Origin of the sequence: Streptomyces rubiginosohelvolus (assembly GCF_014649875.1) — a bacterium.
GTDB classification, from domain to species: domain Bacteria; phylum Actinomycetota; class Actinomycetes; order Streptomycetales; family Streptomycetaceae; genus Streptomyces; species Streptomyces rubiginosohelvolus.
In genome coordinates this window covers 55822-113492 of record NZ_BMTW01000001.1, presented here as the reverse complement: position 1 = coordinate 113492, position 57671 = coordinate 55822, and the positions used below count along the sequence as shown (strand labels likewise).

Annotated in this window: 45 protein-coding genes (2 of these 45 only partly in view); 21 read left to right on the top strand and 24 right to left on the bottom strand. The window is 72.4% G+C overall.

The window, feature by feature from the left end:
* Together fomD and IE134_RS00490 are read right to left on the bottom strand one after the other, a co-directional pair.
* Positions 1 to 130, bottom strand: the beginning of a protein-coding gene (gene fomD, locus IE134_RS00495) for a cytidylyl-2-hydroxypropylphosphonate hydrolase (protein ID WP_030711198.1). 557 nt of this gene lie to the left of the window's left edge; only the first 130 of its 687 coding nucleotides appear in the window; the start codon lies at positions 128 to 130; its stop codon lies beyond the left edge, outside the window.
* Between the two features lie 56 nt (positions 131 to 186).
* Positions 187 to 1602, bottom strand: a complete 1416-nt coding sequence (locus IE134_RS00490) for a class II fumarate hydratase (protein ID WP_030711200.1) — start codon at positions 1600 to 1602, stop codon at positions 187 to 189.
* Positions 1603 to 1707: 105 nt separating this feature from the next.
* On the opposite strand from IE134_RS00490, the gene IE134_RS00485 reads away from it, so the two are divergent.
* Positions 1708 to 3261 carry a ricin-type beta-trefoil lectin domain protein gene (locus IE134_RS00485; RefSeq protein WP_126930844.1) on the top strand — a complete coding sequence of 518 codons (1554 nt, stop codon included), beginning with the start codon at positions 1708 to 1710 and terminating at the stop codon, positions 3259 to 3261.
* A 71-nt stretch (positions 3262 to 3332) separates the two neighbouring features.
* Here IE134_RS00485 and IE134_RS00480 read toward each other — a convergent pair whose 3' ends face one another.
* From IE134_RS00480 to IE134_RS00450, 7 genes are all read right to left on the bottom strand, one after another.
* A complete protein-coding gene (locus tag IE134_RS00480) occupies positions 3333 to 5930 on the bottom strand; it encodes an amino acid adenylation domain-containing protein (RefSeq protein ID WP_098895891.1) in 2598 nt (865 codons plus the stop codon).
* 36 nt (positions 5931 to 5966) lie between these two features.
* Entirely contained in the window at positions 5967 to 6809 is an 843-nt protein-coding gene (locus IE134_RS00475; protein ID WP_373296734.1) for an SDR family oxidoreductase, read from the bottom strand.
* Between the two features lie 83 nt (positions 6810 to 6892).
* Positions 6893 to 7633, bottom strand: a complete 741-nt coding sequence (locus IE134_RS00470) for a thioesterase II family protein (RefSeq protein ID WP_189429346.1) — start codon at positions 7631 to 7633, stop codon at positions 6893 to 6895.
* Between the two features lie 48 nt (positions 7634 to 7681).
* Positions 7682 to 8983 carry a M18 family aminopeptidase gene (locus IE134_RS00465; RefSeq protein WP_189429344.1) on the bottom strand — a complete coding sequence of 434 codons (1302 nt, stop codon included), beginning with the start codon at positions 8981 to 8983 and terminating at the stop codon, positions 7682 to 7684.
* The gene (locus IE134_RS00460) at positions 8980 to 14814 is read right to left on the bottom strand and encodes a MupA/Atu3671 family FMN-dependent luciferase-like monooxygenase (protein ID WP_189429342.1); all 5835 of its coding nucleotides are present in this window, start codon (positions 14812 to 14814) and stop codon (positions 8980 to 8982) included. The genes IE134_RS00465 and IE134_RS00460 overlap by 4 nt, the downstream gene beginning before the upstream one ends.
* The gene (locus IE134_RS00455) at positions 14811 to 18008 is read right to left on the bottom strand and encodes a type I polyketide synthase (protein ID WP_189429339.1); all 3198 of its coding nucleotides are present in this window, start codon (positions 18006 to 18008) and stop codon (positions 14811 to 14813) included. The genes IE134_RS00460 and IE134_RS00455 overlap by 4 nt, the downstream gene beginning before the upstream one ends.
* Positions 17953 to 19371: an MFS transporter gene (locus IE134_RS00450; protein ID WP_126930885.1), complete on the bottom strand. Its 1419-nt coding sequence runs from the start codon at positions 19369 to 19371 to the stop codon at positions 17953 to 17955. The genes IE134_RS00455 and IE134_RS00450 overlap by 56 nt, the downstream gene beginning before the upstream one ends.
* An 82-nt stretch (positions 19372 to 19453) precedes the next feature.
* On the opposite strand from IE134_RS00450, the gene IE134_RS00445 reads away from it, so the two are divergent.
* A complete protein-coding gene (locus IE134_RS00445; protein WP_126930838.1) occupies positions 19454 to 20455 on the top strand; it encodes a LuxR C-terminal-related transcriptional regulator in 1002 nt (333 codons plus the stop codon).
* Between the two features lie 55 nt (positions 20456 to 20510).
* Here the strand turns inward: IE134_RS00445 and IE134_RS00440 are convergent, their stop codons facing one another.
* Positions 20511 to 22181, bottom strand: a complete 1671-nt coding sequence (locus IE134_RS00440) for a fumarate hydratase (RefSeq protein ID WP_097982708.1) — start codon at positions 22179 to 22181, stop codon at positions 20511 to 20513.
* Between the two features lie 201 nt (positions 22182 to 22382).
* Between IE134_RS00440 and IE134_RS00435 the strand changes: the two genes are divergently transcribed.
* Together IE134_RS00435 and IE134_RS00430 are read left to right on the top strand one after the other, a co-directional pair.
* Positions 22383 to 23078, top strand: coding sequence for a DUF1707 SHOCT-like domain-containing protein (locus IE134_RS00435; protein ID WP_030711222.1), 696 nt, complete (start codon positions 22383 to 22385; stop codon positions 23076 to 23078).
* A gap of 165 nt (positions 23079 to 23243) precedes the next feature.
* Positions 23244 to 23615 (top strand): WhiB family transcriptional regulator, encoded by a 372-nt coding sequence (locus IE134_RS00430; protein WP_010063348.1) that lies wholly within the window; start codon positions 23244 to 23246, stop codon positions 23613 to 23615.
* Positions 23616 to 23695: 80 nt separating this feature from the next.
* Here IE134_RS00430 and glpX read toward each other — a convergent pair whose 3' ends face one another.
* Positions 23696 to 24727: a class II fructose-bisphosphatase gene (glpX, locus tag IE134_RS00425; RefSeq protein ID WP_030115326.1), complete on the bottom strand. Its 1032-nt coding sequence runs from the start codon at positions 24725 to 24727 to the stop codon at positions 23696 to 23698.
* 202 nt (positions 24728 to 24929) lie between these two features.
* Here glpX and IE134_RS00420 point away from each other — a divergent pair, with 202 nt between their 5' ends.
* Positions 24930 to 25433 carry a DUF4245 domain-containing protein gene (locus IE134_RS00420; protein WP_030711224.1) on the top strand — a complete coding sequence of 168 codons (504 nt, stop codon included), beginning with the start codon at positions 24930 to 24932 and terminating at the stop codon, positions 25431 to 25433.
* Between the two features lie 100 nt (positions 25434 to 25533).
* Here IE134_RS00420 and IE134_RS00415 read toward each other — a convergent pair whose 3' ends face one another.
* The 4 genes from IE134_RS00415 to IE134_RS00400 all read right to left on the bottom strand — a co-directional run bounded on the left by IE134_RS00415 (position 25534) and on the right by IE134_RS00400 (position 29436).
* Positions 25534 to 26124 carry a malonic semialdehyde reductase gene (locus IE134_RS00415; RefSeq protein ID WP_030711226.1) on the bottom strand — a complete coding sequence of 197 codons (591 nt, stop codon included), beginning with the start codon at positions 26122 to 26124 and terminating at the stop codon, positions 25534 to 25536.
* 161 nt (positions 26125 to 26285) lie between these two features.
* Positions 26286 to 26531 (bottom strand): exodeoxyribonuclease VII small subunit, encoded by a 246-nt coding sequence (locus tag IE134_RS00410; protein ID WP_030711228.1) that lies wholly within the window; start codon positions 26529 to 26531, stop codon positions 26286 to 26288.
* Between the two features lie 72 nt (positions 26532 to 26603).
* Complete coding sequence (gene xseA, locus IE134_RS00405; RefSeq protein WP_030711230.1) at positions 26604 to 27827, bottom strand: exodeoxyribonuclease VII large subunit; 1224 nt, start codon at positions 27825 to 27827, stop codon at positions 26604 to 26606.
* A 109-nt stretch (positions 27828 to 27936) separates the two neighbouring features.
* On the bottom strand, positions 27937 to 29436 hold the full coding sequence (locus IE134_RS00400) for an APC family permease (protein ID WP_126930884.1): 1500 nt from the start codon (positions 29434 to 29436) through the stop codon (positions 27937 to 27939).
* Positions 29437 to 29518: 82 nt separating this feature from the next.
* Here IE134_RS00400 and IE134_RS00395 point away from each other — a divergent pair, with 82 nt between their 5' ends.
* The gene (locus IE134_RS00395) at positions 29519 to 30508 is read left to right on the top strand and encodes a 4-hydroxy-3-methylbut-2-enyl diphosphate reductase (RefSeq protein WP_179888324.1); all 990 of its coding nucleotides are present in this window, start codon (positions 29519 to 29521) and stop codon (positions 30506 to 30508) included.
* Between the two features lie 38 nt (positions 30509 to 30546).
* Complete coding sequence (gene ppgK / locus IE134_RS00390) at positions 30547 to 31299, top strand: polyphosphate--glucose phosphotransferase (protein ID WP_030711236.1); 753 nt, start codon at positions 30547 to 30549, stop codon at positions 31297 to 31299.
* Between the two features lie 194 nt (positions 31300 to 31493).
* Here ppgK and IE134_RS00385 read toward each other — a convergent pair whose 3' ends face one another.
* Complete coding sequence (locus IE134_RS00385; RefSeq protein WP_189429901.1) at positions 31494 to 32069, bottom strand: DUF6542 domain-containing protein; 576 nt, start codon at positions 32067 to 32069, stop codon at positions 31494 to 31496.
* A 325-nt stretch (positions 32070 to 32394) separates the two neighbouring features.
* Between IE134_RS00385 and ychF the strand changes: the two genes are divergently transcribed.
* The 3 genes from ychF to IE134_RS00370 all read left to right on the top strand — a co-directional run bounded on the left by ychF (position 32395) and on the right by IE134_RS00370 (position 34339).
* Positions 32395 to 33483 carry a redox-regulated ATPase YchF gene (gene ychF, locus IE134_RS00380; RefSeq protein ID WP_126930836.1) on the top strand — a complete coding sequence of 363 codons (1089 nt, stop codon included), beginning with the start codon at positions 32395 to 32397 and terminating at the stop codon, positions 33481 to 33483.
* 176 nt (positions 33484 to 33659) lie between these two features.
* A complete protein-coding gene (locus IE134_RS00375) occupies positions 33660 to 33944 on the top strand; it encodes a hypothetical protein (protein WP_030711242.1) in 285 nt (94 codons plus the stop codon).
* Complete coding sequence (locus IE134_RS00370; RefSeq protein WP_098896021.1) at positions 33926 to 34339, top strand: DNA-binding protein; 414 nt, start codon at positions 33926 to 33928, stop codon at positions 34337 to 34339. Before IE134_RS00375 ends, IE134_RS00370 begins: the two co-directional genes overlap by 19 nt.
* A 168-nt stretch (positions 34340 to 34507) precedes the next feature.
* Here IE134_RS00370 and IE134_RS33975 read toward each other — a convergent pair whose 3' ends face one another.
* A complete protein-coding gene (locus IE134_RS33975; protein ID WP_229823265.1) occupies positions 34508 to 34741 on the bottom strand; it encodes a hypothetical protein in 234 nt (77 codons plus the stop codon).
* A gap of 344 nt (positions 34742 to 35085) precedes the next feature.
* On the opposite strand from IE134_RS33975, the gene IE134_RS00360 reads away from it, so the two are divergent.
* Together IE134_RS00360 and IE134_RS00355 are read left to right on the top strand one after the other, a co-directional pair.
* Positions 35086 to 35523 (top strand): NfeD family protein, encoded by a 438-nt coding sequence (locus IE134_RS00360; RefSeq protein WP_030711246.1) that lies wholly within the window; start codon positions 35086 to 35088, stop codon positions 35521 to 35523.
* A gap of 67 nt (positions 35524 to 35590) precedes the next feature.
* Positions 35591 to 36688, top strand: a complete 1098-nt coding sequence (locus IE134_RS00355) for an SPFH domain-containing protein (protein ID WP_189429334.1) — start codon at positions 35591 to 35593, stop codon at positions 36686 to 36688.
* Between the two features lie 153 nt (positions 36689 to 36841).
* Here the strand turns inward: IE134_RS00355 and IE134_RS00350 are convergent, their stop codons facing one another.
* The 3 genes from IE134_RS00350 to IE134_RS00340 all read right to left on the bottom strand — a co-directional run bounded on the left by IE134_RS00350 (position 36842) and on the right by IE134_RS00340 (position 41360).
* Positions 36842 to 37090 (bottom strand): SCO4226 family nickel-binding protein, encoded by a 249-nt coding sequence (locus tag IE134_RS00350; RefSeq protein ID WP_006127293.1) that lies wholly within the window; start codon positions 37088 to 37090, stop codon positions 36842 to 36844.
* Between the two features lie 73 nt (positions 37091 to 37163).
* On the bottom strand, positions 37164 to 39848 hold the full coding sequence (locus IE134_RS00345; RefSeq protein ID WP_189429332.1) for a glycosyl hydrolase family 65 domain-containing protein: 2685 nt from the start codon (positions 39846 to 39848) through the stop codon (positions 37164 to 37166).
* A 399-nt stretch (positions 39849 to 40247) separates the two neighbouring features.
* Positions 40248 to 41360 carry a threonine synthase gene (locus IE134_RS00340; RefSeq protein ID WP_126930882.1) on the bottom strand — a complete coding sequence of 371 codons (1113 nt, stop codon included), beginning with the start codon at positions 41358 to 41360 and terminating at the stop codon, positions 40248 to 40250.
* 229 nt (positions 41361 to 41589) lie between these two features.
* On the opposite strand from IE134_RS00340, the gene IE134_RS00335 reads away from it, so the two are divergent.
* Positions 41590 to 43176: a S8 family peptidase gene (locus tag IE134_RS00335; RefSeq protein ID WP_030711258.1), complete on the top strand. Its 1587-nt coding sequence runs from the start codon at positions 41590 to 41592 to the stop codon at positions 43174 to 43176.
* Positions 43177 to 43291: 115 nt separating this feature from the next.
* Here the strand turns inward: IE134_RS00335 and IE134_RS00330 are convergent, their stop codons facing one another.
* Positions 43292 to 44719: a glycoside hydrolase family 18 protein gene (locus IE134_RS00330; RefSeq protein ID WP_030711259.1), complete on the bottom strand. Its 1428-nt coding sequence runs from the start codon at positions 44717 to 44719 to the stop codon at positions 43292 to 43294.
* Between the two features lie 266 nt (positions 44720 to 44985).
* Here IE134_RS00330 and IE134_RS00325 point away from each other — a divergent pair, with 266 nt between their 5' ends.
* The 5 genes from IE134_RS00325 to IE134_RS00305 all read left to right on the top strand — a co-directional run bounded on the left by IE134_RS00325 (position 44986) and on the right by IE134_RS00305 (position 50145).
* The gene (locus IE134_RS00325; protein ID WP_030711260.1) at positions 44986 to 45738 is read left to right on the top strand and encodes a GntR family transcriptional regulator; all 753 of its coding nucleotides are present in this window, start codon (positions 44986 to 44988) and stop codon (positions 45736 to 45738) included.
* A 197-nt stretch (positions 45739 to 45935) separates the two neighbouring features.
* Positions 45936 to 46136: a hypothetical protein gene (locus IE134_RS00320; RefSeq protein WP_010063321.1), complete on the top strand. Its 201-nt coding sequence runs from the start codon at positions 45936 to 45938 to the stop codon at positions 46134 to 46136.
* A gap of 224 nt (positions 46137 to 46360) precedes the next feature.
* Entirely contained in the window at positions 46361 to 46765 is a 405-nt protein-coding gene (locus tag IE134_RS00315) for an NUDIX hydrolase (RefSeq protein WP_030711262.1), read from the top strand.
* A gap of 139 nt (positions 46766 to 46904) precedes the next feature.
* Positions 46905 to 47363: an ATP-binding protein gene (locus tag IE134_RS00310; protein WP_030711264.1), complete on the top strand. Its 459-nt coding sequence runs from the start codon at positions 46905 to 46907 to the stop codon at positions 47361 to 47363.
* 214 nt (positions 47364 to 47577) lie between these two features.
* Positions 47578 to 50145 carry a SpoIIE family protein phosphatase gene (locus IE134_RS00305; RefSeq protein ID WP_030711266.1) on the top strand — a complete coding sequence of 856 codons (2568 nt, stop codon included), beginning with the start codon at positions 47578 to 47580 and terminating at the stop codon, positions 50143 to 50145.
* Between the two features lie 16 nt (positions 50146 to 50161).
* Here the strand turns inward: IE134_RS00305 and IE134_RS00300 are convergent, their stop codons facing one another.
* Both IE134_RS00300 and IE134_RS00295 read right to left on the bottom strand, forming a co-directional pair.
* Positions 50162 to 50875, bottom strand: coding sequence for a PspA/IM30 family protein (locus IE134_RS00300; protein WP_030711268.1), 714 nt, complete (start codon positions 50873 to 50875; stop codon positions 50162 to 50164).
* Positions 50876 to 50933: 58 nt separating this feature from the next.
* Positions 50934 to 53021, bottom strand: coding sequence for a TPM domain-containing protein (locus IE134_RS00295; RefSeq protein ID WP_189429900.1), 2088 nt, complete (start codon positions 53019 to 53021; stop codon positions 50934 to 50936).
* 348 nt (positions 53022 to 53369) lie between these two features.
* Between IE134_RS00295 and IE134_RS00290 the strand changes: the two genes are divergently transcribed.
* Together IE134_RS00290 and IE134_RS00285 are read left to right on the top strand one after the other, a co-directional pair.
* Positions 53370 to 55028, top strand: coding sequence for a glycosyltransferase (locus IE134_RS00290; protein WP_030711273.1), 1659 nt, complete (start codon positions 53370 to 53372; stop codon positions 55026 to 55028).
* An 8-nt stretch (positions 55029 to 55036) separates the two neighbouring features.
* A complete protein-coding gene (locus IE134_RS00285) occupies positions 55037 to 56590 on the top strand; it encodes a DUF6056 family protein (RefSeq protein ID WP_189429330.1) in 1554 nt (517 codons plus the stop codon).
* Positions 56591 to 56596: 6 nt separating this feature from the next.
* Here the strand turns inward: IE134_RS00285 and IE134_RS00280 are convergent, their stop codons facing one another.
* The gene (locus IE134_RS00280; protein ID WP_098894810.1) at positions 56597 to 57109 is read right to left on the bottom strand and encodes a MarR family winged helix-turn-helix transcriptional regulator; all 513 of its coding nucleotides are present in this window, start codon (positions 57107 to 57109) and stop codon (positions 56597 to 56599) included.
* A gap of 149 nt (positions 57110 to 57258) precedes the next feature.
* Between IE134_RS00280 and IE134_RS00275 the strand changes: the two genes are divergently transcribed.
* Positions 57259 to 57671, top strand: the 5' portion of a protein-coding gene (locus IE134_RS00275; protein ID WP_030711279.1) for a Rid family hydrolase. Its footprint extends 13 nt past the window's final position; only the first 413 of its 426 coding nucleotides appear in the window; its start codon is at positions 57259 to 57261; its stop codon lies off the right edge, out of view.

Sequence of the window (57671 nt, the reverse complement as noted above, 5' to 3'; positions counted from 1 at the left end):
CGACGGTCACCGGACGGCAGATGTGCACGGGCGGGGCACCGGCCGTCCGGTGGGCCCGGCCGTTGTCGCGGTAGCGCCAGAGGATCTGGTCCCCCGGCGCCCAGCGTGCGCACTCTCCCGTACCTGTCATGGAGAGATCTTACGGAGCGCTCCCACCGGCCCGCTGCGACTCAGGTCACCCGGGGATCACGGACGGGTCATCCGCAGCACGTCCAGCGCCTCGTCGAGCTGTTCCAGCGTCAGGTCACCGCGGTCCACATAACCCGAGGCCAGGACCGTCTCGCGGATCGTCGTCCCGTCCTTCAGGGACTTCTTGGCGACCTTCGCCGCCTCCTCGTAGCCGATGTACTTGTTGAGCGGGGTCACCACCGACGGGGACGACTCGGCGTAGGCGCGGGCCCGCTCGACGTCGGCGGTGATCCCGTCGACCGTACGGTCCGCGAGCAGCCGGGAGGCGTTGGCCAGCAGCCGCACGGACTCCAGGAGGTTCTTCGCGATGACGGGGAGCATCACGTTCAGCTCGAAGTTGCCCGCCGCCCCGGCCGTGGCGACCGTCGCGTCGTTGCCGGTGACCTGGGCGGCGACCATCAGGACCGCCTCGGGGATCACCGGGTTGACCTTGCCCGGCATGATCGAGGAGCCCGGCTGGAGGTCGGGCAGCGCGATCTCCGCGAGACCCGTGCGCGGACCCGACGCCATCCAGCGCAGATCGTTGGAGATCTTCGTCAGCGACACCGCGATGGTCCGCAGCTGGCCCGAGGTCTCCACCAGCCCGTCCCGCGCGCCCTGCGCCTCGAAGTGATCGCGGGCCTCGGTCAGCGGCAGCCCCGTGGCCTCGGCGACCTCCGCGATCACGGCGGCGGAGAAGCCGGGCGGGGTGTTGATGCCGGTGCCCACCGCCGTACCGCCCAGGGGCAGTTCGGCGAGCCGGGGCAGGGAGGCGCGCAGCCGCTCCACGCCGTAGCGGATCTGCGCCGCATAGCCGCCGAACTCCTGGCCGAGGGTGACCGGGGTGGCGTCCATCAGATGCGTACGGCCGGACTTCACGACGTCCGCGAATTCGGCTGATTTCCGCCCCAGGGAATCGGCCAGGTGGTCGAGCGCGGGGATCAGATCGCCCGTCACGGCGGCGGTGGCCGCGATGTGGATGGAGGACGGGAAGACGTCGTTGGACGACTGCGAGGCGTTCACATGGTCGTTGGGGTGGACCTCGCGGCCGAGGCGCTCGGTGGCCAGGGTGGCGATCACCTCGTTGGTGTTCATGTTCGACGAGGTGCCCGAACCCGTCTGGAACACGTCGACCGGGAAGTGCTCGTCCCAGCGGCCCGACGCGACCTCGGCCGCGGCCTCCTGGATCGCGGCGGCGATGTCCGGATCCACCACCTTCAGCTCGGCGTTGACCTTGGCGGCCGCCCCCTTGATCCGGGCCAGCGCCTCGATGTGGGCCCGCTCCAGGCGCTGCCCGGAGACGGGGAAGTTCTCCACCGCCCGCTGGGTCTGCGCCCGCCACTTGGCGTGCGCGGGAACCCGCACCTCGCCCATCGAGTCGTGCTCGGTCCGGTACTCGGCGCCGCCCGGTGTGTCGCCTGCTGCGTCAGTCATGTGTTTAAACCTCCTGCAAAAGATGAGCACTTGTCTTGTTCTCTGTATTCCCAAGCGGCCTACCAGCCAGTAAATACCGGGGGTAACCACTTACCGGGAGGCGCAATGAGGCGCACCAGCACCAGACTTCGAGGGCTCCGAAGCCTTCGCCGGCTCCGCTGTACCGTCGCCGCCACCGTCGCTCTCGCGGCTGCCGTCGGCGGTATGGCCGCCGCCGGACCCGCGGGCGCGACGGAGTCGGCTACCAGCTCTATCGCATCCACCCCTCTTCCGCCCGCGCTGGAAGCCGTCCGGGCCGCCGAAGCCACCCAGCTGTACGGCAGCCCCGCCGAGCGGCCGCTCGCCGAACGCAAGACCGGGCTGATCTCGCTCGGCGACAGCGAGATCTCCGGTGAGGGCGTCGGCACCTACGACCCCGGAACGAACGGGCCGGACAACTGGTGCCACCGCTCCCCGGAGGCCGCCATCCACCGCACGGGCATCGCGGCGGACGTCACGTACAACGTCTCCTGCTCCGGCGCCTATACCGGGAACATCAAAATCGGCGGAAACAAGCAGTACGCCGACGAGCTCGTGCAGAGCGACAGCCTCGCGGTCAAGGCCCGCAACACCCGGATCAAGATGATCGTCCTGGTCGCCGGAGCCAACGACGACCTCCAGTTCGGCCCGGTCATGACCGACTGCGTGGTCCGCTACATCAGCCTCCAGGGCCCCTGCGAGCCGAAGTACGCGGGCGGCTGGCAGGCCCGCGTCGACGCGCTGGTCCCCAAGGTCGAGGCGACGGTCCGCGATCTGCGGACGGTGATGACCGGAGCCGGATACGCGAACAACGACTACAAGCTCGTCCTGATGGGCTACCCGAGCCCGATCGGCCCGGACTTCCGCGACAACCCGAACTTCCCCGGCAAGCTCATCTGCGGCGGCCTCGGCTACGACTCCGACACCGTCTGGGGCCGCAACACCGCCGTGCCCGCCTTCCAGGCCGGCATGCGCAAGGCCGCCGCGAGCACCGGGGCCTCCTACCTCGACAACTCCCGGCTCTTCCACGGCCACGAGGTGTGCAGCGAGGCCCCCTGGGCGCGCGGCCTCTACATCGACCTGAGCAAGCCCGGCCTGCCCGACGAGAACTCCGTCCGGCAGTCCTTCCACCCCAACGCGGCCGGCCACCGGGCCTTCGCCTCCTGCCTGACCCAGCTGTACGACTCCGGGCTGCGCGAGGCGAGCTGCGCCGACCCGGCGAGCACGGGAAACCCGGTCCTGACCGGTAAGGCCTGGGACGACCTGTTCACCCCGCTGGAGAACGAGGCCACCGGCACCTGTGTCGACGTGCCGGGCTCGGTCACCCGTAACGGCACGGCCATCGGCGGCTGGGACTGCCACGGCGGACGCAACCAGAACTGGTGGTACGACACCGGTACGCAGACCCTGCGCACCGCGCTCAGCCACGACCGGTGCCTGGACGTGTCCGGCGCCAAGTACAACCCGGGCGCCACGCTCATCGTGTGGAACTGCGCGGGCGCGGCCAACCAGAAGTTCGTCCAGCAGTCGGGCACGATCCGCCCGGCCGCCGCGACGGGCCTGTGTCTGACGCTGGCGGGAGCAAAGGACCCGCTCAGGCTCCAGACGTGCGACGGCAGCGCGAAGCAGCGCTTCGTGTAGCCGCGGCCGGTGAGCGAGGGGGCGACCGTGTGGGGCGGTCGCCCCCTCTTCTCATGTCTTCAGAGCCCTCGTCATGTCTTCTTCCTGGCCAGGGCCTCGGACAGTGCCCCCAGCGTCGGCGTCAGATAGAGCTGGCGCAGCGGTACACCGGGCAGCCCGCGCTCCCGGGCGAGCGTGCCGATCCGGATCGCGTACAGCGAATTGCCGCCCAGATCCCAGAAGTCGTCATCCGGGCCGATCGCCTCGACGCCGAGCACGTCACACCAGATGGCGGCGAGGGCGGCGGCCGGACCGGCCTCGTGGGAGGCTTCGTGAGGCGCTGCGGCCGGGGCGGCAGTCGTCACCGGATCGCGCCGCGTCCCGGGTGCGGGCAGCCGGGCCGGGTCCAGCTTGCCGTTCGCGGTGAGGGGGAGGGCCGGCAGCACGGTCACCGTCGCGGGAACCATGTGCGGCGGCAGCAGCCGGGCCGCCCGCTCCCGTACGGGGCCGGGGCCCTCGCCCGCCCCCGGGGCCGGAACCACGTACGCGTCGATCCGCACGGCCGCAGCGTCACCGGCGTCGCCGCCGGTCACGGTGACCGCCGCCGACGACACCGCCGGGTCCTCCAGCAGCACGTGCCGGATCTCGCCCGGCTCGATCCGGAAGCCCCGCACCTGCACCTGGTCGTCGATCCGGCCCAGGTGTTCCAGCGTTCCGTCGGGCAGCAGCCGCCCCAGGTCCCCGCTGCGGTAGAGCCGCCGCCCCGCCGGGTCCAGGGGGTCCGGCACGAAACGTTCGGCGGTCAGGGCGGGCCGGTTCAGATAGCCGAGCGCCACGCCCGCCCCGCCCACCACGATCTCCCCGGGCGCACCCGGCGGCACCGGCCGCCCGTGCGCGTCCAGGACCCGGACCGACCAGCCGGGCAGCGGCCGCCCCACGGACCGGGAACCGGCGAGCGCCTCCCGCCGGGTCACCGTGGCCGCCGTGACATGGACGGTGGTCTCGGTGATCCCGTACATGTTGACCAGCCGGCAACGATCCTCCGGGTGCCGGTCGAACCAGTCCAGCAGCGGCCGGGCGTCCAGCGGTTCGCCGCCGAGCACCACCAGCCGTGCGTCCACGGTTTCCTTTGCGGCCCGGTCGGCCGCCGCGAGCTGGGTGAACGCGGAGGGGGTCTGGCTCAGCACGCTCACCCCCTCCCGGACCAGCAGCGCGTGGAAGTCCTCCGGGGAGCGGGTCGTCCAGTGGTCCACGACCACCAGCCGCCCGCCCGTCAGCAGCGCGCCCCAGATCTCCCACACCGAGAAGTCGAACGCCGCCGAGTGGAAGCACGTCCAGGTGTCGTCGGGGGAGAGGCCGAAGTCCTCGCGGACGGCGCCGACCAGGGCCGTGACGTTACCGTGCGGGACGACGACCCCCTTGGGGCGGCCGGTCGATCCCGAGGTGTGGATGACGTACGCGGGTGAGCCCGGCTCTCCGCCGGGTGCGGCGGGGCGGGGCGGGTGGCCGATGAGGGGCGCCGGGTCCTCGACGATCAGCCGGACCCCGGCGTCCCGCGCGGTGCGCTCCCGCCGGTCCGCCGGATGCTCCGGATCCAGCGGCACGTGGACCGCGTCCGCCTTCAGCACGGCGAGCATCGCCGCCACGAGGTCCGTCGAGCGGGGCAGGCAGAGCCCGACGAGATCACCGGGGCGGACCCCGTGGGCGTACAGCCCGTCGGCCAACGCCTCCGCGCGGGCGTCGAGTTCGGCGTACGAGAGCGTGGTGGACCCGGCGGTGAGCGCGGGGGCCTCGGGGCGGGCGGCGACCTGCGCGGCGAAGGCCTCGTCGATGCGGAGGGCTTCCGGGGCCTTGGGGCTGGATCCGAGGGTCAGTTGTTCCGTCGACTCCGCCTCGCTCAGCGGATTCAGCAGGGCGAGAGGGGCGTTGGGTGTGGTGGTCAGCAACTGCTCCCGTATGCCCTCCACTTGGTGCGCCGGTACGGGAAGGGAGCCCGGCCCGGTCGGCAGGACGGCGGGCCAGTCACCCGCCACCAGCTCCAGCGGGGGCAGCTCCTCCCCGTCGGCCGGCGCGACCGGCTCGGTTGCCAGTAGCTCCGCGACCGTACGGCCGGGCGACAGGTCCGCCGCGAACACCGCGTACCCGTCGAGCGCCCCCAGTGCGTACGGCGGCCGGCCCCGGGCCGGTACGGGGACGGCGACGCGCACCGCTGACGCCCCCTCGTACCGCCCGACGGTGAGTGCGAGCGCCGAGGCGAGGCGGCGGGTCTCCTCGTCGAGGCGCAGGTCGAGCGGGAGCGGACCGGCGAGCGGCGTCACCGCCTCCGGGGCGAGATCGCCCCGCAGGACCCGGGCGACGACCCGCAACGAACGCGCGTCCAGGGCGGATCCGTCGGCCGTCAGGACGAGGTCGGGACCCGCAGTCGCTCCCTCCCGCCGCTCGTCCGCGTACCGCAGCAGCACCGCGCGCAGCCGGTGGCCGGATGCGACGGGGCGGCTCGCCTCGGCCGCGCGGCGCCGGGCCGCCGTGTCGGAAGCGGCCGGGGCGGGCACGGACTCCGTCCACAACCGGGGGTGGCGGCGATCCCCGGGCCACCACAGCTCGGCCGTCGCCGTGAGGGCGGCGGCGAGCGCGGTGTCGGTGGTGGCCGGTGACAGGCGGACCGTCAGGCTGTGCTGGGCAGGCGGCACGTACGCAACTCCTCGGATGTGAAAGGGAGATCGGGGTCAGCGGGCCGTGAAGCCGCCGTCCACGGTGACCACGCTGCCGGTCACCTGCCGGGACGCGTCCGTGGCCAGCCAGAGCACCGCCTCCGCCACATCACCCGGCTCCACCAGCGCGTTCATCGGCTGGTCCCGGACGAAGGTCTCCTCGTGCTCCGCCACCGGCACCTCCAGCGAGCGGGCGATCTCCGCCAGCATCCGGCCCTCCATCGCCTCGTCGTCCCGCACCGAGCCCGGACAGACCGCGTTCACCCGGACCTTGCGAGGCGCGTAGTCCAGGGCCACCGCCTTCGTCAGGCCCACCAGACCGTGCTTCGCCGCGACGTACCCCGCGAAGTGCCGGTAGCCCACGAGCCCCGCCGTCGAGGCGACGTTGACGATCGAACCGGACCCCTGGGCGACCATCCGGGCCCCCACCGCACGGATCGCCCGCCACGCGCCGCCCAGATCCACATCGATCATCAACTGCCATTCGGCCTCGGTGATCTCGTGCGCCGGACGGCCCGAAGGGGCGGCGATACCCGCGTTGTTGACCAGTACGTCGATCCGCCCGAACCGCTCCTCGGCCGCATCCGCCGCCGCCTCCAGCGCCGCCAGGTCCCGCACGTCCGCCTGCCGGGTGAGCACGGTGGACCCCGCCTCGCGGCAGAGGTCCGCGGTGTGGGCGAGCTGCGAGGCCGAGCCGAGCGGATACGGCACCCCGGGCAGCTCGCCCGCCACGTCCAGCAGCATCAGGTCGGCCCCCTCACGGGCGAACGCCAGGGCGCAGGCCCGGCCGAGACCGCGCGCCGCCCCCGTGATCACCGCCGCCCGCCCCGCCAGCCGCCCCGCACCACCGCCGGGCACCGGACCGGTACCGGCGCCGCCGGTCACCGCACCCGTGCTCGTACCGGCGCCGGTCACCGCACCCGTGCCCGTCCCGTCGCCGGTCACCGGCCCCTCGCCGCGCGTACCTCGGCGGCCACCAGCTCCAGCAGCTCGCCCGGCCGCTCGGCCAGATACATGTGCCCGCCGGCCGGCTCGGCCACCGTGAGCTTCCCGGTCGTCGCCCGGCCCCACTCGGCCGCCTCCACCGCCCCCACGAGGGTGTCCTCCCGCCCCCGGACGGAGATGACGGGGACGCTCAACGGGCTGTCCGTGGACGGCACATACGTCTCGTGGAGCCGGACGTCCGCCCGCAGCGCCGGCAGCAGCAGCTCCCGCATCTCCGGGTCCGCCAGCGCCGGGTGGTCGTACCCGGCGAACGCCCGGACCCGGGCGGCGAACTCCTCGTCCGGCAGCCCGTCCGCCCGGTCCGTGCGCGGCGTCCAGGGGCCGGGCGCACCGCTGACGACGAGCGCGGCCAGGCGGACCGGCCCGCCCGCCCGCTCGATCCGGTGCGCCAGCTCGTACGCGAGCACCGCGCCCATGCTGTGCCCGAACAGCACGACCGGGTTGCCGCCCCCGTCCCCGTCCGCTCCACCGAGCGCCGCCGTCACCTGCGCGTACGCGTCGTCGACGGCCGGGGCCGCCGCATCGTACGCGGGCTCCGGGAAGCGCTTCTCGCGGCCCGGCAGGGAGACCGGGAGGATCCGCAGCCCCTCCGGCGCGAGCTTCTGCCAGGGCGTGAAGAAGGAGGGGCCCGCCCCGGCGAAGGGCAGGCAGATGAGGACGGTGTCTACGTCAGCCACGATCGTTCCTGTTCTTTCTCTTCCAGCGGCTCTTCTACCGGAGTCCGGTCAGTCCCCGACCATGATCGTCGTGAGGATCGCGGCGAGGTAGCCCGGGTCGCGCACCCCGCACAGCTCCCGCGCCGAGTGCATCGACAGGCCCGGCACCCCGACGTCCACCGTGGTGACGCCGAGACGGGCCGCCGTGAGCGGGCCGATCGATGTACCGCAGGGCATCGCGTTGTTGGAGACGAACGGCTGCCAGGGGGCCCCGGCCCGCTCGGCCGCCGCCGTGAACATCGCGATGCCGGTGGAGTCGGTGGCGTACCGCTGGTTGACGTTCACCTTGACGGTGGGGCCGCTGTTGGGCAGCGGGCGGTGGTCGGGGTCGTGCCGCTCGGAGTAGTTCGGGTGCACCGCGTGCGCCATGTCGGCGGAGACGCAGAACGCGCCCGCCAGCGCCCGCGACCAGTCCTCGTCGCTGCCGCCGCGCGCGGACACGGAACGCGACAGGATCCGCTCCAGCAGCGGGCTCTGCGCGCCCGTCTCGGAACCGCTGCCGACCTCCTCGTGGTCGAAGGCGGCCAGCACCGGGATGAACCCGGGCTGCGTCGCCCCCGTCGCGGCGTCCACGAGTGCGGTCACCCCGGCGTGCACCGAGACCTGGTTGTCGAGGCGCGACGCCACCACGAACTCCCGGTCCACGCCCAGGTATCCGGGCGGCTGGATGTCGTGCAGCATCAGGTCCCAGCCCAGGACGTCAGCCGGGTCCTCACCGGCCGCCGCCGCGACCCGGCGCAGCAGCTCGCCCTCCCGCGGGTCGCCCAGCGCCCAGATCGGCGCGATGTGCCGCTGCCGGTCCAGCGCCACGCCCTCGTTCACCGAACGGTCCAGGTGGATCGCCAACTGCGGCACCCGCAGCAGGGGTTCGTCGATCTGGACGAGCCGGCTGCGCGGCACGCCGTCGGGGCCGCGCAGCGCGAGCCGGCCGGAGATGCCGAGGTCCCGGTCGAGCCAGGTGTTCAGCGGCACCCCGCCGTAGATCTCCACGCCGATCTGCCGCCACCCCGAAGTCCCGGTGTCCGGTGCGGGTTTGATCCGCAGGTTCGGGGAGTCGGTGTGGGTGCCGACGATCCGGAACGGGGTGTGGGCGGGCGCGTCCTCGGGGACGTACCAGGCGATCAGCGCACCGGCGCGGCTGACGAACAGACCGCCGGTCGCCCCGGTCCAGTCGTCGGTGCCGCGCAGTTCACGGAACCCGGCCTTCTCCAGACGCTGGGCCGCACTGGCAACCACGTGGTACGGGGACGGGCTGGCGGCGATGAAGGAGAGCAGGTCGTCGGTGTGGCTGCGGTGGGGGGCCGGAGTCATACGGCGTCCGCCTTTCCGGTGTTCGGCAATGACAGGGAGGGTGACGGTCCGCCGGGCTGGTCGGGCCCGGCGCTGGCGCCCCCGGCGGAGCCCCCGGAGCCTTGGCCCGAGGACCCCTGCGAGGGGCGCTCCCCGAGGAGTTCCCGCACCGGCCGGTCGGGCCGGGCGCAGAACTCCGCGAGCAGGTCGGTGTACGACCCGAGAAGGTCGTGGGCGGTCGTGTGGTCCCACAGGTCGGTGGAGAATTCCAGGAACGTTCGATAACCCTTCGCGGCGTCCCGGCGCGGCGCAAGCCCGAAGCACAGCTCGCTGCGGGAAAGCGGCGGTGCCAGATCGGCCACCTCGACCCGCAGCCCGGGGATCTCGATGTCCGTGTCGACGGAGTTCTGGAAGGCCAGGACGTGCGGGACCCGGTCGGGGACGCTGACAGCGCCCGCGTCCCGCATCGCCTGCATGATGCGGGCCGTGGGCAGCACATGCGCCATGGCGCCGAGCGCACCCGCCCCCGTACGCACCGCGAGCTCCGCGCACGTCTCCCCAAGATTGGCTGAATCCAGTCGTACGCGAACCATCACCGCTGTGGACGTCATCGCCACGAGCGACTCCGAAGCGGTGCCCTCGCGGTTGGCGTACGGCACGCTCAGCAAGGTGTCCTCCTCGCCCGACAGCCGGGTCAGGAACACCCCGAGCGCGGCGGCGGCGACGGCGAACGGAGTGGTGTGCCGGTCGGCCGCGAGCTTCTCCACCGCCGCCCGCACGTCGCCCGACGCGGCCCCGCGCACCGTGTCCCCGTGCCCGCTCAGCTTCTGCGCCCGCGGCCGGTCCGTCGGTACGGGGACGGCGGACGGCACCCCGTCCAGATAGGCGGCGCAGAACGCGGCCCGCTCCTCCTCGGCCCCGGGATCGTGGTGCTCCCGCTGCCACCGGGCGTACCCGGGCGCCTGCATCGCCGGGTCCGGCAGTCCGTGCGGGACACCCGCGGCCGCCGCCGTGTACAGCGCGGCGATCTCCGCGAGCAGCAGGGACAGCGACCAGCCGTCGGCGCACACGTGGTGCAGGACGAACATCAGCTCCCAGCGGTCCTCCTCGACCCGCAGCAGCCGCAGCCGGGGCAGCAGGGCCTGCCCCAGCTCGAAGGGGGCCGCCGCGTCCGCCCGGCACAGAGCGTCCGCCCGGGGCCGCCGCTCACCGGCGGGCAGCGCCGTCAGATCTTCCACCGGCAACGCCACCGGCCCCGCCGCCACCACCTCCTGCCACCACGGCCCGTCCGGCGCGTCCTCCTGGACGAACCGGGTGCGCAGCGCGTCGTGCCGGGCGATCACCTCGGACACGGCGGACCGCAGGGCCGCCGGATCCAGCGCCCCGGTGAACGTGATCCGCGTGGGGACGTTCCACACGGCGGGGTCGGGCATGGCGTGGTGCCCGGCGATCATGCGGGCCTGCTGGTCGCTGACGGGGGCGCGGTCGACGACGGCGGTGTCCTCGGCGGGGCTGTCCTCGCCCGCCGGGGTGGGCCCGTCGCCGGTCACCAGCTGCGCGGTCATGGCCCGCAGGGTGGCCTCGGCGAAGAAGTCCACCAGCGGGTAGTCGACGCCGAGGGTGTCCCGGACCCGGTTCACGAGGCGGATCGCGGCGATCGAATTGCCGCCCAGGTCGAAGAAGTTGCTGTCGGCGGGGAAGCCGCGCACATCGAGGACGGACTCCCAGATCTCACGGAGGAGGGTGGCGGTGTCCGGGGCGGGAGCCTCGCGTGGCACGTCCTCCTCGCGCGACGATTGCTCCTCGCGCGGGATGGCCCCATCGCTCGGTGCGTGCTCCTCGCGTCGTGCCGGCTCCTCACACGACTCAGCTGTCACCGCGTCCAACTGCTCGTCCAGCTCGGCGAGATACCTCTCCGCCGTCGCCGCGTCGAACAGGTCGGTGTCGTAGCGCAACCGCAGACGGAGACTCCCGTCCAGGGCATGGGTCGCCATCAGCGCCAGCTCCAGCGGCGCCGACTCCGTCCCGGCCGCCACCCCCTCCGCACGCAGTCCGGGCAGGTCGATTCCGGCCAGCGCCGAGCGGTCCAGATCGACCGAAACCGTCACCAGCGGCCGCGGGTTCCCCGGGTCGGGGTGGACGGCGGCGACCAGCGCGTCCAGGTCCACCCCGCTGTGATCCTCCGCCGCGAACAGCGCCCGGCCGGTGGCCCGTACGGCCTCCGGCAGCGGGGTTGCGTCCGTCGCGGACAGCGACAGCGGCAGCAGGGCCACGTGGAAGCCCACCGTGTCCGCCGTCTCCGGCCGCCGCCGCCCGAAGGTCGTACCCAGCAGGAACGCGTCCTGCCCGGACCGCCGCCGCAGCACCAGCTGCCAGGCCGTGCACAGCGTGGCGAACAGGGTCACGCCCTGCTGCCCGCTCCACTCCCGCAGCCGGTCCGCCCGCTCCCGGACCACGCTCCGGGCCACCGCCCCGCCGTGCCCCGCCACCCGCCGCCCGCGCGGCCGGTCCGTCGGCAGGGCCAGCACCGGGGGCTTCTCGCCCAGCAGCTCACGCCACCAGGCCAGGCCGGCCGGGTCGTGCGGCGGCTCGGGTGCCCCGACGGTCGTCCCGGCGGGCCGGGCGAAGAACGGCGGGCGCCCGGCGAGGGCCGCCGTGTACAGCTCCCGGAGATCCCCGGCGATCAGCGCGGCCGAGTGCGCGTCCGTGACGATGTGGTGCATCCCGAGAACCAGGACGTGGTCGTCGTCGGCCAGCCGGAGCAGCCGGGGTGTGAACAGCGGCCCCTCGGCCAGGTCGTAGGCGCGGTGGCTCTCCTCGGAGAGCAGCGCCGCGATCGCCTCGTCCGGGTCCCGCCCCTCGGCGTCGGTCACCGTCAACGGGATGCGGAGCCCGGCGCGGACGGCCTGGACGACGCCCGCCTCGTCCTCGCCCCGGAACACCGTCCGCAGCCCCGGGTGCCGCTCGACGAGACCGTCCACCGCCGCCCGCAGCGCCGGCACGTCCAGCGGGCCGCGCAGCCGTACGGCCTGGGTCTCGTTGTACGCCGCCGGGTTCTCCAGCAACTGCGCGGCCAGCCACAGCCGCCGCTGGGCGGAGGTGGCGGGCGCGACGGTCTCCCGTACGGCCTGGCTCCCGGCCTCCGCCGCTGCCTCGGCCGCCCGCTCCCGCGTCCGGCGGCGCAGGACGTCCAGCCGCTCAAGCCCCGACCGCAGCCGCTCCCGGTCCATCCCGAAGTCGACCAGCGCGGCGATCTCGTCCACCCCGGCCCCGTGCAGCGCGGCCACGAACGGGGCGACGCTCTCCGGCGTACCGATCAGGGCCCGCTGGTCGCAGTAGCGGTCGTAGGCCCGGCGGAACAGATAGTCCAGGTCCTCCTCGCTCGCCGCCGCCACGTCCTCGCGGCGCTGCCCGGCCGCCGTCGCCGCCGAGCGCATCAGCAGCGAGGACCGCAGGTAGCGCACCATCGGCTCCAGCGCGTCCGCCCGGGCGGTGGCGTGGTCGTCGCCGAGATACGTGTGCACCAGCACCGTCACTCGCCCGGCGTCCGGGTCGAGCCCGCACGCCGCCCGCGTACGCCGGTAGAGCGCGATGTTCGCCGCCAGCTCGTCCACGGTCTGGCTCATCAGGTTGGTGACGACCCCGAGGCCGCGCCGGGCCGCCTCCTCGTACGAGGCCGGCTGCCCGGAGGTCGCCAGGAAGAACGGCGGCTCCTCCTGCACCGGACGCGGCCGGATCCGGATCTCCGCCTCCGCACCCTCGCCCGTGCGCCGCCGCACCGCCTCCCCGCGCCACAGCCGCCGCACCTCGTCCAGGTGGTCGAAGGCGATCCGCCGCCGGTCCGCGAACCGGTCCGGGTGCAGGGCGAAGTCCCGGGCGTGCCAGCCGGTGGCGCAGCCGATGCCGACCCGGCCGCCCGAGAGGTTGTCGACCACCGACCACTCCTCGGCGACCCGCACCGGATCGTGCAGCGGCAGGACCACCGAGCCCGCGTTGATCCGGACGCGGCCGGTCTCCCGGGCCACGGCGGAGGCGAGCACGGCGGGGTTCGGGAAGAGCCCGCCGAAGGAGTCGAAGTGCCGCTCGGGCAGCCAGACGGAGGAGAAGCCGTGCTCGTCGGCGAAGCGCACGGTCTCGAAGAGCGCGTCGTACGCCTCCGGGGTGCCGCTCCCGCCGCTCCCGTCGGCCTCGGCGGCTTCTTCCGTCTGCGGGTAGTCGCCGAAGAAGTAGACGCCGAAGTCGGGGGTCGGGCGCTGGGTTTCAGTCGGCTTCGCGACCGCCGGGCGCGGAGTGGTCCGGGGAAAGAACCCGCCGTCACGCAGCTCGCGCAGCGACCCCTCCACGGCTTCCGCGACCCGGTTCACGTCCTCCTCCGTGTGGGCGGTGGAGAGGTAGAAGCTGCGCCACTCCCAGACGTACACCCCGCGTAGTTGGAGGTGGTGGTAGAGCAACTCCAGGTCCGCGCGGTGCCGGAACCGGAACATCGACCCGAAGTGGGCCAGCTCCAGCGGGAATTCCTCGTCGCGGAAGAAGTCGTTCAGCCGGTCCGCGAGCGCCTGCGTGCGGTCGTTGAGTCCGCTCTGCAGCCCGGGGCCCTGCTCGGTGAGGTGGGTGAGCACCGCACGGGCCGCCGCCATCGACAGCGGGTGCTGCATGTACGTACCGCCGATGAACGTGGTCTCGCGCGCGGGCCCGCCGGGCTCCCCGTACCGCCAGAACCCGCCGTCCACCCCGTCGAGCAGATCCGCCCGCCCGGCCACCGCACCGATCGGGAAACCGCCGCCGAGCGCCTTGCCGTACGTGGCGAGGTCCGGCACCACCCCGAAGTGCGCCTGGGCACCGCGCTGGTGGGGCCGCAGTCCGGTCAGCATCTCGTCGAAGAGCAGCACGATGCCCCGGCGCGCGGTGAGTTCACGCAGCGACCGCACGAACTCCACCGGCCGCAGACCCGGGTTGCGGCACTGCACGGGCTCGACGAGCACGGCCGCGATCGAGTCCCCGAGGGCGTCGATCGTCTCCAGGGACTCCTGCTCCCCGTACTCCAGCACGATCAGCTCCGCCACCGCACTGTCCGGGATGCCCCGGGAGACGGGCACCGCGCGCTGCCCCGGGCCGCCGGGGCGGCCGAGGACGGAGTCGATGTGCCCGTGGTACGAGCCCCGGAACATGACGACCTTGTCGCGCCCGGTCGCGGCCCGGGCCAGCCGGATCGCCGCCGAGTTCGCCTCCGTACCGGACGAGGCGAAGGCGACCCGCTCCATGCCGGTCAGCGAGGCGAGCAGGGCCGCCGCCTCGCCGGTGTCGGGGGACCGGGGGCCGAAGCGCAGCCCGTCGGCGAGGTGGCGGCGCACGGCCTCGGTGACCGGCTCCGCCTCGTGGCCCAGCAGCAGCGCGCCGAAGCCCATGGTGATGTCGGTGTACGCGTTGCCGTCCACGTCGATCAGGCGCGAGCCGTGCGCCGAGCGGGCCGCGACCGGGTACAGCATCTCCTTGGTGGCGTCCCGGAACCCCACGACGGCCCGGCTGTCGGCCAGCACCGAACGGTGCTGCTGTGCCAGCTCCTTGGAGGTCCGGGTGCGCTCGGTGAACCGCCGGACCAGCGACGCGGTGTGGGCCCGCTGGGCCGCGTCGGCGCCCGCCCCGGCCATTCCGCCCGCCGCGTCCACGACGAGCCGGGGGCCGTGCGCGCTCTTCTCGGCGGGCCGCGGCTTCTCCGCCGGGGCCTCCGTCGCGATCTGCGCGCGGGCCGCCGCGAGCCGGTCCGTGAGCGCCCGCGACAGCTCCGCCGCCCGAGCCACGGCCTCGGCGGCCCCTGCCGCGGCGTCGGCGGGTACGGGTATCCCCGCGCTCATCGCGCGTCCGTCCCGGTGGCGCGGGCGGTCAGCAGGGCGACGGCATCGGAGAGCTGGGTGAGCATCGCCGCCTGGGTATCGGCCAGTTGACGTATCTGCTCGGACAAGGCGGCGACCTCGGCCCGGGTGGCGTACACGGGTTCATCGGCCACCGGCGCCGGTAGCGCCGAGGTCTCTGCGGCCGCAGGGGCTGTCAGGGCCGCCGGGGTGGTGAAGGTGGCCGAGGCCGCGAGGGGAGCGGCCGAGGGCGGGGGTGTCACCGAGGGAGCCGTCCGCCCCGCTATCAGCGCGGCCGTCAGCCTGGGCGTGCCCGCCTCCTCCAGGACCTCCCGCATGCTGATCTCCGTGCCGAACTCGGCCTCCAACTGCCGCACCATCCCGATGAGCTGGAGCGAGTCCGCGCCGAGGCCGACGAACGTTCGGTCGGCGGAGACCTCGTCGGATCGGTGGCCGAGATGGCGCGCGGTCAGCTCCAGCACCCTGTCCAGTACGGCCTGTTCGGTCATGCGGTCCTCCGTGGAGCGTGGGGATGGGTGAACGTACGGTGCGGGGCCCCGCCAGTGGGAGCGCCGCTGGAAGGGGTACGTGGGCAGCCGGACGCGCCGGCCGCCGCAGCCGTCGAGCAGCGCCGCCCAGTCCACCCCGGCCCCGGCGCAGTGCAGCGCGGCCACCGCACGCTCCCAGTCCCTGGTCGGCAGGCAGACCGCGGCCGGCGACGCCCGGCGGACCAGCCCCGTCAGCACGGCGGACGGCCCCAGCTCCAGCAGCAGCGGCGAGGAGGCCAACTCCGCGAGCACGGCGGCGAAGTCGGCCGTACGGCGGGCCTGCGCGACCAGATACGCGGCGTCCGGCCGCCACCCGGCGGGGCGGACCGCGGCGTCGATGCCGTCGACGAACTCCGTGTGCAGCGGGCGCGGTTCCGTCTTGTCGGCCAGGACGCGGAACTCCTCCAGCGCAGGATCGAGCAGCGCCGTGTGGAACGCCCGGTCCACCGCCAGCACTTCGTACGCCTCACCGCGCGCCGCCAGGAGCGCCCGTACCGCGTCCACCGCCCCCGGGGAGCCGCCCAGCACATGGTGTGTGGCCCCGTTGACCACGGCGAGCTCAAGACCGGGGACGGCGGCCAGCAGCTCCCGCACCCGGGCCCGGGGGACGAACACGGAGACCATCGCGCCCGGGGCGGATCGTTCCTGCATCAGCCGCCCGCGCCCGCAGACCAGCCGCATCGCGTCCTCGGTGTCCAGCGCCCCGGCCACACAGAGCGCCGCGTACGCGCCGACGCTGTGTCCGGCGACCCGGGCGGGGGTGACCCCGAGCCGCTCCCAGAGCCGGGCCTGGGCGAGCTGGAGGGCGAACAGGGCGGGCTGCGCGAAGGCGGTGTCCCACTGCCCGGGACCCTGTCCGCCGACGATCCGGTCCAGGAAGTCGTCCCGGCCGGTCTCCTCCGCGTACACCCGGGCGCAGGACTCCAGCACCTCGGCCACCACCGGAAAGCGCGCCGCGAGTTCGGCGCCCATGCCCGGGTGGCCGCCGCCCTGCCCGCTGAAGAGGAACACCGGTGCCGGATCCCGTACGCCGTCGGCGACCCCGGTCGTGTACGCCTCGCCCGCCGGGGCCCCGGACAGGAACGCCTCCAGCCCCGCCACCGGGTCCTCGGCCGTGACCACCAGCCGGTGCGGCAGGAGCCGCCGCCCGAGCGCGGTCGTGGTCAGCAGATCGGCGGGTGAGGGGCGGGCCTCGCCCGCCAGGTGGTCCCGCAGGGCGGTGGCGTACGCCCTGAGCGCGTCCCCGTCGGCGGCCGACAGCGGCAGCAGCGCGAGCACGGGGGTGTCCGTCCGTTCGGCGGAGGCGGGTACGGCCTCCGGCGCCTGCTCCAGGATCACGTGAGCGTTCGTACCGCCCATGCCGATGGAGTGCACACCGGCTCGCCGCACCCCCGCCAGCGGCCAGCCCCGCTCCCGTACCGGCAGCAGGAACGGGGAGTCGTCCACCGCCAGCGCCGGGTTGGGCCGGGCGAAGTTCACCAGCGGCGGGACGACCCCGTGCCGCAGCACCTCGACGGCCTTGATCAGCCCGGCAAGACCCGCCGCACTGTCCAGGTGGCCGATGGCCGGCTTCGTCGAGCCGAGCGCACAGAACCCGGTCCGGTCGGTGTGTGCGCGAAACGCCTCGGTCAGGGCGGCGAATTCGATCGGATCGCCCTTGAGCGTGCCCGTACCGTGCGCCTCCACATAGCCGATCGACGCCGCGTCCACGTCCGCCGCGCGCAGCGCCCCGAGCACGGCGTCCCGCTGTCCGGCGACCCCGGGAGCGGCGAACCCCCGTTTGTCCGCACCGTCGTTGGTGACCGCCGAGCCGAGGATCACCGCGTGCACGGTGTCGCCGTCGGCCAGCGCCCGCTCCAGCGGCTTCAGGAGGACGGCGGCGGCCCCGTTCCCGCCGACCGTGCCGTCCGCGTCCGCGTCGAACGCCCGGACCGTGCCGGTGGGGGAGAGCGTCGAGCCCTTCACCGGGACATGGCCGCTGACCTGCGGCAGATGCAGGGCGGCGGAGCCCACCAGCATCAGGTCCGCGTCCCCGGCGCGCAGCGCCTGGCAGGCCAGATGCACCGAGACCAGGGCGCTGGAACAGGCCGTGGACACGGTCAGCGCGGGCCCGGTGAGACCGAGCCGGAAGGCGGCCCGGGTGGCCGTGAAGTCGGTGTAGTTGCCGACCTGGACCTGCTTGGCGGTCATCCAGTCGCCCGAGCCGGCCTCGGCCGCGAGGTGGTGGGCCAGATAGCTGTGCAGCGAGTACAGGCGGTAGCCGGAACTGCCGTACACCCCGATGCGTACGGAGCCGCCGTCAAGGCCCGTGTACAGGGCTTCGCCGCCCGCGTACCCCCCGTCCTCCAGCGCGTGGAAGCAGCACTCCAGGAACAGCCGCTGCTGCGGATCGGTGAGCTCGGCCTCCCGCCCGCTCATCCCGAAGAACCCGGCGTCGAAACCGTCCACGCCCTCCAGAGGGGCGCTCGCCCCGCCGAACCCCGGCCGCTCGTACTCCGCCGCCGGGACCCCCGCCGCGGCGAACTCGGCCCGGGTGAACCGGCGTACGCGGCTCCTGCCCGCCCGGATGTCGCGCCAGTACGCCTCGGGGGTGTCAGCCCCGGGAAACCTCAGCGCCGTCCCGATCACCGCGATCCGGTCGTCCCTCAACGGCCTCTTCCTTTCGCAGCCCCGCCCGCCCCGCCCCGCCCGCAGGCCCCATCGGACCTGCGGGCTCCGCCCGTCGCAGCGCCGCCACCCGCAGCAGGAACACCACGGCGACGACGATGGCGGCGCCGTGGGACCAGCCCACCACGGCCAGCGGGGAGAACCGGTCCAGGGCCGCCGCCACCAGGATCATGCCGACTCCGAAACCCAGGTTCTCGAAAGTGGCCGAAAGACCGAAGGCGTGGCCGCGCAACGTGGCCGGAAGTGTCTGGAGGTGCGAGGTGTAGGCGACCTCGGTGAGACCGTCCGCGGCCCCCGCGATCAGCGCGATCACCGCCGTGACCGCCAGCGGGAACCCGGCGAACGCCGCGATGAACGCCGCCGACATCACCACCGTGCCGTAGCCGAATCCGAGCGCCCCCACCGTCTTGCCGGTGCGCTGGGTGTACCGCTGGATCACCTGCTGGGCACCGATGTTGCCGAGCGCCCACACACACCAGAACGCGCTGACGAACACCGCCGGGTTCGATGCGTCCAGCGAGGTCGAGTAGATCGGCAGCGCAGCGTTGTGGGACGAGGAACCGAACGCGTCGACCCCGCGCAGGGCCACCATCAGGCCGAGACCGGGAGCGGCGGCGAGTGCCAGGAAGGCCACCGGCCGCCACCGCGGCCCGCTCTTCGCCTCCTTCTCGCCCTTCCCGGCACCTGCGGAGGCCCCGGCCTCGCTCCCCGCCCCCTTGCCGCCCGCGATCGGCAGCAGGGCCACCGTCACCGCGCAGACCACGAACGTCGCCATGTCGAGCAGGAACGCGGCGGTGTACCCGACGAGGGACACCACCACGCCCGCCGAGGCGAACCCCGCGACCATGGCCATCGAACGACCGGTGATCGAGAGGGAGTTGGCCCAGGCCCTGCGGTCCTCCCCGACCATCTCCGGGATCGAGCTGCGCAACGCGACCATGAACAGCGTCCCGCACGCCCCGATCACCACCGAGACGGCCATCAGCGCCCCGGTCACCAGGGATTCAGGGGCGAGGATGAGCACCAGCATCACGGCGCCCTGACCGACATTCGCCCACAGCATGATGCTTTTCGCGCTGAAACGGGCGAGCAGTCCGCCGACGACCAGTCCGGCGACGAATCCGGAGGCCAGCCGCACCGCCATGAACAGTCCCATGGCCAACGCCCGGCCCGTCGTCTCGTAGACGAAGAGATTGAGCGCGACCATATTCAGGAATGTGCCGTAGGAAGACACCGCGTATCCGGCCACCAGGAATCGAAATCGGCGCTCGGAGACCGCGGTGTCCCGGGTCTTTCGAGATCCGCCGTCCGGCTCGTCCGCCGTCGGCCCGTCCGCACTCCCGATTCCAGATGTCACCCGCTCATACTCGTCGAGCGCGGGAGCCGGGCGGGAGACTCCCGATTGCACAAAGGTAATCTGCATCCTTGTGAAGGACGATCATTCCCCCTCACCGGTATGTGATTGCCGTGAATCACCCTCGGACCGGTCGATACCGGAACAACCCTGCGAGGCGGCGCTCGCGACCTATCGCCGTGCGCTGACGGAGGGCAGCCTCCCGGCCGCCGCCGCACCCCCCTGCCTGCTCTCCCTGCATCTGCTGGTCGCCGACCAGGACTCGCCCGGCCACCTCATCCCCGTACCGCCGGAGACCGCCTCGTTCGCCGCGCTCGCCCCCATCGAGAGGGCGATCGTCGAGCAGCGCCGCACCCTGCGCTCCGCCCGCGCCACCCTCGCCGCCTTCGAGGGCCTCTACGCCGAGGTCCACCGGCCCGAACGCCCCGCCCTCACCCGGCTCTCCGGCAAGGCCGTCATCAGCAAGGCCCTGGACGCCGGGGTCAGCGGCTGCCGTACCGAGGTCCGCACCGCCCACCCCGGCGGCGGACGCCCCGCCCACGTCCTGGCCCAGTCCCTACCGCGCGATCTGAACAACCTGCGGCGCGGCATCCGGCAGCGCACCCTCTACCAGCACACCGTCCGCTCCGACCGCACCACGCTCGCCTACATCGAGCAGGTGACCGCCGAAGGGGCCGAGATCAGGACCCTGCCCGAGGTCATGGACCGGTTCATCGTCTTCGACCGGGACCTCGCCTTCATCCCGTACTCCGACGAACCGCACACCGCGCTGCGCGTCCGGCACCCGGCGCTGGTCCGCTTCCTGGTCCGCCACTTCGACGAGGCGTGGTCCCGCGCCGTCCCCGTACGCCCCGAACGCGCGCCGCTGCGCACGCCCGTCGTCACCTCCGACCTCCAGCGCGCGATCCTCCAGGCCGTCGTCAACGGCGAGACGGACGCCGCGATCGCCCGCCGGATCGGCATGAGCCGCCGCAGCGTCGCCGAGCACATGCGCAAGGTCTCCGAGCAGCTCGGCAGCAACAGCCGGGCCCAACTCGGCTATCTGGTCGCGACATCGGGCCTGCTCGACGACTGAGATACGCCGCAGGGGCCCACCCTGCACGGGCGAGCCCCTGCGCACACGTCATGGGTCAGGCCAGGCCCGGCCCCCGCACCGGAATGCTGGTGAACGTCGGAGCCGGGGCGGGCTCGGTGAAGAAGTCGTTGCCCTTGTCGTCGACGACGATGAACGCGGGGAAGTCCTCGACCTCGATCTTCCAGACCGCCTCCATGCCGAGCTCCTCGTACTCGACGACCTCGACCTTCTTGATGCAGTCCTGGGCGAGCCGGGCCGCCGGGCCGCCGATCGAGCCGAGGTAGAAGCCGCCGTGGGAGCCGCAGGCATCGGTGACCTGTTTGCTGCGGTTGCCCTTCGCGAGCATCACCTTCGAGCCGCCCGCCGCCTGGAACTGCTCCACGTAGGAGTCCATCCGGCCGGCCGTCGTCGGACCGAAGGAACCGGAGGCGTACCCCTCGGGCGTCTTCGCCGGGCCCGCGTAGTACACCGGGTGGTCCTTCAGGTACTGCGGCATCTCCTCGCCCGCGTCAAGGCGTTCCTTGATCTTGGCGTGCGCGATGTCACGGGCCACGACCAGCGGGCCGGTCAGCGAGAGCCGGGTCTTGACCGGGTACTTCGTCAGCTCGGCCAGCACGTCGTCCATCGGCCGGTTGAGGTCGATCTCCACGACGTCCCCGCCGGCCTCGTCGAGGTGCTCGTCCGTGGTGTCCGGGAGGAAGCGCGCCGGGTCCTTCTCCAGCTGCTCCAGGAAGACGCCCTCGGCGGTGATCTTCGCGGTGGCCTGGCGGTCCGCCGAGCAGGACACGGCGATGGCGACGGGCAGCGAGGCGCCGTGCCGGGGGAGGCGCACCACGCGCACGTCGTGGCAGAAGTACTTGCCGCCGAACTGCGCGCCGATCCCGATCTTCTGCGTCAGCTCGAAGACCTTCTCCTCCAGCTCCTTGTCCCGGAAGCCGTGCCCGGTGGGGGAGCCCTCGGCGGGCAGCTCGTCGAGGTAGTGCGCGGAGGCGTACTTGGCGGTCTTCAACGCGAACTCCGCCGACGTGCCGCCGACCACGATCGCCAGGTGGTACGGCGGGCAGGCCGCGGTCCCCAGCGAACGGATCTTCTCCTCCAGGAACTTCATCATGGAGGCCTCGTTCAGGACGGCCTTCGTCTCCTGGTAGAGGAACGACTTGTTGGCCGAGCCGCCGCCCTTCGCCATGAACAGGAACTTGTACGCGCCGCCGTCGGTGGCGTACAGCTCGATCTGCGCCGGCAGGTTGGAGCCGGTGTTCTTCTCGTCCCACATGGTCAGCGGGGCCATCTGCGAGTAGCGCAGGTTGAGCTTGGTGTACGCGTCGAAGATCCCGTGCGACAGGGCCTCCTCGTCACCGCCCTCGGTCAGCACGTTCTGCCCGCGCTTGCCCATGACGATCGCCGTGCCCGTGTCCTGGCACATCGGCAGGACGCCCGCGGCGGCGATGTTCGCGTTCTTCAGGAGGTCCAGCGCCACGAACTTGTCGTTGGAGGACGCCTCCGGGTCGTCGACGATCCGCCGCAGCTGCGCCAGGTGGGCCGGGCGCAGGTAGTGCGAGATGTCGTGCATCGCCTCGGCGGCCAGCGTGCGCAGCGCCTCCGGGTCGACCTTGAGGAACGTCCGGCCGTCGGCCTCGAAGGTGGAGACACCCTCGGCGGTCACCAGACGGTACGGCGTGGTGTCCTCCCCCAGGGGGAGCAGATCGGAGTACGCAAACTCTGCCATGACGGCCATTCCTCACTCGGCGACAGCGGCTGACCTCCCTCGGGCAGCGCGTCCACCAGGGTAGAACGCCGCCTTCGGACGGATCCTGTGAGGTAAGGCTCACCTGGACCCGGGCCGGGCGGCCGGGCGCGCCGGCCGGAGGCGGGGGCGCGCCGGTTGGAGGGGTAGTCGCGATCTATCGCGTTTGGGTACGCTGGGCCGGTGGACCTAGAGAAGCAGCCCCAGCAGCCCTTCACGCCGGCCGTCCCACCACCCGCCGAAGTCCTGAACGGCGACGAGATCCGCGCCTCCGACGCCGACCGCGACCGGATCGCGGACATCCTGCGGGAGGCGATGGCCGAGGGCCGTCTGACGGCGGACGAGCACGCCGAGCGCGTGGACCTGGTCTATCGGGCCAAGACCGTCGGCGAACTCCAGCCGCTCGTCCGGGACCTGCCCGCCGCCTCCGGTTCCACCGCGCAGGGCCCGGGCCCGCGCCCGTACAGCTACGGCCCCGAGGCCCCGGAAGGTCCCGCGGACAATCTCGTCGCGGTCTTCAGCAGCTCCGTCCGCAAGGGGCGTTGGCGGGTCGGCGGCCGGACGAACGCCTTCGCGCTCTTCGGCAGCGTGGAGATCGATCTGACCGAAGCGCTTTTCGGCCAACGCTTCACCGTCATCAATGCGACGGCCATCTTCGGCAGCGTCGAGGTCCGCGTGCCGGAGAACATCTCCCTGCGCGGCAACGGCACCGGTGTGTTCGGCGGTTTCGAGGTGAAGTCGCTCGAATCCGCCGACCCGGAAGCCCCGGTCGTCGTCGTGAACGGCTATGCCGTGTTCGGGAGTGTGGAGGCGAAGCCGAAGCGGGGAAAGTTCGTCGCGGATCTCCAGAGGCGGCTGCGGAAACATCTGGGCCACTGAATACGGCATCACGGGCGACCTCCGATAATCGGCCAGAATGCCGCGGGGGCGCATTGCGGTGAGTCGCGCGCCGGTGCCACTCAGTGCATAGGCGTACGCACAGCGGGTAGGGAGTGCTGCATCGACTCTCGCTCGCGAAGCCGTAGCCGTCGTCAGGAGTAGCCCGTGCTGCAATCGCCGCATCAGCCTCTGCAGGTCGCCGCCGTTCCGGCCCAGCGGACCCCCGCCCGGGAGGACGATGCGGGCCCCTGGCATTCCGAGGCGGCCTGCCGCCGCGACGAGGCGGGCCTCTTCTTCGCCCCCTCCAAGGAACCGACCGCCGCCCGGCTGGCCCGCGAGGAGGCCGCCAAGCGGGTGTGCGGCGGCTGTCCGGTCATGATCGAGTGCCGGGAGCACGCGCTGATGCAGCCCGAGCCGTACGGGGTGTGGGGCGGGCTCACCGCGGCCGAGCGCCGGGTGGCGCTCGCCCGGCGGCGACGGCGGGACATCGAGATCAAGGCCGCGACGACGGCCGAGCACATAGCCGCGGCAGGCTGAAGGCGTACGCGAAGGGGGTGCGGGGAGCGAATCGGCTCCCCGCACCCCCTTCGTGCGCTCTGCGCGCCCCTGGCCCTCGGCTACTTCGCGCGGTCGAAGTCGATGGCGCTGTAGGCGCGCAGCTTCGACAGCCGGTGGGTCGAGGAGATCGACCGGATCGTGCCGGACTTGGACCGCATCACGATCGACTCGGTGGTCGCCGTCTCCGCGCGGTACCGCACACCGCGCATCAGCTCACCGTCGGTGATCCCCGTCGCCACGAAGAACACGTTGTCGCCGCTGACCAGGTCGTCGGTGGACAGCACCCGGTCCAGGTCGTGGCCCGCGTCCAGCGCCTTCTGCCGCTCCGCCTCGTCCTTGGGCCAGAGCTTGCCCTGGATGACACCGCCGAGGCACTTTATGGCGCACGCCGAGATGATGCCCTCGGGCGTTCCGCCGATGCCCATCAGCAGGTCGACGCCGGTGCCCTCGCGGGCCGCCATGATCGAGCCCGCGACATCGCCGTCCGAGATGAACTTGATCCGCGCGCCGGTCTCCCGGATCTCCTTGACGATGCCCTCGTGCCGGGGCCGGTCGAGGATGACGACGGTGACGTCCTCGGGCGTGGAGTTCTTCGCCCGCGCGACGCGCCGGATGTTCACCGCCACGGGCGCGTTGATGTCGACGAAGTCCGCCGCCTCGGGCCCCGTGACCAGCTTGTCCATGTAGAACACCGCCGACGGGTCGAACATGGCGCCGCGGTCGGCCGCCGCCAGCACGGCGATGGCGTTCGGCATGCCCTTGGCGTTGAGTGTGGTGCCGTCGATCGGGTCGACCGCGATGTCGACCTCGGCGCCGGTGCCGTCGCCGACCCGCTCGCCGTTGAACAGCATGGGGGCTTCGTCCTTCTCGCCCTCGCCGATGACGACGACGCCGTTCATCGAGACGGTCGAGACGAGGGTCCGCATGGCCTTCACTGCGGCGCCGTCGGCGCCGATCTTGTCGCCGCGGCCCACCCAGCGCCCGGCCGCCATGGCAGCGGCCTCGGTGACCCGGACCAACTCCAGGGCCAGGTTGCGGTCGGGGGCCTCCGGGGAGACCTCCAGTTGGGACGGCAGATGATGCTCGGACATCGGAGCGCACCTTTCTGTACGGCGACGACCGGATATGAGGGTGCTGCGACTCTATCGGTAGGTCGATAAAATGAGCAGTGCGGGTCACGCATGAGCACTCCGGAGTCGCCGCCCCCGACCGGCACCCTGCGGCCGGGCGTGTCAGGCCGCGTGCCACCATGGACCCGTGGCAAGCAAGCGAGGCAAGCAGACAGTCCGGGACATGTTCCTGTCGACTTTGGTGATCGCCGCCTGCGCGGGGGTCATATACCTCTTCATCCCGAAGGACGAGCACGCCGACCCGATCAAGGCGGTCGACTTCACCGTGGAGCTGGCGACGGTACGGACCGACGCCCCCTACCCGGTGGCCGCGCCGGAGGGCCTGCCGGAGAAGTGGAAGGCGACCTCCGTCCGCTACGACGAGGCCGAGGGCAAGGCCTGGCACCTGGGCTTCCTCGACGCGGACCGCAGGTACGTCGCGGTCGAGCAGTCCACCGCCGCCGCGCGCACGTACGTCCCCGAGGTCACCCAGAAGGCGAAGGACACCGGCCGGACCGAGACGGTGGCGGGCAAGCAGTGGCAGGTCTGGGAGGGCGACAAGTACGACGCCCTCGTCCTGCCCGGCAAGGGCCACACCACGGTGGTCACCGGCTCGGCGCCGAAGGAGACCCTGGTCGAGATGGTCGAGGCCCTGAAGACGACGCCGCCCGCCACGCCGGCCTCCTGACGCGCGGCCCGCGCCGACTCCCGTACGCGAAGGGCCCCGGAACACCAGGTGATGGTGTTCCGGGGCCCTTCGCGCGTGACGGTGACCGTGCGACGGAGGCTCAGACGGTCGTGACGACCTCGTCGAAGGAGAGGCGCGGGCTGCGCGGGAACCAGGCGTCCTCGCCCGGCTTGCCGATGTTGACGACCATCAGCGGGGTGTGGTCGCCGTCCAGGAACTCCTTCTGGATACCGGCCGGGTCGTAGCCGGTCATCGGGCCTGCGGCCAGACCGGCGGCGCGGACGCCGATGATGAAGTAGGCGGCCTGGAGCGCGGCGTTGAGACCGGCGGCCGACTCACGGACCGGGCGCTCCGCGAAGAACATGTCCTTGGCCTGCGGGAAGTGCGGGAGCAGCGCCGGAAGCTCCTCGTGGAACTCGTTGTCGGCGGCCAGGATCGCGACCAGCGGGGCCGTGGCGGTCTTCGGGCGGTTGCCCTCGGCCATGTGCTGCACCAGGCGCTCGCGCCCCTCGGCGGAGCGGACCAGGACGACACGCAGCGGCGACTGGTTGAAGGCGGTCGGGCCGAACTTCACCAGGTCGTAGATCGCCTGGACCTGCTCGTCGGTCACGGGCTCGTCGGTGAAGGTGTTGGCGGTGCGGGCCTCGCGGAAGAGGAGGTCCTGAGCGGCGGGGTCGAGAACGAGAGACATCTGGTGCAAACCTTCCGAACGAACGCGGTGGGGAGAGCTCGAAGGTACGCCAGAGATAGGTTAACTTTCAACTAAAACCGGAATGGAGTGATCCATTGCACACCCTTGCATGATGCAGCTAACTGGTGCGGGCCCGGTCGGAGGTCTTCCCGGGGCCGGGCTCAGCCCTCGTCGTCGCCGCCGTCCTGCGGGCGGGCGAGGGCCGCGTCCAGCCGGGCGCGGGCGCCCTCCAGCCAGTGCCGGCAGACCTTCGCCAGCTCCTCGCCCCGCTCCCACAGGGCCAGCGACTCCTCCAGTGTCGTGCCGCCCGCCTCCAGCCGGCGCACGACCTCGATCAGCTCGTCGCGCGCCTGCTCGTACCCGAGCGTGCCCGTGGCGGCAGCGGCCGCCGTACCCTCGTCCGTCATGTGATCCACCCTAGATGTGAGCTGTTACGTCATCGTGGGAACGGCCCCGGCCCCGGCCTCTGGTCGGCCGGCTCATCCGTCCCCGTCCCGGTCCACCCGCACCGTGAACTCGCCCTCCGACACCCGCGCCCGCAGCGGCTCGCCGGGCGCCCCCGCCTCGTCGGGGGAGCGCACCACATGGCCGTCGGGCCGCTGGAGCACGGCGTAACCCCGCTCCAGGGTCGCGGCCGGCGACAGCGAGACGACCCGGGCGAGCGTGTGCGACAGCTCCGAGTCGGCCCGGTCCAGCAGATGGCCCAGCACCCGGCGGCTGCGCCCGATGAGCGCGTCCACCTCGGCCTCGCGCTCGTCCACCAGCCGCTGGGGCCGCTCCATCGCGGGCCGGCCCAGCGCGTGCGCGAGCCCCCGCTCCTCCCGGTCCAGCAGCCCCCGTACGGTGCGCAGCGCCCGGTCCCGCAACTGCTGGACGCGCTCCAGTTCCTCGCCCACATCGGGCACGACCTTCTTGGCCGCGTCCGTGGGCGTGGAGGCGCGCAGATCGGCGACCAGGTCCAGCAGCGGGGAGTCCGGCTCATGGCCGATCGCGGAGACCACCGGCGTACGGCAGGCGGCCACGGCCCGGATCAACTGCTCGTCGGAGAACGGCAGCAGATCCTCGACGCTGCCGCCGCCCCGGGCCACCACGATCACGTCGACCTCGTCCAGCGCGTCCAGCTCCTCGACCGCCTGCACCACCTGGGCGACCGCGTTCACCCCCTGCACGGCGGTGTTGCGGACCTCGAAGCGCACGGCGGGCCAGCGGCGGCGGGCGTTCTCCAGGACGTCCCGCTCGGCGGCGGAGGCCCGCCCGCAGACGAGCCCGATGAGCTGGGGGAGGAAGGGGAGCGCCTTCTTCCGGTCCAGCGCGAAGAGCCCCTCGGCGGCGAGCGACTTCTTGAGCTGCTCCAGCCGCACGAGCAGTTCACCGATGCCGACCGGCCGTATGTCGGTGGCCCGCAGCGACAGCTGCCCCCGGGGCGCGTACCACTCGGGCTTGGCGAGGACGACGACGCGCGCGCCCTCCGTCACCACATCGGCGATCCGGTCGAAGACCTGCCGGAAACAGGTGACGCTCACCGAGATGTCGTGGGACGGATCGCGCAGCGTCAGAAAGACGACCCCGGCCCCCGGCCGCCGCGACAGCTGGGTGATCTGCCCCTCCACCCAGATGGCGCCGAGCCGGTCGATCCACCCCCCGATGAGCCGGGACACCTCGCCGACGGGCAGCGGCGCTTCCGCGGACGTGTTGAGAGCCATACGGGCGAGCGTATCGGCACCCACCGACAGGACACCGGCCCCGCGCTGAGGCCCGGCCCGGGCCTCAGCGCTCAGCGGCAGCGGGCCTCGGCGCTCGGCAGACCCGGCCTCAGCGCTCGGCAGCGCCGCGCCCACCGGGTCCGCCGGGCCGACCGGGCCCACCGGGTCCGCTGGTCCCCCCACGTCCGCCGGGCCCGCCCGGCCCCTCGGCCCCGCTCTGCCGCCCCGTGCCCTGCACCGCCAGCACCACGAGCCCCACCCCGAGCCAGCAGAGCCCCACCACCTGGGCGGAGGTCGTCGCCTCCACGATGACCGCGACCAGCACCCCCGCGCCGACCACGGGCACGAGGACGTGCCGCCACCACACCGGCGGCCCCGCCATCCGGCGGATGACGAACCAGCCGACCACCGACGCGTGGAGCAGGATGAACGCCGTCAGCGCGCCGATGTCGACCACCGAGACCAGATGGTCCAGGCCGTCGTCGCGCCGGGCCGCCCACACGGCGGCCACCAGCGTCACGATGCCCGCGCCGAGGATCGCGAGGCGCGGCACGCCCGACGTCGGGTCGACCTTCGCGAGGAGGCGCGGCAGCCGCCGCTCCCGGGCCATCGCGAAGACGAGCCGGCCGGCGGCGGCCTGCCCCGCCAGCGCGGCGAACGCCGCCCCGATCGCCTTGCTGACCGCCACCAGATCGTGCAGCCAGGTCCCCACCGAGGCGTCCACCGCGTCGTAGAACGCCGACCCCTGCGCCGCCGGGTCCGCCGCCAGCTCGGCCGAGCTCATCGGCTCCAGCAGCGCCGCCAGATATGTCTGCGCCACGAACAGCACACCGGCCAGCACCAGACAGAACAGCACCGCCCGCGCCACCTTCTGCGATCCACCCGTCACCTCCTCGGCGAACGAGGCGATGGCGTCGAAGCCCAGATACGACAGCACGGCGATCGACACGGCTCCCAGCACCGCCGCCATGGAGAACGCGGTGTCCCCGGTCAGCGGCGTCAGCCAGCCGCGCTGCGCCCCGTCCCGTACGAGGACGACCACCGCCGCGACCACGAAGACCAGCAGCACCACGATCTCCATCGCCAGCACCGCGAAGCCGACGCGGGCGGCGGCCCGGACGCCCCACAGGTTGAGCAGGGTGGTCACGAGCACCGCGATCGCGGTCCACACCCACCGCGAGACCTCCGGGACGAGGGCGTTCATCGCGATCCCGGAGAAGAGGTAGGCGACGGCGGGGATCAGCAGGTAGTCGAGCATCGCCATCCACCCGGCGATGAACCCCGGCCCTTCCCCGAGCCCTTTGCGGGCATACGTGAAGACCGAACCGGCGAAGGGGGCGACCCGCACCATCTGGGCGTAACTGAAGGCGGTGAAGCCCATGACCACCGTGGCCACGATGTAGACGAGGGCGACCGCGCCGTCGGACTTCGCGTCCAGCGTGCCGAACACGCCGACGGGGGCCATCGGGGCGATGAAGAGGAGCCCGTAGACGACGAGGTCCCGGAACCCCAGGTTCCGCCGCAGCCTGCCCGGCTCCGCACTGCTGCCCGCGCTGCTGTCCTTACCGCTGCCGAGACCGCTCTCCGACACCGGGTCACCACCCTCCATCACCATCGGCGATTCCTGACACACGCACCGCGACCAGTGTGGCGATCAGGCCGTCCTCGCGCCTGTTCGCCACGGCCTTACGATGGGACGCATGACTGCAACGCCTGCCCGCCGTGTCCTGCTCGCCGCTCCCCGTGGCTACTGCGCGGGCGTGGACCGTGCCGTGATCGCCGTCGAGAAGGCCCTGGAGCAGTACGGGGCCCCGATCTACGTCCGCCACGAGATCGTGCACAACAAGTACGTCGTGCAGACCCTGGAGAAGAAGGGTGCGATCTTCGTGGACGTCACCGCGGAGGTGCCCGAGGGCTCCATCGTGATGTTCTCCGCGCACGGAGTCGCGCCCACCGTCCACGCGGAGGCCGCCGAGCGCAAGCTCGCCACCATCGACGCGACCTGCCCGCTCGTCACCAAGGTCCACAAGGAAGCCGTCCGGTACGCCAAGGAGGACTACGACATCCTCCTGATCGGCCACGAGGGTCACGAGGAGGTCATCGGCACCTCCGGCGAGGCCCCCGACCACATCCAGCTGGTCGACGGCCCCGAGGACGTGGCGAACATCGAGGTCCGCGACGAGTCGAAGGTCGTCTGGCTCTCCCAGACCACGCTCTCCGTCGACGAGACGATGGAGACGGTCGGGGCCCTCAAGTCGAAGTTCCCGAACCTGCTCTCGCCGCCCAGCGACGACATCTGCTACGCCACGCAGAACCGCCAGATCGCGGTGAAGAAGCTGTCCGAGGACGCCGAGCTGGTCATCGTGGTCGGCTCCAAGAACTCCTCGAACTCCATCCGGATGGTCGAGGTCGCCCTCGACGCCGGAGCCGACGCCGCGTACCTGGTCGACTTCGCGAGCGAGATCGACGAGGCGTGGCTGGAAGGCGTGTCCACGGTTGGCCTGACCTCCGGCGCCTCGGTCCCCGACGTCCTGGTCGACGGGGTCATCGAGTGGCTCGCGGAGCGCGGTTACGAGGACGTGGAGACGGTGAAGACGGCCGACGAGTCGATCACCTTCTCCCTGCCCAAGGAGCTCCGCCGCGACCTGCGCGCCGAGGCCGCCGCCCTTTCCGCCGAGTAGCCGCGCAAGGGGCCCGGCCTGCCCGTACCGTGGGTTCCATGGAGATCTTCGGCGTGGACATCGGCGGATCCGGGATCAAGGGCGCTCCCGTGGACCTGGACCGCGGAGACCTGGCGCGGGAGCGCCACAAAGTGCTGACACCGCACCCGGCCACGCCCAAGGGCGTGGCCGACGGCGTGGCGGAGGTGGTCGGCCATTTCGACTGGTCGGGCCCGGTCGGCATCACGTTCCCGGGGGTCGTCACGGACGGCATCACCCGCACCGCGGCCAATGTCGACAAGGGCTGGATCGACACGGACGCCCGCACCCTGCTGGCCGAGCGGATCGGTCAGCCCGTCACCATCCTGAACGACGCGGACGCGGCCGGGGTCGCGGAGATGACCTTCGGCGCCGGCAAGGGCCGTACGGGCACGGTCATCCTGCTCACGTTCGGTACGGGCATCGGCAGCGCGGTCTTCACCGACGGCAAGCTCGTCCCCAACACCGAGCTCGGCCACCTGGAACTGCACGGCCACGACGCGGAGAAGCACGCCTCCACGAAGGCCAAGGAGGACGAGGACCTGAGCTGGCAGCACTGGGCGCACCGTGTCCAGAAGTATCTGCTGCACGTGGAGATGCTGTTCTCGCCGGAACTGTTCATCATCGGCGGCGGCGTGAGCCGCAAGGCGGAGAAGTTCCTGCCCCTGATCGAGAAGGTCCGTGCGGAGCTGGTCCCGGCGCAGCTGCAGAACAACGCGGGCATTGTGGGGGCGGCGATGGCGGCGGCGGGTTCGGCGCAGGGCAAGGGCTGAGCGGGGCCGGGGAGCGGGGCGTCCGGGCTGAGCGGGGCGGGCAGACCGGGTCCGGGAAGTGGGGCCGTCGGACCTCAGGGCCGCTGAGGCCGACGGGCCGAGAGGGCGGAAACACAGGCCAGGGCAGGCCGGGCCGCGAGGGCGGAAGCGGCAGGCCAGGGCACGCAGGCCCGGGGAGCTGGGCCGGTCTGACCTCAGGGCCTCTGCGGTCGCCGGGCCGCAGCCCCGGCTGTGCCCGCCCCGGCCCGTACGGGCTTCGCGCCTGACGGGGAGGCGGCGGCTGCGGCCCGGGGCGTGCGCTCACCGGCGGGGCCGCGCCCCTGGGCCAGGACGTACCGCCGCCGGGCCCGCATCAGCCGCACCTTGCGCACGGTGGCGATGACGCCCGCGACGAGGGTTCCGCCGTACAGCCAGCCGGCGTGCACGGCGAGGGCGGTGACCAGGCCCATGACCTGCCCGCCGAAGCCCTCGGACCCCCCGGAGATAGGGAAGACCCCGACGGCGAAGGCGATCGGCACGCTGATCGGCGCGGTGACGAGGTCGGCGGGCCGGACCCAGAGGGCGGTGAGGGCGCTGACGGGCAGGAAGAGCAGCCCGTAGACGAGCTCCGAGCTGTCGAACAGCAGCCGGTCTACGCAGGCGAGCACGAACATGGTGAGCGAGGCGAACAGCCCGGCCCCGATCCCGGTGAGCCGCGGATTGGGGAACCGCCGCAACGCGAGGACGACGGGCGGCACGCTCCGCACGCTCCGCACCCGTACTCGGTACACGGCGGAACCACCCGGCGCGGGCGGGGCGGGCGCGGCCTGCGGGGGCTGCCGACGCTGCGGGGGACGTGTCCTGTGCTGCTCCACCTCCACAACGTAGGTCGCGGGGGGCGGGGAATCAGGCGTTGGACACGCGCTTTGGCCGACCTTGGGGTTGCGTTCGATGCCACACGGCCGAAAGCCGTCACTGTTCGGGCCCGTGGGACAGGCCCGTAGACTGGAGAATCGGTCCACTACGGGGTCCCGGCCGACCCGGCCCGAAACACAGAGCCGGACCGGACGCCTTGTCCCCCTGCCCCGCCCCGCCTCACTCCAGGAAGTCGCCAAAGTGTCGCTCACGATCGGAATCGTCGGTCTGCCGAATGTCGGCAAGTCGACCCTGTTCAACGCCCTGACCAAGAACGACGTGCTGGCGGCCAACTACCCGTTCGCCACGATCGAGCCGAACGTCGGCGTGGTCGGCGTCCCGGACCCGCGCCTGGACAAGCTCGCGGAGATCTTCAGCTCGCAGCGGCTCCTCCCGGCGACGGTGGACTTCGTCGACATCGCGGGCATCGTCCGGGGCGCGTCGGAGGGTGAGGGCCTGGGGAACAAGTTCCTGGCGAACATCCGCGAGTCCGACGCGATCTGCCAGGTCATCCGGGCCTTCAAGGACGAGAACGTCGTCCACGTCGACGGCAAGGTCTCGCCGAAGGACGACATCGAGACGATCAACACCGAGCTGATCCTCGCCGACCTCCAGTCCGTCGAGAAGGCCGTCCCGCGCCTGACGAAGGAGTCCCGCCTCCAGAAGGAGAAGGTCGCGGTCCTCGCCGCGGTCGAGGAGGCGAAGCAGATCCTGGAGACCGGCCAGACCCTGTTCGCCGCGGGCATCACGGCGGCCACGGAGAAGGGCAAGCTCCTCCACGAGCTGCACCTCCTCACCGTCAAGCCCTTCCTGTACGTCTTCAACGTCGACGAGGACGAGCTGGTCGACGAGGACTTCAAGAACGAGCAGCGCGCCCTGGTCGCCCCCGCCGAGGCGATCTTCCTCAACGCCAAGATCGAGTCCGAGCTGATCGAGCTCGACGCCGACGAGGCCCTCGAACTGCTCCAGTCCATGGGCCAGGAAGAGCCCGGCCTCGCCACCCTCGGCCGCGTCGGCTTCGAGACCCTCGGCCTCCAGACCTACCTCACGGCAGGCCCGAAGGAAGCCCGCGCCTGGACCATCAAGAAGGGCGCGACGGCCCCGGAGGCGGCCGGTGTGATCCACACCGACTTCCAGAAGGGCTTCATCAAGGCGGAGATCGTCTCCTTCGCCGACCTGGTGGAGACGGGTTCGGTCGCCGAGGCCCGCGCCAAGGGCAAGGCCCGCATGGAGGGCAAGGACTACGTCATGCAGGACGGGGACGTGGTGGAGTTCCGCTTCAACGTGTAGTGGGTGACACCGCAGCACGTCGCTGATCTGTCGGACATGCAGGTCAGAGAGGGCCCGGCTCCTTGAGTCGGGCCCTTGGTTCTCCGTGCTGGGACTTGCGCGGGCCGGACGCTGACCGAGCTTTGAAGGTAGTGCGGACGTGGCGCTTTTCCTACTCGTTTGACACAATCGGTGGCATGGCTGAGGCGACGTACAGCATTGGGGAAGGGCCGGCGACGCGGGTGAGCTTGTCGCTGCCGGAGGGGACCGCGGACGCGATCCGGGCGCGGGTGGGCAAGCGGGAGTTCTCCGCGTTCATCGCGGAGGCGGTCGAGCGTGAGCTGCGCGGGCAGCTCCTGGACGAGTACCTGGCGGACTACGAGAGCCGCAAGGGGCCGGTATCCGAGCCGGCTCGTCAGCGGGCGCGGCAGGTCTTCGACGAGGTGTTCGCCGAGGAGGCCGAGTGGCCCGCCGCAGGCTGAGTCACGAGGGGACGCTCGTCCTCGACAGCGAGGGAGTCTCGAAGCTGCTCGCTGACGAAGAACAGGTGGTGGCTCTGATCGCTGAGGCGCGCTCGCGTGGCATGGAGGTCGTGATCAGTGCGCTCACCATCATCGAGGCCGTCCACGCCCGTACGAACACGTCACGCCTGAACTGGGTGCTTTCCGGGCTGCGGGTCGTCCCGGTCGGTGACGAGGAGGCGAGGGCTGCCTCGAAGTTGCTGATGAATGCCGGGTTGCACGGACACAAGTACGCGATCGATGCGGCCGTCGCCGAGGCCGCGCTGCGACAGCACCGCCCCGTGGTCATGCTGACTTCCGACATCGACGACATGGCCAAGCTCTGCGGTGGCCGGGTGCGGCTAGTGGGGATCTGAATGCGCTCGACTACGTCGAGGCTGCGGGTTGCGCCAGGTCGGCCTCGTCGCCGCAGAGCCGGAATGCGAGCTGCCGCTACCGCGGCGAGCGTCCAGGCGTTGGTGGACTTCCTGGACGCGGGCCCGCGACAGCCAATCGCCTGGTACTGATGTCACGTGCCGGCTTCCCTATGCGGGGCCACTCGGAAACGGAAGCTCGTACGGCAGGTGATCGTCGTCCGGTACACGCGGTACGTAGTCGAACGAGCCGTTCCAGCCGTAGCCGATCGGCGCCGCCGAGGACTCCTCCGCCGCACCGGCCGCGCGATGGGCTGCCGTCGGACGCAGGGACAGTTCCAGCCGTACGCCACCGGATTCCTCGCCCCGGGCCTGTGCCGTGCAGTGTTCGGTCGCGTGGCCCATCCACTCCCCGGTGTGCCCCCGGAACTCCAGTTCCGCGCCGCCGAAGCCTCCCGGCCTCCTCGACCGCCAGTGACCCCCGGCACGTGTCGGCGGGGTCCGATTCCTCGTCCCAGGGGCCGAAGCCCCAGATCAGCCCGCCCGTAACCAGCGCCAGGGCGAGCGCCGAGACCGCCGCCCTTGTATCCACCGCATTCCGTTCCATCCCCCGACGTTCCGGTGTGTCCCGGCACGTGGGTCCTGGCCCCCGTTCACGCGTCCCGATCGCAGATCGGGCAAGCCGGGCGGTTCCGGCCACGGTCCGAAGGGGTACTACCTGAGTAGGTCCCCTTGGGGAGGCTGATTCGATGCCGTGGTTCGCATGGTTGCTCGCCGCCGCGGCGCTCGGCGCTGCGGAGTTCTTCACCCTGACGCTGGTCTTCGGGCTGCTGGCCGGCGCGGCAGTGGTCGCTGCCGTCGTGGCCGGGGTGGGAGTCGGCCTGCTCGGTCAGCTCGTGGCGCTCGGGCTGGCGGCGGTAGCGGGCCTCGCCCTCGTCCGCCCCATCGCGATGCGGCAGCTCACCCAGGGGCCTCTGACCCGTGACGGCAGCGACGCGCTGATCGGCAAGCGCGCGGAGGTCGTGCAGGAGGTCACCGCGACCCATGGCCTGATCAAGCTCTCCGGTGAGGAGTGGACCGCCCGCGCCCTCGACGAAAGCCATGTGATCCCGGTGGGAGCGCTGGTGGACGTCATGGAGATCGAAGGCGCCACAGCCGTCGTGTATCCCCGCGAGCTCCTTCCGTGATCGGTTGAACACGTAGCGCTGAACCCCCGGCGCCGCGCCCGTAGCGAGCAGCGATGGAGGCAGAAGCATGGATCCGGTGGTCATACCGATTCTCGTGGCGGCGCTCGTCGTGGTGTTCCTCGTGGCGGCCACTGTGCGGATCGTTCCGCAGGCGCGCCGCTACAACATCGAGCGGTTCGGCCGGTACCGCCGAACCCTCCAGCCCGGCCTGAACTTCGTCCTGCCGGTGGCGGACCGCGTCAACACCAAGCTCGACGTGCGTGAGCAGGTGTATTCGTCCGACCCCAAACCGGTGATCACCGAGGACAACCTCGTGGTCAACATCGACACCGTGCTCTACTACCAGATCACCGACCCGCGGGCCGCGGCCTACGAGGTCGCCGACTATCTGCAGGCCATCGACCAGCTCACCGTGACCACCCTGCGGAACGTCATCGGCTCCATGGACCTGGAGGCCACGCTCACCTCGCGCGAGGAGATCAACGCCCGGCTCCGTGCCGTCCTCGACGACGCGACCGGGAAGTGGGGCATCCGGGTCAACCGGGTCGAGATCAAGGCCATCGATCCGCCGAACACCATCAAAGAGGCGATGGAGAAGCAGATGCGGGCCGAGCGTGACAAGCGCGCGGCCATCCTGCACGCGGAAGGTGAGCGGCAGGCCAAGATCCTCACCGCGGAGGGCACGAAGCAGAAGGACATCCTGGAGGCCCAGGGCACGCAGCAGGCCATGATCCTGCGGGCCGACGGTGAGTCGAAGGCCGTGGAGCTCGTCTTCCAGGCCGTCCACCGCAACAACGCCGACGCGAAGGTCCTGGCGTACAAGTACCTGGAGACGCTCCCGCATCTGGCGCAGAGCGACAACAACACCTTCTGGGTGATCCCGGGCGAGCTGACCGAGGCGATCCGCACCGTCACCACCGCGTTCGGCGACCAGTCGGCCGGGGCGGGTCTTTCGGCGTCCGCGGAGCGCGAGGACGCGACCGCCGATGTCGCGGACAGCGACAAGGACGGCGTCGGCGCGCCGGAGATCGAGCCGAACTCGACCCTCGCGCTGGACGCCGTCGCCGCCGCCGACGAGGCAGCGAAACAGGCCGCCGCCGCGGTGAGCGACGCGAAGGCCGAGGCGGAGGCCGCGGGCGAGACCCGGCTGCCGGGGCGGCGGTAGGCCACCGGCGCCTGAGCACCACGTGCCGCGGGCCTCTCGAAGTCCTTCAGGACTTCGAGAGGCCCGCAGGACGTGCGAAGTCCTCCAGCGGCCCCTCGCCCGCGCCGCGCGCACCGGTCCTACCGCCGCCCGCGCCGCGCGCCCTGCGCCCCGTCACACCGCCAGCGGTACCGCGTGGATCTCGTCCGCCGTGTGGCCCGCCCGTTCGTGGATCCGCTGGACGGCGTCGGCGGAGGGGGCGGTGGACAGGCAGTAGACCGTGCCGGATTCCGGGTCCGCCCAGGCGCGTTCGAAGTGGACGCCCTCCTCCTTCTCGATCGCCGTGTCGGCCGCGTGCGCTTCCTTCAGCTCCGCTGCCGTGATGCCCTTCATGCCTCGGTGGACATCCATGTACATGCCCATGACTCGTACACCTCCGGATGTTCGGTTGTGGCCCCTCTTCCATGCTGCACCCGATGCCGAGCGGGGGCGCGTCCTACCGCCCGTCCGTCTCCACCCGCAGTTCGGCCACTCCCGCCGGCTTCTCCGGGTCCGCCGAGCGAACCGTCACCCGGACCTTTCTGGCCGTGTCACCCGCCAGGAAGGGACGCCAGAAGCGGCCGTCGAGCGAGGTTTCCAGCGTGTGGGAAGCGGGCGGTACGTCGCTCCAGCGCGGGGTCACCGCCGTGATCCGCAGCGGGCGCGGGCCCAGGTCCACCGTCAGGGAGCCCGCCGCACCGTCGGGGGACCAGGACGTCGCCGGGCTCCCGTCCACCGCCGCCTCCGCGTACAGGCCCGGGGCCTCGGAGGTCGCCGTCACCGGGCGGCAGCGCGCCGCGTCGGCCGTCGGGACCAGGTCCGGGCGGCGGGTGGGCAGGGTCAGCATGGAGGTCAGGCGGCGCGGCCCCTGTGCCGTGTGGACCGTGAACGGGGTGCCCGAGATCAGCCGGACCGTGGTCGTCCGGGGCCCGATCCCGACCTCGTACGCCGCGTCCCGGAACCGCAGGCCCTTCAGCGTGACGCCCTCGTGCAGCTGGGGCGGCAGCGTCGGGTCCAGCCGTACGCCGTCCTCGCGGAGCCGGAGCCCCGTCAGGCCGTGCGTGAACACCTGGAGGAAGCCGCCCTTGCCGGTCAGGAAGTCGTCGGCGGGGAAACCGGACAGCGGGTCCTCCGAACCCGCCTTGTCGCCGCGCGCCTCGGAGAACAGGTCGTACGGGCCGCGCATGAACGGGCGTACCGAGCGCTGGAGATACGTGTACGCCGAGCAGCCCGGCTCCCCGATCGCCGCCGCGTCGATCGCGTGCACCGAGTCCGTCATCGCCGGGCCGTCCGGGTCGGTGCGGGCCGCGTAGTAGTCCAGGGTGGCCGCCGCCGCGCCCGGCTCCATCGGCCACTCCAGGGGGTACGTGAGCAGGACCGTGTCCGCCTGCTTGATCGTGGAGCCGTTGTAGCCCGCGTACTGGAGGAAGACCTTCTTCTCCGCGTCGTACGGGATACGGAGACGGTCCGCGACCCGGTTCCATTCGGCGGGCGGCTTCCGGCCGAGAATGCGGGCCGCGCGGGTCGCGTTGCGCAGGGCGGTGGCGGCGACCGCGTTGGTGAACACGCCGTCGTCGACGCCGTTGCTGTACTCGTCGGGCCCCGCCACGTCGTTGACGGAGTAGCTGCCGTCCGGGTTCGCCGTGGCGCGGGACCGCCAGAAGTCGGCGATGCCCTTCAGGAGCGTCCAGCCGCGTGCCGCCAGCCAGTCGCGGTCGCCGGTGGCGAGGTAGTACTGCCAGACGGCCAGTGACACATCGCCCTGGAGGTGATTCTGGGTCAGGCAGTGCGGCGGGTCCACGCTGTGGCACTCGGAGTCCAGCCGGCCCCGGCTCGCGCTCGTCCAGGGGTAGAACAGGCCGTCGTGGCCCAGCTTCCCCGCGTTCGCGCGGGCCGCGCCACGGGTGCGGTAGCGGTACTCGACGACCGAACGCGCCAGCTCCGGGCGGGTGGCGAGCAGCCCCGGGAACATCCACGTCTCGGCGTCCCAGAACACCAGGCCCGCGTAGTTGTCGCTGGTCAGACCGGCCGGGGCGATGCTGTCCGAGGAACCGCGCCGGGTGTTCGCCAGCAGCCCGTACTGGGCGGAGCGCAGCCAGCCCTGCAGCTCGCGGTCGCCGGGGACCAGGACATCGGCGGACCATGCCTCGCGCCACGCCGCCTCGTTCGCCGCGAACACCCGGTCCCAGCCGCGCCGGGCGGCCCGGTGCGCCGCCTCGCGGGCGTCCTCGGCGGGGGCACGGGAGGTGAGGGCGGTGTCGACGCCGACGTACTTCTCGAAGGTGTACGTCCGGTCCGCGCGGACCGGGGTCGCGCGGGGGGAAGCACCCGGGCGCAGGGTCTCGACGACGCCCGAGCCGCGTCGCATCGCCTGCGCGACCGCCCCCTCGACGTTCGTGCCGAGCGTGCGGAACGTGCCGTTCTCGCGGAGCGTGATCCGGCGCGCGCCCCGCTCGTCGAGCCGGCCGGTCACGGTCGCGGCGCCGCTCCAGCGCGGGGTCATCCGCAGGCGTACGGCACCGGTGTGGACGTCGGAGCGGTCGGCCAGGACGTCGTAGGTGAGGTCGGTCGCGCGGCCGTCCCCGGTCGTCCACCGCAGGGAGGTGCGCACGAGGCCGCAGGAGAGGAAGACGGTCTGCCGGTAGTGCGAGATCCGGCCCGCCGGGGTGTCCGGGCCGAGGGTCTCCTCACCGACGCCCACGTCGATGCCGGTCCAGCTGGGCAGCGCGGCGACCGCCTCCCGCCCCTCGGCGACGGCCGGGTCCGCCGCGTACAGCCCGGAGACGAACGCGCCGTCGTAGCGCGGGGTGTAGAGCGGCCAGCCGGTCTTCTCCCCGGTGGCGGCGTATCCCGCGCCGGTGGGCGGGACCCGGTGGCCGAGGTAGCCGTTGCCGACGTACGGGTCGTAGCCGTCGGCCTCCCCGAAGCGGGTGGAGGACGGCGCCCAGGCGCGGTCGGAGGCGTTCCCGCAGGCGGGGGGACGGCCGCCGGAGCCGGGCCCGGGGGAGTCGGACGGGCGGCCCTGGCCGGGCGTCGGCACGGGGTCGGGCCCGGCGGCCGCGGCGACCGGCGGCAGCGGGGCGATCAGGGCGGCGACGACCAGGGGCGCGAGGGCGAGGGCGGAGACGCGGGGGAGGCTCACGGTACGAAGGTAGGGAGACGGCGGTGGGCTCGGCGGCCACGGCACGCACAGCCCTCGCACGGGGCGCCCGCCTGCCCGCCGGATGGAGCAGATCCGGCCACCGGGGAGGCCTCTGCGGCGGCGGTCGGGAGCCCTTGGCCGCCATGGCGGGGGTAGGCCCCTCGGCCGCCGGACCGCGGTCACGCCGGGCCGGTGCCCCGGGCCGCCGTTCGCCGCCGGACCGCAACATGCCGGGACCCGCACCCGCCACCGGGGAGGGCCTTGGCCGCCATCGGCGGATGCCCGTCGGCCGCCGGACCGCGGCCACCTCGGGCCGCCGCCGGGCCGGGACCGCACCGGCCACCTCGGCCACCTCGGGCGGCCGGGCCAGGACCGCACCGGCCATCGCGGGAGGCCCCCCTACCCCGCCATCCCCGTCTTCAGCCCCGCCCCGCACAGCGGCACCACCACGCTGCCCCGCACGGCCTCGCCCCCCTCCCGTACCGCCGCCCAGCAGGCCACGCCCGTCGTCTCGACGTAGAAGCCGCGTGCCGCCAGGTCCCGTTGGGCCTCGCGGATGCCGTCCTCGGGGACCGTCAGGAACGTGCCGCCCGAGGCGCGTACCGCCGCCAGGATCTGGCGGGCGCGTGGTGGGCGGGGGATGGCGATGCCCTCCGCGAGCGTGGGGGCGGCCGAAGTGGCCGGGAGCAGGTCGTCCGCGCCCGCGTGGAAGGCGGCGGCCAGCGGGGAGACCGCCTCCGCCTGGACCGCGAGCAGGCGGGGACGTGTCTCGATCAGGCCCAGCGCGTGCAGTTCGGCGACCGCCAGCGCCGCGCCCAGCAGCAGGGTGCCGTTGCCGACCGGGACCGCCAGCGCGTCCGGCAGCCGGCCGCCGAGGTCCTCCCAGAGCTCGTACACGTATGTCTTCGTCCCGTGCAGGAAGTACGGGTTGAAGACGTGCGAGGCGTAGAAGACCCCTGGTTCGTCCGCCGCCGCGCGGGCCGCCAGCGCGGTCGCCTCCCGGCCGCCGGGGACGGCCACCAGGCGCGCGCCGTGGGCCCGGATCTGCTCGGTCTTCTTCGCCGACGTGCCCTCGGGGACGTACACCGTGCACGGCAGTCCGGCCCGCGCGCAGTACGCCGCCACCGACGTGCCCGCGTTGCCCGTGCTGTCCGCCACCACCCGGTCCGGGCCCAGCCGCCGGGCCAGCTCCGCCAGCATCACCGCGCCCCGGTCCTTGAAGGAGAGCGTCGGCATCAGATAGTCGAGCTTCGCCGAAACGGTGTCCGTGAGCGGCACGAGAGGGGTGCGGCCCTCGCCCAGGGAGATCGCCGAGGAGTCGAGCGGGAGGAAATCCTTGTAACGCCACAATGAATCGATCCGGCCGGGAAGCGCGTTCACCCCGACACTCCGCGCGGGGGTGAAGTCGAGATCCCAGGGCCCTCGGCAGACCGGACAGCACCAGGTCAGAGCGGTGATCGCGGATCGCGTCCCATCCACTGGACAGTAATAGATCGTCATGTCCGCCAGCATGTCAGGCATATGGCAGGTGAATGGCGGGCGTATGGAACACCCCAAGGCACCCTTGTGAGTTCGCCATGGATCGGTCAATCTTTCGCTGGCAGCAGGGCATGCCGCTCACCGGACGAAGCCGAACGTGGGGCGTTCCGATGGCTGATTTGTCATGCCCCTGTCGGGAGTCGGTCGTGCGGCTCCGGCACCACCCCCCACCAGAGCACCGCCTATGAGGAGGACCCCTCACATGTCAGTGACGCGTCACACCCCCCAGGCCCGTCGAAGACTCGCCGCGGCGACCGTCATAGCCACCGCAGCCGCCGTCGCCCTCGCCACCGCCGCCCTTCCGGCGACCGCGGCCGAGCGCGCCCCCGAAGGCGTGATCCTGAACGCGGACGCTCCGGGCACCATCAGCGACAGCTACATCGTCACGCTGAAGGACTCGGCCGCGAAGTCGGACTCCGCCAAGGGCAAGGCACTCGCGAAGAAGTACGGCGCGAGCATCGAACGCACCTACCGCTCGGCCCTCAACGGCTACGCGGTCGAGGCCACCGCCGCGGAGGCGAAGAAGTTCGCCGCCGACCCGGCCGTCGCGTCCGTCTCGCAGAACCGCACCTTCACGGTCTCCGCCACCCAGACCAACCCGCCCTCCTGGGGCCTCGACCGCATCGACCAGCGGAGCCTCCCGCTGGACCAGCGCTACACCTACCCCGACAAGGCCGGCGAGGGCGTCACCGCCTACGTCATCGACACCGGGGTACGGATCAGCCACAGCGACTTCGGCGGCCGCGCCTTCAACGGCTACGACGCCATCGACAACGACAACGTCGCCCAGGACGGCCACGGCCACGGCACGCACGTGGCGGGCACCGTCGCGGGCACCGCCCACGGTGTCGCCAAGAAGGCGAAGATCGTCGGCGTCCGGGTGCTCAACAACCAGGGCTCCGGCACGACCGCGCAGGTCGTCGCCGGTATCGACTGGGTGACGGCCAACGCCGTCAAGCCCGCCGTCGCCAACATGAGCCTCGGCGGTGGAGCCGACGCGGTCCTCGACGCCGCCGTCCAGCGGTCCATCGCCGCCGGCATCACCTACGCCGTCGCCGCGGGCAACGAGTCGACCAACGCCAGCACCAAGTCCCCGGCGCGCGTCGCCGAGGCGATCACCGTCGGTTCGACGACCAACACCGACGCCCGCTCCAGCTTCTCCAACTTCGGCGCGGTCGTGGACATCTTCGCGCCCGGCTCCTCGATCACCTCGACGTGGAGCACCAGCGACACCGCCACGAACACCATCTCCGGTACGTCGATGGCCAGCCCGCACGTGGCCGGCGCCGCCGCCATCTACCTCGCCGACAACCCGGGCTCGACCCCCGCCCAGGTCTCCGCCGGACTCGTCGCGGCCGCCACCACCGGCGTCGTCACCAACCCCGGCACCGGCTCGCCGAACCGCCTGCTGCACGTGGGCCCGGGCGGCACCACCCCGCCGCCCGGCAAGAAGTTCGAGAACACCACCGGCTACGCGATCAACGACAACGCCACGGTCGAGTCCCCGGTCACCGTCACCGGCATCACCGGCAACGCCCCGGCCGCGCTCCAGGTCCCGGTCAACATCTCCCACACCTACATCGGTGACCTGCGGATCGACCTGGTCGCACCCGACGGTTCGGTCTACAACCTGAAGGCGTACGGCTCGGGCGGCAGCAGCGACAACGTGGTCACCACGTACACGGTCAACGCCTCCTCCGAGGTCGCCAACGGCACCTGGAAGCTCCGGGTCAGCGACAACGCCCGCGCCGACACCGGCCGGATCAACAGCTGGGCGCTCCAGTTCTGATCCCGCCCCGGCGGTGAACCACCGCACAGCGTGAGACAGCGTGAGAAGGGCCGGGACGGTCGCGTCGTGCGACCGTCCCGGCCCCTTCGGCCGTTCAGCGACGGGATCGGTGCCGTCAGCGGCGGTTGAGCGCCCGGTCGACCGTGGTGACCAGCTCGGCGTTCTCCGTGTCGCCGTCCAGCGACCAGAACATCGCCCCGCCGAGCCCCTTGTCCCGGACGTACGCGGCCTTGGTGCGCAGCACCTGCGGGTCGTCGTACGTCCACAGCGTCGTGCCGTCGAACAGCCACGCGTGGCCGTTCTTCACATCACGGTGGATCTTGTACGTCCCCGAAGCGGCCAGCTTCTTCAGGACCTTGTAGTCCTCGTAGCCCGCCGCCCAGGTGGCCGGCGCCGGGGCCGTCGCCGGCTGACCCAGGCCCGTACCGCCGCCGGTCACACCGGTCCAGCCCTGGCCGTACGTCGGCATGCCCACCACGATCTTGTGCTTGGGGGCACCGCGGCGCACCCAGTCCCGCACGGTCTGGTCGACGCTGAAGTCGTTCCGTGCGTACAGGGCCGACTGCTGGGCCGTCTTCTTCTCGCCCGATACGTGGTAGTCGTAGCCCTGGATGTTGACGAAGTCGAAGTCCTTCATGAGGCGCTTCACGTCGAAGCCCGCGTCGATGGCCTTCGGGTTGGCCGGGACGTACGCCGACAGGTCGTAGTGCTTGGGCTTCGGCTTGTGGTGCCCGTGGCCGTGCCCCTTGCCCTTGCCCGACTTCTCGGCCGCCTTCTCCTTGGCCCTCGCCTCGCTCTTCGCGTGGGCGTCGAGCTGGTCGCGGAACTCGCTGATCAGGGCGGTGAAGTTCTTCTTGTCCTCCGGGCGGAAGACGGTGCCCTCGTTGGCCGGCGAGCCGGGCCACTCCCAGTCGACGTCGATGCCGTCGAAGAGTCCGGCCGCCGCGCCGTCGCCGCCGCGTGCGCCGTCCTGCGGGAGGTTGCCCTTGATGTACAGGTCGATGCAGGAGGAGACGAGCGCCTTGCGGGAGGCCGCGGTGCGGACCGCGTCGGAGAAGTGGGTGGACCAGCTCCAGCCGCCCAGCGAGATCATGACCTTGAGGCCGGGGTGCTTGGCCTTCAGCTCGCGCAGCTGGTTGAAGTTGCCCGCGAGCGGCTGGGTGTCGGTGTCGGCGACGCCGTCCACCGACCCCGCCGCGTCGAGCGGACGGGCGTAGTCCGCCCAGGCGTCGGCCTGGCCGGGGATGTTGCCGGTGAAGCACTTGCCCTCGGCGCTGACGTTGCCGAAGGCGTAGTTGATGTGGGTCAGCCTGGCCGCGGCCCCGCTGGTGTCCAGGTCCTTGACCTGGAAGTCGCGTCCGTAGACGCCCCATTGGGTGAAGTAGCCGATGTTCTTGTACGCGGGGCGCTGGTGGCCCTTGCCGCGGTCGCCGCCGTCGTTCCGGTCGTGGCCGGTACCGGCCGTGGCCGCGGGCGCGGCGCCTGCCAGCAGGGCCAGGGCGACGCCGGCGATGGTCATTCGGGACAGGTTTCTTCGACGCATGGGGCTCGTTCCTGTGCGGAAGGGGCGGGGGAGCCGTGCTGTGCACAGGAAGGTATTGGTCTGGACCAAAAATGGTCAAGAGCGCCGGAGTTGCCGGACGTCGCGGACGCGTGGACAGGGGCGGCGAGGGGCAATGATTCCGGGGTCGGGGGTATGCGTGGGCCGCCACAAGATCATCACATTGGGTGAAACTCTGGCCCATGCTTGCGGTATACAACCCACGGTTGTCAGGCTGTCGCAGACTGTCAACCTGTTGGGAGTGGCCTGTGACTTTCGGTGAGCAGCCCGCCTATCTGCGCGTGGCGAGCGATCTCAGGGAGAAGATCGTCAACGGCGCGCTGCCGCCCCATACCCGCCTGCCGTCGCAGGCCCGCATCCGCGAGGAGTACGGGGTCTCCGACACCGTCGCCCTGGAGGCGCGGAAGGTCCTGATGGCGGAGGGGCTGGTCGAGGGGCGCTCCGGTTCCGGCACCTATGTGCGCGAGCGCCCCGTGCCCCGCATGATCGCCCGCTCCGGCTACCGACCGGACAAGGGGGCCAGTCCGTTTCGGCAGGAGCAGACGGCCGAGGGGGCGCGCGGGACCTGGGAATCCAGCAGCGAGCAGGAGGGGGCGAGCCCCGAGACCGCCGAGCGGCTGGGTATCGAGCCGGGCGACCGCGTGATGCGCACGCACTACGTCTTCCGGGAGGCGGGTGAGCCGATCATGCTCTCCACCTCCTGGGAGCCGCTCGCCATCACGGGCCGCACGCCCGTGATGCTGCCGGAGGAGGGCCCGTTGGGCGGCTGCGGGGTGGTCGACCGCATGGCCGCGATCGACGTCGTCGTGGACAACGTCGCCGAGGAGGTCGGTGCGCGCCCGGGGCTGGCGGAGGAGCTCCTGGCGCTCGGCGGTGTGCCCGGCCATGTGGTCATCGTCATCGGGCGTACGTACTACGCGTCCGGCCGGGCCGTGGAGACGGCCGACGTGGTCGTCCCGGCGGACCGGTACCGGATCGCGTATCACCTGCCGGTGCGATGACGTGAGGTGACGCCTCGTCGGGCGAGCACAAGGGGGCGCATTCTGTGGATGCGCCCCCTTTCGTGATGGCCGGATGTGTATCTCTTTGTGCAAAGGTGCCTGCACTGAGTGAAGGTCAGGCGTACGCTCGGGCATATGCGTACTGCGGTTTCCTGGGGATCCTTAGAGACGTGCACGCCGGTGGGAAGAGGGGCGATATGCGGGGGAGCGACACGATGAGCGAGAGCGGCGCCGTGCTCCCGTGGCAGGTGATACGGCAGGACGACGGCGGCAACCGCTACCGCGTGGGCCGGTACGCCACGCAGGCCGAGGCCCAGAAGGTCGCCGACGGCCTCGACCACCGCCATCACCATCAGGTCTACCGGGTGGAGCGCGTGGGCCAGGGGACCGGTCCCTGACGGACGTCCGCCCCCGTGGGGCCCTGAGGACGGCCATCGTGCCGTCCTCAGGGCCCCACGGGCTTTCCGGGCCCCTCGGCGCACGCGTGCGCGCTCCGCTCCCGCATCGCCCGTATTCCGCGCGTCGCCGCCCCGGGCGGTAGGGTCCGGCCCGACCGGAGCGCGGAAGCCTCCGGCGGAACGGCGCCGCGAGCGGGGCGGAGTGATGACGGAGTGGTGACCAGGTGACGTCGGTGCTGATCGACACGGTGGCGTGGGTGCGGATCGAGGGCGGCAGGATCCTCTGCGCGCGGCCCCGGGGCAAGGACGTCTTCTACATCCCGGGCGGCAAGCGCGAGGGCACGGAGACCGATCTGCAGACCCTCCTGCGGGAGATCGAGGAGGAGCTGACGGTCGGCCTGATCCGGGAGACCGTCGTCCACGCCGGGACGTACGAGGCCCCCGTCGACGACCGGCCGGGCGCCGCCGTCGTCCGGATGAGCTGCTATTACGGCGACTACCGCGGCACGCTCGCCGCGAGCAGCGAGATCGAGGAGGTGGCGTGGTTCTCCTTCGCCGACCGGGCCCTCGTGCCGCCCGTGGACCAGTTGCTCTTCGACGACCTGAAGGCGACGGGCGCGTTGAACTGACCCGCCGACCGGTGACGGGGGTGGGGCGTACGCCGTCTGCACCAAACACCCGGTTGCGCGGTAGTGCGCAATCAATGGTGGGTATGGGCTGTTTAGTCCCCATTTAGATCGGGGGTGCGCCCGCGGTCGTCCCTGGGAAGTGATCGGCGTGATCGATACCGAAGGCGACTGCGCCGAGTGGACCTTCGCGGCCGAGCCCGGTTCCGTGCGCAGCGCCCGGCACGCCGTCCGGGGCGCGCTGGGTTCCTGGGGACTCGACGCGGTGGTGGGTGATCTGGCGGTCCTCCTCGTCAGCGAGCTGGTGACCAACTCCCTCCGGTACGCCTCCGGCCCCATCGGCGTACGCCTGGCCCGTACGTACCCCGACGGGGACCCTCACCCCGCCGATCACGCGGCAGCCGACCACCCGCCCGCCACCCCGGGACTGCTGGTGGAAGTCTCCGATCCGCTTCCGGATCCACCCACCGAACGCAGTGCGGGACCCGACGACGAAGGCGGCCGCGGACTCCAGCTCGTGGCCTGTTCCGCACGTCGCTGGGGGACCCGTCGCGGAAAGAGCGGCAAGACCGTGTGGTTCGAGCTGGCTCTCCCTGGTTAGGAGAGTGGAGGGAAGCACAGCGATCACCAGAGGTCGGGCAGAACCTGGCTGAAAGGGACTGAGACCTTGCTGTGATCGTGAACGCCGTGTCGGTCGGGGCCGTAGTGCTGAATACTGCGGGCAGGACCGGTCCGGTGCGTGAGCTGGAGGGGACGGTCGCGTGAGCGAAATACCTGGGACAACGGGCGACGCCGTCGGGACGGCCGGTGACGTCGTGTGGCAGAACAGCCCGCCCGGCTCGATCTATGACTACATCAGGGTGGCCTCCTTCTCGATCGGCCCCGACGGTCTGATCGAGCAGTGGAGCAGCCGGGCCGCGGGTCTGTTCGGCATGACCTCGACCGAGGCGGTCGGCCGCGACCCGGTGGAGGCCTTCATGCCCGCCGAGCTGCGCTCGGACGGCCACCGACGGGTCGGCGAGATCCTCGACGGCAAGGAGTGGACGGGCCTCGTCCCGTTCCGGATGCCGGGCGAGGGCGGGGCGCACGGCGTCGCCGAGGTCTATGTGATGCCGAGTCTGACGGGCCAGGGCGAGCGCGCCGCGCTCTGCATCGTCGTCGACGTCCGGGCCCTGCGGCGCATCGAGACCGACCTCGCCGCGTCACAAGCCATATTCGGCCAATCTCCCTTCGGCTTCGTGCTGTTCGGCACGGACTTCGCGGTCGTCCGGGCCAACCAGCGCTTCGCCACGGTCTTCGGCGGCGCCGCCGATGACCACCGGGGCCGCACGGTGGAGGACTATCTGCCGCAGGCCGAGGCCGACCGGCTGTCCGCCACCCTGAAACGGGTCCTGGAGACCGGGGAGTCGGTCACCGACCTCCAGCTCGTCGGCACCGCTCCCGGCACCACCGAGCGCCGCCACTGGTCCATGAACCTCTACCGGGTGCACAGCGGGGCCGGCCGCCCCGTCGGCATCGCCGGCCTCGCCACCGACGTCACCCGCCGGCACATCGCCGCCCGCGAGGCCGCCAGCGCCCGCCGCAACCTCGCCCTGCTCAACGAGGCCAGCGCCCGCATCGGCAATTCCCTGGACCTGGAGACCACCGCCCGCGAGCTCCTCGACGTGGCCGTGCCCGGCTTCTGCGACCTCGCCGCCGTCGACCTCTACCAGGGCCTCCTCACCGGCGAGGAGGCCGCGCCCGGCAGTTGGGCGCCCGCCCACCGCGAGTCCGCCGGAGGCTCGGCGGAGCTGCGCCGGGTGGCCCACGCCAGCGCGGTCGCCGACGCCCTGCCCACCGCCGTGGCGGGCAGCGGGCCCCCGGGCCCGGACGACCTGCCGCCCGCGCTCGGCTCCGTCCACCGCTTCCCGTTCGGCTCGCCCTGCGCCGTCGCGCTGCGCTCCGGCCGGGTCGAGGACGTCCCCGGCGACGAGATGGGCTTCGTGCAGTCGACGCTCGCCGTGCCGATGGTCGCCCACGACACCGTCGTCGGCCTCGTCCAGTTCTCCCGTACGAAGGGGAGCGAGCCGTTCGGCGAGCGCGACCGGGCGCTGGCCACCGAGCTGGCCGCCCGCGCCGCCGTCTGCATCGACAACGCCCGCCTCTACCGCCGCGAGCACGAACGCGCCCTGATCCTCCAGCGCAGCCTGCTGCCGCCCGGCGACCCCGAGGCCGCCGGACTCGACATCGCCTGCCGCTATCTGCCCGGCAACACCGCCACCGAGGTCGGCGGCGACTGGTTCGACGTGATCGAGCTGCCCGGCCACCGCACGGCCCTCGTCGTCGGCGACGTCATGGGGCGCGGCCTGCGCGCCGCCGTCGCCATGGGCGAACTGCGCACCGCCGTGCGGACCCTGGCCCTCCTCGACCTGGAGCCCGCCGAAGTGCTCTCCGCCCTCGACGAGGTCGCCCGCGGCCTCGGCTCCCCGGGCGGCGGCGAGCGCAGCGAGGGGCTCGGCGGCCGCGGGGGAGCGCAGTGGCCCTCCCGCGCCGCGCAGAAGTCCCGCGAGGCGGACCTCTCCGAGGTGTATCTCGCGACCTGCGTGTACGCGGTCTACGACCCGGTCACCCGGCGCTGCACGTTCGCCAACGCCGGGCACATGCCCCCGGCCGTCGTCGAGCCCGGCCGGCCCGCCCGCCTCATCGACGTACCGCCGGGCATGCCGCTGGGTGTCGGCGGCGAGCCGTTCGAGGAGGTCGAGGTCGAGCTCGCCGAGAACGCCCTGCTCACCCTCTACACCGACGGCCTCGTCGAGTCCCGGGACCAGCCGCTGGACGAAGGTCTCGCGGCGCTGCGGGCCGTCCTCACCGGCCCGCAGATGGAGCTGGAGGACGCCTGCGACTTCGTCCTCTCCACCCTCGACACCCAGCACGGCGAGGACGACATCGCCCTGCTGATGGCCCGCATCCAGGGGCTGCCCGCGGAGGCGGTCGGCGACTGGACGCTGCCGCGCGAACCCCGCTCGGTCGGCCGGGCCCGCGAGCTGGCCCGCGGCCAGCTGCTCGCCTGGGACCTCGACGACCTGGTCGACACCACCGAACTCCTCGTCAGCGAGCTGGTCACCAACGCCCTGCGCTACGGCGAGGGCGAGATCCGGCTCCGGCTGCTGCGCGACCGGACCCTGGTCTGCGAGGTCTGGGACGCCGGTCTCGTCCAGCCGCGCCGCCGCCGCGCCCGCGACACCGACGAGGGCGGCCGCGGGCTCCAGCTGGTCGGCCTGCTCAGCGCCGCCTGGGGGTCGCGCCGGACCCCGCGCGGCAAGACCGTCTGGTTCGAACTGGCCCTGCCGGACGGGGAACCGGCCGCCGAACTCTCCGTGGAGCAGCTGCTGAGCATGTACTGAGGCCCGCTCGGTCCGGCTACGCGCCCGTCTTCAGGGCCGCCAGCCGGGCTTCCACCTCGGCGCTGTCGCCCAGGCTGTCCAGCTGCTCGAACTGGGCGTCCAGCGAGGAGGCGGCCAGCTCCTGCTTGCCCAGGGCCTTCGCCTCCTCGCGGCGCACCTTGTCCTCGAAGCGGCTCAGCTCGCTCGTCGGGTCGAGGACGTCGATGTTCTTCACGGCGTCCATCATCTGGTTCTGCGCCTGGGCGGACTTCGAACGGGCCACCAGCTCGTCGCGCTTGGCCTTGAGCTCGGAGAGCTTGCCCTTCATCTGGTCGAGCCCCGTCTTCAGCTTGTCCACGACCTCCGTCTGCGAGGCGATGGTGGGCTCCGCCGTCTTCGCCTCCTGCTCGGACTGGAGCTGACGGCCCAGCGCCACCTTCGCCAGGTTGTCGAACGTGTCGGCCTCCGCCACCGACCCGGCCCCGCGCAGCTCGTCGGCCTTCCGGCTGGCCGCCAGCGCCTTGCCGCCCCACTCGGCCGCCGCCTCCACGTCCTCCTTGTGGTCCTGCTCCATCAGCCGCAGGTTGCCGATGGTGGCCGCGACCGCCTGCTCGGCCTCCGCGATGTTGTTCGTGTAGTCCCGGATCAGCTGGTCCAGCATCTTCTGCGGGTCCTCGGCCTGGTCGAGGAGGGCGTTGATGTTGGCCTTCGCGAGCTGGGTGACACGGCCGAGGATGGTCTGCTTGGTCATGGGATGGCTCCTTGGAAGTCGAGACGGTTCACGTTGTGGTCCTGTTCTGCCGGTCGTTTCAGAAGCGGCCGCCACCGCCTCGCCGCCCCCGCGTTCCGCCGCCGCCGAAACTGCCCGGCCCGCCGCCGAAGCCCCCGGACCGGCCGCCGCCGAAGCCGCCGCCCATGCCCCCGCCCCGGCCGCCGCCACCCCCGAACAGGCCGCCGAGGATGATGCCGCCGAGCACCGCCCCGCCCATGCCGCCGCCTCCGCCTCCCATCCCGCCGGGGCCCTGCATCGAGCCGAAACCGCGGACGTCCTGCTCGGCCAGGGCCATCGCCTGCCCGGCCAGCGCGTCCGCCTGCCGTGCCTCCGCCAGCGCCCCCTGCGCGTCTGTGGCCGACAGCTCCCGGGCCGCCTCCCACCGCCGCTGCGCCTCGGCCAGCCGGGTACGGGCCTGGCTGCCGACCGCGCCCCGGTTGGTCGTGATGAAGTCGGCCGCCGCCCCGATCGCGGACCGGGCGGTGAGCATCGCCTGATCGAGGAGGGACCGGGCCTTCGCCTCGCCGCGCTCCTGGTCCCGGGCCCCCGCCAGCGCCTCGTCCAGGGCCGCGTCCGCCTCCTCCACCCGCCGCAGCGCGTCGATCGGGTCGTACGGCCCCGCCGCCATCGCGCCCCGTACATCGGCGAGTACGGTCTCGGCGCGGGCGATCCGGCCGCGCAGATCGGCGGTCGAGGCCCCCTCGGCGGTCCCTTCCAGCAGCCCGCCCGCGTCCGCGAGGTCGGTATCCGTCTCGGTCAGCGCGGCCGGCAGCTTCCGGGCCGCCTCGCCCAGCTCCGCCGCCCGCCGGTCCACCGAGTCCAGCAGCGTGCCGGCCTGGCCCACCGCGCCCTCGGCCGCCCGGATGTACACGGCGGCCCGGGAGTTCTCGCCGCCGTCGACCGCCGTACGGGCCTCCTCCACGGCGGAGCCCGCGAAGACGAGCCGGTCCTTCGCCTGCTCGACGTCGGCCGCCACGGGGGCGGCGGCGCCCTCCCCGTACCGCTCGCGCAGCCCGGCGACGCCCGACTCGGCCGCCGCGACCCGCCCGGCGAGGTCGCGCTGGGTGGCGTCCACGGTGGCCAGGGCCTGCGGAGCGGTACGTTCCAGGGCGCGCAGCCGGTCGAAGTCCTCGGAAACGGTGTCGAGCCCCTCGTTCGCGGTGGCGCACCTCCGCAGGATCTCGTCCAGCATCCGGCGGCGGGTCGCGTCGTCCTCGGGGAAGGCGTCGTCGAGCTGCTGGCGCAACCGGAACGACTGCGTCAGCTCGTCCTTCGCCCGCGCGACCGCCTCCGTGAACGGCTTCGCCGCCTCCTCGCCGAACTGGGCGGTGGCGAAACCGAGTTCCTCCTCGCTCGTGCGCACCGCGTCGTCGGTGTCCACCAGTACCTGCTTGGCCTGCGCGTCCAGCTCCGGCAGCGGCGTCGGCGGCTCCGGCGCACCGCCCGCCCCCGCGCCCCGGCCCCACCCGGTGGCCGCCGGGGTGGTGCGGGTCGTCGTACGCCGTTTACGCCGGGCGTACGCGTAGACGCCGACCGCGCCCACGCCCGCGACGACGGCCACCGGAAGGATGAAGTCGCGGGCGCCGGTCGAGTCGGAGCCGCCCGTTCCGGGGTCGGCGGGGCCCGGGGTGATCGCGGGGGCGGTCACGGGGCGGCCGGCCAGGACGGAGGCGTAGCCGTCGGCCGCGCCGATCGCCGCCCCCGCCCAGTCGTTCTCCCGCAGCGCGGGCTCGATCGCGGTCCCCGCCACGTCCCGCAGCTGGGCATCGGTGAGCCGGGAGTCCACGTCGACGGAGTAGGCGTACTGCCGGTCGTGGGTGGCGACGGAGAGCAACACGTCGTCCTGGCCCAGACCGTTGCGGTCGGCGGTCTCGTCGCTCCAGGTCTGTCCGGACCGGCCGGAGAAATCGCGTACGTACACCACGAAGAGCTGGATGCGCTGCTCGTCGTACAACCGGTCGAGGGCGTCCTCCACCCGCCCCGTCCGGTCGCCCAGGGCCCCGACCCGGTCGGTGATCTGCCCGTCCCGGGACAGCTCGACGGGGTCGTCGGCGCGCGCGGGCACGGCGGCGGGGAGCACCAGCCAGCCCACGGCGAGCAGCGCCGAGACCAGGGCGGCGGGCAGGGCGACGAGCGGTGCCGAGGCCAGGGCGGCGAGCGGGCCGGTCTTCCGTGGCGGTCGAGGAGACGTCACGTTTGCGAGGCTATGTCCGCCTTTTCGCCCCCGCGACCCGGCGATCCACCGAACCGCATCCGCCGTCCGCCTGAGCGGTTGTGCCGGTCCGCCTCCGCTGTTCGCATGAAAGGGCGGCGGAAAGCGGTCCGCCCGTGCGTGTACGGAGAGACGGAGGCCGCCGCCCGTCGTCAGATGGGGCGGACGTGGCGCGACCCGGGCCCCGGCGCCGGAGTCCGACGGCGCAGCCGCCGGTCAGGGACCCGGCCCCACCAGACGCCCGAAGTCCGGAGGTGGCGAGTGACTGGCCTTCAGCTGTCGGTCGTCGTGCCGTGTTTCGACGAGGCCGAGGTCATCGAGTCCTTCCACGCCGCGCTGCTCGGCGTCCTGGACCCCCTCGGGGACAGCTTCGAGATCTGTTACGTCGACGACGGCAGCCGGGACCGCACCCGCCCCCTGCTCAACGCCATCGCCGCCCGTGACCCGCGCGTCCACTACACCGCCTTCAGCCGCAACTTCGGCAAGGAGGCCGCCATGCTCGCGGGCCTCCGCATGTCGCGTGGGGCGGCCGTGGTCATCATGGACGCCGACCTCCAGCACCCGCCCGAGCTGATCCCCCGCATGCTGGAGCTGCACCGGCACGGCTACGACCAGGTCATCCCGCGTCGCGACCGCACGGGCGAGGGCATGGTCCGCAGCACCCTCAGCCATACCTACTACGCGCTCGTGCGCCGCTGCATGGACGTGGAGCTGATCGACGGCTCGGGCGACTTCCGGCTGCTGTCGCGGCGGGCGGTGGAGAGCGTGCTCTCCCTCCCCGAGAGCAACCGCTTCTCCAAGGGGATCTTCTCCTGGATCGGCTTCGACACGGTCACCTTCCGCTACCGCAACAGCGAGCGGGTGGCGGGCCGGTCGAAGTGGGGCAGCAGGCGGCTGCTGAACTACGGCATCGACGGACTGCTCTCCTTCAACAACCGGCCGCTGCGCCTCGCGATCTACACCGGCTTCTGGGTCTTCGTCTCGGCGCTGGCCTACGCCCTGTGGACCGTCGTGCGCGTCGTCCTGCACGGCGTGGACACCCCCGGTTACGCCACCCTGCTCATCGCCGTCGTCGCCCTGAGCGGCATCCAGCTGGTGACGCTCGGGGTCATCGGTGAGTACGTGGGCCGGATCTACCACGAGGCGAAGCACCGCCCGCCGTACGTCGTACGGGAGACGGACGCGACCTGCCGGGCGGTGCTGCCGGACAGCCCGCCGCGCACGCAGCTCACCAGGGACACGCAGCCGCCCGGCGGCGGGCAGCTTGGCGGGGACAAGCAGCTGAGCGGCGGCAAGCAGCTGACCAGGGACAAGCCGCTGAGCGGGGGCCGGGCGATCACCGGAGACCCCGCGCTCACCGATGGCGGAGGCCCGGCCGAGAGCACCGCCACCGAGTCGGCCACCGGCCCCGCCGCCCCGGGCCCTCCCGCTTCCCCGAGCCGGTCCCGTACCGTCCGCCAGTTCGGCAGTTTCATCCTCATCGGCTGTGTGAACACCGCCGTCTACCTCGGCGTCTACGCCTCCCTGAACCGCTGGATCCCCTATCTGACCGCCCACGTCATCGGCTACGTGATCAGCATCGTGTGCTCGTTCCTGCTCAACTCCTACATCACCTGCCGGACGCGGCCGACCTGGCACGCGTTCGTCCGCTATCCCCTCTCCAGCATGGTCAACCTGGTGGCGTCCGGGGCGCTGCTCTACGGAGCGGTCAGCGGCCTCGGGATGGACAAGAACCTCGCCGCGCTGGCCGCCGGAGTCATCGTCACGCCGATCTCCTTCCTGCTGGCGCGGTGGGCGATCACCTCCGGCCAGACCAAGGCGGCCCGCGCCGTGGCGGAGGCGGGGAGAGCCCCCGCCGAACCGCTGGCCGGCCGCCCCGCGCCCGCGACGCTGCCCACCCGCTCGCCCCAGGACCGGTGAAGGACGCGATGTCCGACGACGTGCCCGTGACCGCGGCCCCGACCGGCGGCGCGCAGGAGACGACCGTGACGGACCAGGCAGGGCGGAACAGGACAGGGCGGACCAGGGCCGAGCGGGACCGGTCCGGGCGCCCGGCGGACCACCCCTGGACGGCGCTCTGGGTGAGTGCCCTCGCGCTCCCGCCGCTCGCCCTGCTCGCCGCCGCGTCCTGGTTCGGGCGGTGGGTGCGGCCCGGCGCGGACGACTGGTGCTTCCTGCCGCGCGTACGGGACGACGGCATCAGCGGCCTCGTCGGGAAGTTCTACCTCGACGACAACGGGCGGGTCGCCAACGCGCTCCTGGTCGGCGCCTACGCGAAGTTCCAGGTCGCGGGACACCAGTGGTACCCCCTGATCAGCGGGGTGCTGGTGCTCGCGGTCCTGTGGGCGGTAGCCGTCCTGGCGCTGCGCCGGGCCGGGCTGCGCACCCCGCGCGGGATGCCGCTCCTGCTGGCGGTCATGACCACCGCGCTGTTCCTGTTCGTCACGCCGAACACGTACAAGACGTTCTACTGGCCCGCCGCGTCGGTCTCGCACACGCTGCCGCCCGTCCTGGCCTGCGCCGCGCTGATTCCGCTGCTGCTCGCCCGTACCCGGCGGGGGCGGGTCGTCGCGATCGCCGTCGCGGTGCTGATGGCGGCCTTCCTCGCCACGCTGTCCGAGGAGACGGCGATCGTCGTGGTGATGGTGCTGCTGGCTGCGCTCCTCCTCTCCGGCCGGGTCGTCCCCGCCGGAGACCGGGGATTCGTCCGCCTGTGGTGCGCCGGAGGCATCGCCGGGACGGCGGCCGGGGCCCTGGTCCTCATCACCTCACCCGGCTCCACGACCCGCAGGGAGCGCTTCGGGGCGGAGACCACGTCCCTGCTCGCCCCGGACTCCCTCGCCGCGTCGCTGCGCGCGTTCGTGGAGATCACCGTCACCGTGGTGACGACCTGGCAGTACGTGGGCGCGGTCGCGGTGGGCGTCCTGCTGGGGCTGCTGTGCCGCAGGGCGGACGGGACGACGCCCCGCCCGCCCGCGCACTGGCCGTTGCTGACCGCCGCCGGGCTGGTCACGCTGCTGGTCTCCGGCTACCTGTGCACGGTCATCGCGTACCCGGTGTTCCGGGACCGGGTGAGCGACCCGAGCGCCAACCGGCTGTGGAACGACTACCTCCTGCTGTACGTGATCCTGCTCGTCGGCGCGGGCGCCCTGCTGGGCCTGGCCGCCCGCCGGTACGTGCGCCGCACCGCCCCGGCGAAGGCGGTGTGCGCCGCGCTCTGCGTCCTGGTCTGCGTGGGCCCGGCGATCGCCCTGACCGACCTGGACACCGCGATGCGGGCCCGGGCCGAGAAGTGGGACGCCCAGGACCGCCGCCTGCGCGAGGGGGCGGCGGCCGGGGAGCGGGTCCTGCCGTACGAGCGCCTGGTGATCAGCCAGATGCTGGAGCCGTTCAGCGAGGGCGGGGAGCGGTACTGGCCGGGCGGCTGCGTCGCCGACCTCTACCACCTCGACCGGGTCACGGACGGGGCCAGAGGGCGGTGACGGCGGTCAGCCGAAGTCGTCGGGCACGATCCGCATCTTCTCCGCGATGCGGACGAGCGCCTTCTGGTCGGCCGTGTTCAGGGAGTCAAGGACGAGGCCGCGCACGGCGCGCAGGTGTGTGGGGGCCGCCTCGCGCACGATGTCGAAGCCCGCGTCGGTGAGTTCGGCGAGGGTGTAACGCCCGTCGGCCGGGTCGGGGGTCCGGACGACCCAGCCGCGCTGCTCACACCGTTTGATGACGTTGGAGAGCCGGGAGAGGGACCCGCTGGCGAGGAAGGCGAGCTCGCCCATCCGCAGTTTCCGCCCGGGGGCCTCGGAGAGATGGCTGAGTACGAGGTACTCGAACAGGGTGATGCCGTGCTCCTGCCGCAGCGGCGACTCCAGCTTGCCGGGCAGCAGCAGGACCAGGGAGATCAGCCCCGTCCACGCCGCCTTCTCCTGCTCGTCGAGCCAGTGCGGCTGCTCGTCGTCCGCCTGCCCGCTCGTGCGCTCCACCTCGCGCCCGTCCGTCCCGCTCATGGGCCTCTCCGTGCCGCTCATCGGTCTTCCCGTCCCCTCGATGTGCTCCCCGATGACTTTGCGCTTGAAGTCATCGCTTGCTACAGTTACTTTACGCGTGAAGTCATGGAAGCGGAAACGCACCCTCGGGTGCGGAGAGAGGAAGCATCATGAGCACCGTCACCTTCGGCGTCGTTCCGGGCTACGGCGAGAAGCTTCACGAGGCCCTCGGCTACAGCGGCGCCGTCCGCGTCGGGGACCGGGTCGAGATCTCCGGTCAGGCCGGGGTCGACGACGACCTGTCCATCCCCGACTCGCTGGAGGACGAGATCGTCCGGGCCTTCGACAACGTGGAGCGCACGCTCGCCACGGTCGGCGCGACCTGGAAGGACGTCATCCACGTGAACTCGTACCACAAGGTCGCGCCGGGGGAGGACGTCATCGGCGAGGACCACAACCGGGTCATGGCCGAGCAGTTCCGCCTCCGTCTCGGCGGCCGTGCGCCGATCTGGACCGAGACCGGCGTCACCGTCCTCGGGCTCGCCGCCATGCGGGTGGAGATCCGCGTCACCGCCATCGCAGG

Coding starts and splice junctions, on each gene's coding strand:
- IE134_RS00490 (WP_030711200.1), bottom strand. CDS start 1,602: ATGACTGACGCAGCAGGCGACACACCGGGCGGCGCCGAGTACCGGACC.
- IE134_RS00485 (WP_126930844.1), top strand. CDS start 1,708: ATGAGGCGCACCAGCACCAGACTTCGAGGGCTCCGAAGCCTTCGCCGG.
- IE134_RS00465 (WP_189429344.1), bottom strand. CDS start 8,983: ATGACTCCGGCCCCCCACCGCAGCCACACCGACGACCTGCTCTCCTTC.
- IE134_RS00460 (WP_189429342.1), bottom strand. CDS start 14,814: ATGAGCGCGGGGATACCCGTACCCGCCGACGCCGCGGCAGGGGCCGCC.
- IE134_RS00440 (WP_097982708.1), bottom strand. CDS start 22,181: ATGGCAGAGTTTGCGTACTCCGATCTGCTCCCCCTGGGGGAGGACACC.
- glpX (WP_030115326.1), bottom strand. CDS start 24,727: ATGTCCGAGCATCATCTGCCGTCCCAACTGGAGGTCTCCCCGGAGGCC.
- IE134_RS00420 (WP_030711224.1), top strand. CDS start 24,930: ATGTTCCTGTCGACTTTGGTGATCGCCGCCTGCGCGGGGGTCATATAC.
- IE134_RS00415 (WP_030711226.1), bottom strand. CDS start 26,124: ATGTCTCTCGTTCTCGACCCCGCCGCTCAGGACCTCCTCTTCCGCGAG.
- IE134_RS00410 (WP_030711228.1), bottom strand. CDS start 26,531: ATGACGGACGAGGGTACGGCGGCCGCTGCCGCCACGGGCACGCTCGGG.
- xseA (WP_030711230.1), bottom strand. CDS start 27,827: ATGGCTCTCAACACGTCCGCGGAAGCGCCGCTGCCCGTCGGCGAGGTG.
- IE134_RS00400 (WP_126930884.1), bottom strand. CDS start 29,436: ATGGAGGGTGGTGACCCGGTGTCGGAGAGCGGTCTCGGCAGCGGTAAG.
- IE134_RS00395 (WP_179888324.1), top strand. CDS start 29,519: ATGGGACGCATGACTGCAACGCCTGCCCGCCGTGTCCTGCTCGCCGCT.
- ppgK (WP_030711236.1), top strand. CDS start 30,547: ATGGAGATCTTCGGCGTGGACATCGGCGGATCCGGGATCAAGGGCGCT.
- IE134_RS00375 (WP_030711242.1), top strand. CDS start 33,660: ATGGCTGAGGCGACGTACAGCATTGGGGAAGGGCCGGCGACGCGGGTG.
- IE134_RS33975 (WP_229823265.1), bottom strand. CDS start 34,741: ATGGGCCACGCGACCGAACACTGCACGGCACAGGCCCGGGGCGAGGAA.
- IE134_RS00360 (WP_030711246.1), top strand. CDS start 35,086: ATGCCGTGGTTCGCATGGTTGCTCGCCGCCGCGGCGCTCGGCGCTGCG.
- IE134_RS00355 (WP_189429334.1), top strand. CDS start 35,591: ATGGATCCGGTGGTCATACCGATTCTCGTGGCGGCGCTCGTCGTGGTG.
- IE134_RS00350 (WP_006127293.1), bottom strand. CDS start 37,090: ATGGGCATGTACATGGATGTCCACCGAGGCATGAAGGGCATCACGGCA.
- IE134_RS00340 (WP_126930882.1), bottom strand. CDS start 41,360: ATGCTGGCGGACATGACGATCTATTACTGTCCAGTGGATGGGACGCGA.
- IE134_RS00335 (WP_030711258.1), top strand. CDS start 41,590: ATGTCAGTGACGCGTCACACCCCCCAGGCCCGTCGAAGACTCGCCGCG.
- IE134_RS00330 (WP_030711259.1), bottom strand. CDS start 44,719: ATGCGTCGAAGAAACCTGTCCCGAATGACCATCGCCGGCGTCGCCCTG.
- IE134_RS00320 (WP_010063321.1), top strand. CDS start 45,936: ATGCGGGGGAGCGACACGATGAGCGAGAGCGGCGCCGTGCTCCCGTGG.
- IE134_RS00300 (WP_030711268.1), bottom strand. CDS start 50,875: ATGACCAAGCAGACCATCCTCGGCCGTGTCACCCAGCTCGCGAAGGCC.
- IE134_RS00285 (WP_189429330.1), top strand. CDS start 55,037: ATGTCCGACGACGTGCCCGTGACCGCGGCCCCGACCGGCGGCGCGCAG.
- IE134_RS00280 (WP_098894810.1), bottom strand. CDS start 57,109: ATGAGCGGGACGGACGGGCGCGAGGTGGAGCGCACGAGCGGGCAGGCG.